The sequence below is a fragment of the Nocardia sp. 852002-20019_SCH5090214 genome, assembly GCF_001665865.1.
Taxonomy (GTDB): domain Bacteria; phylum Actinomycetota; class Actinomycetes; order Mycobacteriales; family Mycobacteriaceae; genus Nocardia; species Nocardia nova.
Genome location: NZ_LZMK01000123.1, coordinates 56,300 through 113,711 on the forward strand (window position 1 = coordinate 56,300; position 57,412 = coordinate 113,711).

At 69.0% G+C, this 57,412-nt stretch carries 57 protein-coding genes (2 of these 57 cut by a window edge); 24 read left to right on the top strand and 33 right to left on the bottom strand.

Translation table 11 applies throughout. The annotated features are described in order from the left end of the window. From A5780_RS10445 to A5780_RS10480, 8 genes are all read left to right on the top strand, one after another. A protein-coding gene (locus tag A5780_RS10445; protein WP_064904170.1) for an AMP-binding protein crosses the window boundary here: on the top strand, positions 1-190 show its 3' portion. 1,319 nt of this gene lie to the left of the window's left edge; the window shows 190 of its 1,509 coding nt (coding positions 1,320-1,509); its start codon lies beyond the left edge, outside the window; it ends in the stop codon at positions 188-190. After that, positions 190-1,335 carry a beta-ketoacyl synthase gene (locus A5780_RS10450; protein ID WP_064908312.1) on the top strand — a complete coding sequence of 382 codons (1,146 nt, stop codon included), beginning with the start codon at positions 190-192 and terminating at the stop codon, positions 1,333-1,335. Before A5780_RS10445 ends, A5780_RS10450 begins: the two co-directional genes overlap by 1 nt. Further along, entirely contained in the window at positions 1,332-2,324 is a 993-nt protein-coding gene (locus A5780_RS10455; RefSeq protein WP_064908313.1) for a beta-ketoacyl synthase N-terminal-like domain-containing protein, read from the top strand. Before A5780_RS10450 ends, A5780_RS10455 begins: the two co-directional genes overlap by 4 nt. Further along, on the top strand, positions 2,321-2,590 hold the full coding sequence (locus tag A5780_RS10460; protein ID WP_064904164.1) for an acyl carrier protein: 270 nt from the start codon (positions 2,321-2,323) through the stop codon (positions 2,588-2,590). The genes A5780_RS10455 and A5780_RS10460 overlap by 4 nt, the downstream gene beginning before the upstream one ends. 14 nt (positions 2,591-2,604) lie before the next feature. Next, on the top strand, positions 2,605-3,990 hold the full coding sequence (locus A5780_RS10465; protein WP_227463064.1) for a salicylate synthase: 1,386 nt from the start codon (positions 2,605-2,607) through the stop codon (positions 3,988-3,990). Between the two features lie 206 nt (positions 3,991-4,196). Further along, on the top strand, positions 4,197-5,699 hold the full coding sequence (locus tag A5780_RS10470) for a PLP-dependent aminotransferase family protein (RefSeq protein ID WP_082976387.1): 1,503 nt from the start codon (positions 4,197-4,199) through the stop codon (positions 5,697-5,699). 155 nt (positions 5,700-5,854) lie between these two features. Beyond that, entirely contained in the window at positions 5,855-6,394 is a 540-nt protein-coding gene (locus A5780_RS10475) for a hypothetical protein (protein ID WP_064904159.1), read from the top strand. Continuing rightward, complete coding sequence (locus A5780_RS10480; RefSeq protein ID WP_064908314.1) at positions 6,394-6,780, top strand: S-adenosylmethionine decarboxylase family protein; 387 nt, start codon at positions 6,394-6,396, stop codon at positions 6,778-6,780. Before A5780_RS10475 ends, A5780_RS10480 begins: the two co-directional genes overlap by 1 nt. A gap of 171 nt (positions 6,781-6,951) precedes the next feature. Here the strand turns inward: A5780_RS10480 and A5780_RS10485 are convergent, their stop codons facing one another. From A5780_RS10485 to rimP, 9 genes are all read right to left on the bottom strand, one after another. Next, positions 6,952-7,911, bottom strand: a complete 960-nt coding sequence (locus A5780_RS10485) for a metallophosphoesterase (protein WP_104363038.1) — start codon at positions 7,909-7,911, stop codon at positions 6,952-6,954. 151 nt (positions 7,912-8,062) lie between these two features. Continuing rightward, positions 8,063-9,436, bottom strand: a complete 1,374-nt coding sequence (locus A5780_RS10490) for an MATE family efflux transporter (RefSeq protein WP_064904153.1) — start codon at positions 9,434-9,436, stop codon at positions 8,063-8,065. A gap of 75 nt (positions 9,437-9,511) precedes the next feature. Then, a complete protein-coding gene (locus A5780_RS10495) occupies positions 9,512-10,528 on the bottom strand; it encodes a bifunctional oligoribonuclease/PAP phosphatase NrnA (protein ID WP_063019063.1) in 1,017 nt (338 codons plus the stop codon). A 97-nt stretch (positions 10,529-10,625) separates the two neighbouring features. After that, positions 10,626-11,069, bottom strand: a complete 444-nt coding sequence (gene rbfA, locus A5780_RS10500) for a 30S ribosome-binding factor RbfA (protein WP_030513162.1) — start codon at positions 11,067-11,069, stop codon at positions 10,626-10,628. 23 nt (positions 11,070-11,092) lie between these two features. Then, positions 11,093-11,383: a DUF503 domain-containing protein gene (locus A5780_RS10505; RefSeq protein ID WP_063019065.1), complete on the bottom strand. Its 291-nt coding sequence runs from the start codon at positions 11,381-11,383 to the stop codon at positions 11,093-11,095. Between the two features lie 101 nt (positions 11,384-11,484). Beyond that, complete coding sequence (gene infB / locus A5780_RS10510; RefSeq protein ID WP_064904151.1) at positions 11,485-14,448, bottom strand: translation initiation factor IF-2; 2,964 nt, start codon at positions 14,446-14,448, stop codon at positions 11,485-11,487. Positions 14,449-14,568: 120 nt separating this feature from the next. Then, entirely contained in the window at positions 14,569-14,949 is a 381-nt protein-coding gene (locus tag A5780_RS39005) for a YlxR family protein (protein ID WP_082857046.1), read from the bottom strand. Between the two features lie 63 nt (positions 14,950-15,012). Next, positions 15,013-16,041: a transcription termination factor NusA gene (gene nusA, locus A5780_RS10515; protein ID WP_063014867.1), complete on the bottom strand. Its 1,029-nt coding sequence runs from the start codon at positions 16,039-16,041 to the stop codon at positions 15,013-15,015. Beyond that, the gene (rimP, locus tag A5780_RS10520) at positions 16,038-16,691 is read right to left on the bottom strand and encodes a ribosome maturation factor RimP (protein ID WP_063014869.1); all 654 of its coding nucleotides are present in this window, start codon (positions 16,689-16,691) and stop codon (positions 16,038-16,040) included. The genes nusA and rimP overlap by 4 nt, the downstream gene beginning before the upstream one ends. A 404-nt stretch (positions 16,692-17,095) precedes the next feature. Here rimP and A5780_RS10525 point away from each other — a divergent pair, with 404 nt between their 5' ends. Both A5780_RS10525 and A5780_RS10530 read left to right on the top strand, forming a co-directional pair. After that, complete coding sequence (locus A5780_RS10525; RefSeq protein ID WP_227463062.1) at positions 17,096-17,635, top strand: hypothetical protein; 540 nt, start codon at positions 17,096-17,098, stop codon at positions 17,633-17,635. A 70-nt stretch (positions 17,636-17,705) separates the two neighbouring features. Then, positions 17,706-18,137, top strand: coding sequence for a ferritin-like domain-containing protein (locus A5780_RS10530; RefSeq protein ID WP_064903989.1), 432 nt, complete (start codon positions 17,706-17,708; stop codon positions 18,135-18,137). Positions 18,138-18,241: 104 nt separating this feature from the next. On the opposite strand, the gene A5780_RS10535 is transcribed toward A5780_RS10530, so the two are convergent. Then, entirely contained in the window at positions 18,242-19,999 is a 1,758-nt protein-coding gene (locus tag A5780_RS10535) for a proline--tRNA ligase (protein ID WP_063014876.1), read from the bottom strand. Positions 20,000-20,057: 58 nt separating this feature from the next. Here A5780_RS10535 and yaaA point away from each other — a divergent pair, with 58 nt between their 5' ends. The 3 genes from yaaA (at position 20,058) to A5780_RS10550 (ending at position 23,530) form a co-directional block, all read left to right on the top strand. Beyond that, the gene (gene yaaA / locus A5780_RS10540; protein WP_064908315.1) at positions 20,058-20,822 is read left to right on the top strand and encodes a peroxide stress protein YaaA; all 765 of its coding nucleotides are present in this window, start codon (positions 20,058-20,060) and stop codon (positions 20,820-20,822) included. Between the two features lie 213 nt (positions 20,823-21,035). Further along, entirely contained in the window at positions 21,036-23,054 is a 2,019-nt protein-coding gene (locus A5780_RS40805; RefSeq protein WP_197521719.1) for a three-helix bundle dimerization domain-containing protein, read from the top strand. A gap of 80 nt (positions 23,055-23,134) precedes the next feature. Further along, positions 23,135-23,530, top strand: a complete 396-nt coding sequence (locus tag A5780_RS10550; protein ID WP_064908316.1) for an ankyrin repeat domain-containing protein — start codon at positions 23,135-23,137, stop codon at positions 23,528-23,530. 25 nt (positions 23,531-23,555) lie between these two features. Here A5780_RS10550 and A5780_RS10555 read toward each other — a convergent pair whose 3' ends face one another. From A5780_RS10555 to A5780_RS10570, 4 genes are all read right to left on the bottom strand, one after another. Continuing rightward, positions 23,556-25,016: an MFS transporter gene (locus tag A5780_RS10555; protein WP_063014883.1), complete on the bottom strand. Its 1,461-nt coding sequence runs from the start codon at positions 25,014-25,016 to the stop codon at positions 23,556-23,558. 132 nt (positions 25,017-25,148) lie between these two features. Next, positions 25,149-26,408 carry a uroporphyrinogen-III C-methyltransferase gene (cobA, locus tag A5780_RS10560; protein ID WP_064908317.1) on the bottom strand — a complete coding sequence of 420 codons (1,260 nt, stop codon included), beginning with the start codon at positions 26,406-26,408 and terminating at the stop codon, positions 25,149-25,151. A 70-nt stretch (positions 26,409-26,478) separates the two neighbouring features. Next, a complete protein-coding gene (locus A5780_RS10565; protein ID WP_030513149.1) occupies positions 26,479-27,033 on the bottom strand; it encodes an LGFP repeat-containing protein in 555 nt (184 codons plus the stop codon). Positions 27,034-27,227: 194 nt separating this feature from the next. Continuing rightward, positions 27,228-27,635, bottom strand: coding sequence for a PPOX class F420-dependent oxidoreductase (locus tag A5780_RS10570; RefSeq protein WP_063014887.1), 408 nt, complete (start codon positions 27,633-27,635; stop codon positions 27,228-27,230). A gap of 88 nt (positions 27,636-27,723) precedes the next feature. Between A5780_RS10570 and A5780_RS10575 the strand changes: the two genes are divergently transcribed. Then, the gene (locus tag A5780_RS10575) at positions 27,724-28,692 is read left to right on the top strand and encodes an alpha/beta hydrolase (RefSeq protein WP_064908338.1); all 969 of its coding nucleotides are present in this window, start codon (positions 27,724-27,726) and stop codon (positions 28,690-28,692) included. Positions 28,693-28,694: 2 nt separating this feature from the next. On the opposite strand, the gene A5780_RS10580 is transcribed toward A5780_RS10575, so the two are convergent. Next, positions 28,695-30,035 carry a DoxX family protein gene (locus A5780_RS10580; protein WP_082976389.1) on the bottom strand — a complete coding sequence of 447 codons (1,341 nt, stop codon included), beginning with the start codon at positions 30,033-30,035 and terminating at the stop codon, positions 28,695-28,697. A gap of 391 nt (positions 30,036-30,426) precedes the next feature. Between A5780_RS10580 and A5780_RS10585 the strand changes: the two genes are divergently transcribed. The 3 genes from A5780_RS10585 (at position 30,427) to A5780_RS10595 (ending at position 33,347) form a co-directional block, all read left to right on the top strand. Continuing rightward, a complete protein-coding gene (locus tag A5780_RS10585; protein ID WP_064908318.1) occupies positions 30,427-31,575 on the top strand; it encodes a phosphotransferase family protein in 1,149 nt (382 codons plus the stop codon). Next, the gene (locus A5780_RS10590) at positions 31,572-32,702 is read left to right on the top strand and encodes a hypothetical protein (RefSeq protein ID WP_064908319.1); all 1,131 of its coding nucleotides are present in this window, start codon (positions 31,572-31,574) and stop codon (positions 32,700-32,702) included. Before A5780_RS10585 ends, A5780_RS10590 begins: the two co-directional genes overlap by 4 nt. A 135-nt stretch (positions 32,703-32,837) precedes the next feature. Beyond that, the gene (locus tag A5780_RS10595) at positions 32,838-33,347 is read left to right on the top strand and encodes a hypothetical protein (protein ID WP_146098616.1); all 510 of its coding nucleotides are present in this window, start codon (positions 32,838-32,840) and stop codon (positions 33,345-33,347) included. Positions 33,348-33,458: 111 nt separating this feature from the next. Here the strand turns inward: A5780_RS10595 and A5780_RS10600 are convergent, their stop codons facing one another. The 5 genes from A5780_RS10600 to purN all read right to left on the bottom strand — a co-directional run bounded on the left by A5780_RS10600 (position 33,459) and on the right by purN (position 39,007). Further along, entirely contained in the window at positions 33,459-33,833 is a 375-nt protein-coding gene (locus A5780_RS10600) for a cobalamin biosynthesis protein (RefSeq protein WP_063910789.1), read from the bottom strand. A 112-nt stretch (positions 33,834-33,945) separates the two neighbouring features. After that, positions 33,946-35,574 carry a cobyrinate a,c-diamide synthase gene (locus tag A5780_RS10605; protein ID WP_064908320.1) on the bottom strand — a complete coding sequence of 543 codons (1,629 nt, stop codon included), beginning with the start codon at positions 35,572-35,574 and terminating at the stop codon, positions 33,946-33,948. A gap of 13 nt (positions 35,575-35,587) precedes the next feature. Continuing rightward, entirely contained in the window at positions 35,588-36,202 is a 615-nt protein-coding gene (gene cobO, locus A5780_RS10610; RefSeq protein ID WP_030513141.1) for a cob(I)yrinic acid a,c-diamide adenosyltransferase, read from the bottom strand. Positions 36,203-36,319: 117 nt separating this feature from the next. Beyond that, positions 36,320-38,356: a magnesium chelatase subunit D family protein gene (locus A5780_RS10615; RefSeq protein WP_231982912.1), complete on the bottom strand. Its 2,037-nt coding sequence runs from the start codon at positions 38,354-38,356 to the stop codon at positions 36,320-36,322. A gap of 54 nt (positions 38,357-38,410) precedes the next feature. Then, positions 38,411-39,007 carry a phosphoribosylglycinamide formyltransferase gene (gene purN, locus A5780_RS10620; RefSeq protein WP_064908322.1) on the bottom strand — a complete coding sequence of 199 codons (597 nt, stop codon included), beginning with the start codon at positions 39,005-39,007 and terminating at the stop codon, positions 38,411-38,413. A gap of 69 nt (positions 39,008-39,076) precedes the next feature. Between purN and A5780_RS10625 the strand changes: the two genes are divergently transcribed. Continuing rightward, positions 39,077-39,853, top strand: coding sequence for an EI24 domain-containing protein (locus tag A5780_RS10625; RefSeq protein WP_064908323.1), 777 nt, complete (start codon positions 39,077-39,079; stop codon positions 39,851-39,853). A 75-nt stretch (positions 39,854-39,928) separates the two neighbouring features. Here A5780_RS10625 and A5780_RS10630 read toward each other — a convergent pair whose 3' ends face one another. Then, entirely contained in the window at positions 39,929-40,378 is a 450-nt protein-coding gene (locus A5780_RS10630) for a GNAT family N-acetyltransferase (protein ID WP_030513138.1), read from the bottom strand. A gap of 21 nt (positions 40,379-40,399) precedes the next feature. Next, a complete protein-coding gene (gene mqo, locus A5780_RS10635) occupies positions 40,400-41,917 on the bottom strand; it encodes a malate dehydrogenase (quinone) (RefSeq protein ID WP_064904040.1) in 1,518 nt (505 codons plus the stop codon). 191 nt (positions 41,918-42,108) lie between these two features. Between mqo and A5780_RS10640 the strand changes: the two genes are divergently transcribed. After that, on the top strand, positions 42,109-43,122 hold the full coding sequence (locus A5780_RS10640; RefSeq protein ID WP_227463058.1) for an alpha/beta hydrolase: 1,014 nt from the start codon (positions 42,109-42,111) through the stop codon (positions 43,120-43,122). Between the two features lie 88 nt (positions 43,123-43,210). Here A5780_RS10640 and A5780_RS10645 read toward each other — a convergent pair whose 3' ends face one another. From A5780_RS10645 to A5780_RS10665, 5 genes are all read right to left on the bottom strand, one after another. Continuing rightward, positions 43,211-43,771: a hypothetical protein gene (locus tag A5780_RS10645; RefSeq protein ID WP_063014910.1), complete on the bottom strand. Its 561-nt coding sequence runs from the start codon at positions 43,769-43,771 to the stop codon at positions 43,211-43,213. Positions 43,772-43,913: 142 nt separating this feature from the next. Then, complete coding sequence (locus A5780_RS10650; protein WP_064908324.1) at positions 43,914-45,506, bottom strand: cobyric acid synthase; 1,593 nt, start codon at positions 45,504-45,506, stop codon at positions 43,914-43,916. Between the two features lies 1 nt (position 45,507). Next, complete coding sequence (map, locus tag A5780_RS10655) at positions 45,508-46,371, bottom strand: type I methionyl aminopeptidase (RefSeq protein WP_062962466.1); 864 nt, start codon at positions 46,369-46,371, stop codon at positions 45,508-45,510. Positions 46,372-46,431: 60 nt separating this feature from the next. Further along, positions 46,432-46,863 carry a hypothetical protein gene (locus A5780_RS10660; protein ID WP_030513131.1) on the bottom strand — a complete coding sequence of 144 codons (432 nt, stop codon included), beginning with the start codon at positions 46,861-46,863 and terminating at the stop codon, positions 46,432-46,434. A gap of 279 nt (positions 46,864-47,142) precedes the next feature. Then, positions 47,143-47,757 (bottom strand): TetR/AcrR family transcriptional regulator, encoded by a 615-nt coding sequence (locus A5780_RS10665; RefSeq protein WP_064903965.1) that lies wholly within the window; start codon positions 47,755-47,757, stop codon positions 47,143-47,145. Positions 47,758-47,832: 75 nt separating this feature from the next. Here A5780_RS10665 and A5780_RS10670 point away from each other — a divergent pair, with 75 nt between their 5' ends. Together A5780_RS10670 and A5780_RS10675 are read left to right on the top strand one after the other, a co-directional pair. Continuing rightward, positions 47,833-48,387 carry a peroxiredoxin-like family protein gene (locus A5780_RS10670; RefSeq protein ID WP_064903963.1) on the top strand — a complete coding sequence of 185 codons (555 nt, stop codon included), beginning with the start codon at positions 47,833-47,835 and terminating at the stop codon, positions 48,385-48,387. Beyond that, on the top strand, positions 48,384-49,004 hold the full coding sequence (locus A5780_RS10675) for a YHS domain-containing protein (protein ID WP_063014923.1): 621 nt from the start codon (positions 48,384-48,386) through the stop codon (positions 49,002-49,004). Before A5780_RS10670 ends, A5780_RS10675 begins: the two co-directional genes overlap by 4 nt. Positions 49,005-49,019: 15 nt before the next feature. Here the strand turns inward: A5780_RS10675 and A5780_RS10680 are convergent, their stop codons facing one another. Then, on the bottom strand, positions 49,020-49,778 hold the full coding sequence (locus A5780_RS10680; protein ID WP_064903961.1) for a pirin family protein: 759 nt from the start codon (positions 49,776-49,778) through the stop codon (positions 49,020-49,022). Positions 49,779-49,956: 178 nt separating this feature from the next. Between A5780_RS10680 and A5780_RS10685 the strand changes: the two genes are divergently transcribed. Beyond that, entirely contained in the window at positions 49,957-50,820 is an 864-nt protein-coding gene (locus A5780_RS10685) for a helix-turn-helix transcriptional regulator (RefSeq protein ID WP_062962471.1), read from the top strand. Positions 50,821-50,841: 21 nt separating this feature from the next. Here A5780_RS10685 and A5780_RS10690 read toward each other — a convergent pair whose 3' ends face one another. Both A5780_RS10690 and A5780_RS10695 read right to left on the bottom strand, forming a co-directional pair. Then, positions 50,842-51,663 carry an ABC transporter permease gene (locus A5780_RS10690; RefSeq protein ID WP_082857051.1) on the bottom strand — a complete coding sequence of 274 codons (822 nt, stop codon included), beginning with the start codon at positions 51,661-51,663 and terminating at the stop codon, positions 50,842-50,844. Then, on the bottom strand, positions 51,660-52,493 hold the full coding sequence (locus A5780_RS10695) for an ABC transporter permease (RefSeq protein ID WP_082941170.1): 834 nt from the start codon (positions 52,491-52,493) through the stop codon (positions 51,660-51,662). The genes A5780_RS10690 and A5780_RS10695 overlap by 4 nt, the downstream gene beginning before the upstream one ends. A 180-nt stretch (positions 52,494-52,673) precedes the next feature. On the opposite strand from A5780_RS10695, the gene A5780_RS10700 reads away from it, so the two are divergent. Together A5780_RS10700 and A5780_RS39855 are read left to right on the top strand one after the other, a co-directional pair. Beyond that, the gene (locus A5780_RS10700; protein ID WP_063014929.1) at positions 52,674-53,192 is read left to right on the top strand and encodes a peroxynitrite isomerase; all 519 of its coding nucleotides are present in this window, start codon (positions 52,674-52,676) and stop codon (positions 53,190-53,192) included. 167 nt (positions 53,193-53,359) lie between these two features. After that, positions 53,360-53,515: a hypothetical protein gene (locus tag A5780_RS39855; protein ID WP_156055460.1), complete on the top strand. Its 156-nt coding sequence runs from the start codon at positions 53,360-53,362 to the stop codon at positions 53,513-53,515. Between the two features lie 116 nt (positions 53,516-53,631). Here A5780_RS39855 and A5780_RS10705 read toward each other — a convergent pair whose 3' ends face one another. From A5780_RS10705 to ispG, 3 genes are all read right to left on the bottom strand, one after another. After that, on the bottom strand, positions 53,632-55,437 hold the full coding sequence (locus tag A5780_RS10705) for a penicillin-binding transpeptidase domain-containing protein (protein ID WP_064908325.1): 1,806 nt from the start codon (positions 55,435-55,437) through the stop codon (positions 53,632-53,634). 81 nt (positions 55,438-55,518) lie between these two features. Further along, a complete protein-coding gene (locus A5780_RS10710) occupies positions 55,519-56,379 on the bottom strand; it encodes a GNAT family N-acetyltransferase (RefSeq protein WP_082857053.1) in 861 nt (286 codons plus the stop codon). Positions 56,380-56,487: 108 nt separating this feature from the next. Then, positions 56,488-57,412, bottom strand: partial view of a flavodoxin-dependent (E)-4-hydroxy-3-methylbut-2-enyl-diphosphate synthase gene (ispG, locus tag A5780_RS10715; RefSeq protein WP_193615572.1) — the 3' portion only. 209 nt of this gene lie beyond the right edge of the window; only the last 925 of its 1,134 coding nucleotides appear in the window; the start codon falls outside the window, past its right edge; it ends in the stop codon at positions 56,488-56,490.

The following is a 57,412-nucleotide window of genomic DNA, read 5'->3' on the forward strand; positions in this document are numbered from 1 at the left end:
GGCAGTGCTTTTCGTCGTCGTTGAGGGTGACCGGGAGTCCAGTGCCGTTCGTCGCGCTGTCATCGCCTGTCTGCGTGCCGAGCTCGCGTCGTTGAAGCGCCCCAGCCGCATCGAGCTGGTCGATGCCCTGCCGACGACTTGGACCGGCAAGCTCGCGCGAAACCAGCTTCGGGCGATCGGAGCGCACTGATGTCGTGGGATGTCACCGGGATGGCAGCTGTCGCGTCCATCGGGGAGACGCCCGATGCGATCTTCGAGTCACTGTGCGCACAGCGGAGCGGAATCTCGAAGCTACGCGCGTTCGACGCGGCGAAATACCGGACGTGGCACGCGTATGAGGTCGACGATCGGACCGCAGACGGCGACCGGCCGTTTCGCGCCACCGAGTGGCTTCGCACCGTGATCGAGGCGGCGCTGACCGATGCGGGCCTGGAGGGAACTCCCGAGCGGTATCCGGTGGTGGTCGGAACCACCCTGCGGGAACAGCGGTCCGCCGAACTCTGGTGGCGAGAAACCGGCGGAAAGACCGGGGAGGGACTCGATCCCGATCGCCTCGACTTCTCGGCTGCGTTGCGGGACCTTCCCCAGGTCGGGCGGGTGCACACCGTCGCCTGTGCCTGTGCTGCGTCGCTGTATGCGCTGGGCATGGCGACCGACATGATCGAACTGGGCCTCGCCGAGACCGTGGTGGTCGCGGGCACCGACTCGATCACCGAGAGCGCATTCGGGACCATCGATCGCGTTCAGACCAGGACGCCGCAGGCGCTGCGTCCGTTCGACGTCGCGCGCGCGGGCATGATCATGGGCGAAGGCGCCGTGGCCGTCGTCGTGAGCCGGGCCGGGGCCGCCACCGCACGACACGTGAGCCTGCTCGGTGTCGGCATGAACTGCGACGCCCGCCATGCCACGGCGCCGGACCGGGAGAGTATCCGCGAGGTCATCGCCGACGCGCACGAACGGGCCGGCATCGACGCCGCCGACGTCGACCTGGTGATGTTGCACGGAAGCGGAACGCAACTCAACGACGCCGTCGAGGCGTCTGTTTTGACCGACGTGTTCGGGGATTCCGCCGCGCCACCGGTGATGACGGCGATCAAGTCGATGACCGGCCATACGCTCGGCGGGTCCGGGTTGTTGAGTCTGATCGTCGCGGCCGTCGCCATGCGCCGCGGATCGGTGCCGCCGATTCTGGGTCTCACCGATCCGATCGCCGAGGCGGGCGAGCTGCACCTGGCTCGCGACGTCGTGCGGGCGGACCTGGCCGTGGCGCAGATCGACGCGTTCGGTTTCGGTGGCATCAATGCGGTCGCCGTCATCGGGAAGGGGACACGGTGACGGGCCGGGCGACGGTGGTCACCGGCGTCGGCCTAGCCGGCCCGGGCCTGCGGGCCGCTGCCGATCTGCTGTCGACAGCTCCGGTCGAGCCGGGAGTCGGGCCGTCACCCGATCTCACGGGACGGCACATGCGACACAAGGACCGTGCGTCGCGACTGGCACTGTGCGCGGTCGAGCAGGCGCTCGCCGACGCCGGCCTGGCCACCGACTCGACCGGTCGCGAGCACTCGACGACAGCCACCGTCGTCAGCTCGAACTTCGGCAATCTCGACAGCGTCTGCGAGTTCACCGACCGGATCGCCGAGCAATCCACGGCCGCGCTCAGTCCGCTGGGTCTGCCGCACGTGTCGTCCAACGCCATCGCGGGGTGGATCGCGATCCGGCACGGGCTGCGCGGACCGAACATCACCCTGTGCAGCGGGCGGACCAGCGGGTTGGACGCGCTGTTGTGGGCCGCCACGCTCATCGGGGCCGGCCGGGCCGACGCTGCGATCGTCGTCGGTGTCGAACCGGACACCGGACCGGTGCGCAGCTTGCTCGGACCCGGTCGGCGGGTGTTCGACGGAGCCGCGGCGGTGATCCTGGAGTCGGATGCGCACGCGGCGAATCGACAGGCAATCGTCCGGGCACTGATCGGCGCTGATTGCCACAGCGACAGTGTGGACCAGGTGATCGACGCGATCCGCACGGTGGCCCGACCGCCGCGATTGTGGCTCACACCGGCGGATGTGTCGACGGAGTTCGGCTCGTCGATCCGCATCCTGGATCTGACCCGACGGCTCGGAGAGTGCTCGGGTGCGCTCGGAGTGCTCCAGTGCGTGGCGGCGGTGGCGCAGTTGGACGGCGGCGACCGGAACCCGGTGTACGCCACCTGTGGCGGTCAGCACGGCGGCGAGGCCGTGACCGTACACCTGCGCGCACCGCACGCCGCATCCGCCTCGGTCGCGCGCAGCATCGGAAACAGCGAACTCGACCCGGAGGAACGATGACAAGGAATATTCCCGAGCGGGTGGACCCGGAGGACCTACGGCAATTGGTGGCGCGCGTCCTGGAAGTGCCTGCGGCCGAAATCAGTGACCACACAAACTTCACCGACGAATGGAACGTCGACTCGCTGCTCGAACTCGAGCTCGCGACCCGTATCGAGCAGCGCTACCGGATAACAATTCCAGACACCGAGGTCGCTTCGCTGACATCGCTGGCGAATGTCCGCGAACTCGTCGACCGCATGCTCGGCGCGGACCCGAATACCTGATCTTGGAGGACCACGTGACCACCCCGGAATCCGTCCGACTGACAAGCGCCGTCGATCCCGCGACCGCGGTCTCGCGGCTGGCCTGCTCCGGCCATTTCAGTGACTACATCGTCTATGAGCGGCCCGGCCGATGGGTGTTCGCAGCCGCCCCGCTCGGCCGGGTCGAACTGGACACCGACGAGCTGCGGGTGAGCACCTCGGCAGGGTCTGCTCGCGAACGCTGGACCGGCAGACCTGTGGACGCGCTGGAGCGGGCGCTCGACTCGCTGCGGGTGACCTGCGGCCCGGGAGCCTCGGGTACCGCCTATGGCTGGATCGCCTTCGAGTTCTGTGCCGATGCGCTCGGCGCGCAACGGCACCTCACCGAGAGAGCCGATTTGGCGCACGTGATCATTCCGCGAATCGAGGTGACAGTCACCGAATCGGGGGTCGGCGTCGATGGCGCGACCGCTGCCGAAGTCGAGGTGATCGAGCAACTGCTCCTGTCACCGGCCGAGCCACTGCCGACACCGCATCCGGTCGACGTGCGCGCCGATACCTGCGGCTACCGTGCACGTGTGGCGGCGGCCGTCGCGGAGATCGCTGCGGGTGACTATCAGAAGGTGATCCTGTCTCGCCGGGTCGAGTTGCCCTTCCGGGTCGACCTGCCTGCCAGTTACCGTCTGGGCCGGGCACACAACACACCGGCCCGGTCGTTCCTGCTGCGGCTCGGTGGTCTGGCCGCAGCGGGATTCAGCCCGGAGCTGGTGGTGTCGGTCGACGACGAGGGTGTCGTCACCACCGAACCGCTGGCGGGCACCCGGGCGCTGGGGCAGGGCGTCGCGGCAGATCTGGCCGCCCGCAATGACCTGGAATCGGACCCGAAGGAGATCGTGGAACACGCCGTCTCGGTGAAGACATCGTTCGCCGAGATCGCTTCCATCGCCGAACCGGGTACCACGACGGTGGCCGACTTCATGGCGGTTCGCGAGCGCGGCAGCGTCCAGCATCTGGCCTCCACGGTGCGCGGCAGGCTCGCCCGGCACCGGACCCGGTGGGATGCGCTGGACGCGTTGTTCCCGGCGGTCACCGCGTCCGGCATCCCCAAACGGGCGGCTGTCGACGCCGTGTTCCGCCATGACGCCGCCCGCGGACTGTATTCCGGTGCGGTGGTGACACTTTCGGAAAGCGGCTCACTGGAGGCGGCCCTGGTGTTGCGGGCGGTGTACCAGGACGCGGACGCGGCGTGGGTGCGAGCAGGCGCCGGCATCGTTGCTCAGTCGCGGCCGGACCGGGAATTCGAGGAAACCTGTGAGAAGTTGGGCAGCGTCGCCCCGTATCTGGTGCCCGCGATCTCCCATGGACCTGGGTCGACTCCGCGATCACCGATGGTGACGGGCAGGCGATCGCACCGCTCCTAGCGTCAGGAATCATCGATTTCGCATCGGCACTGCCGGGTATAGCGGCGAAGTTGCGTCGCCCACGCATGCCTGATTAGTCTCAGGCATGCTCGGCTGGATTCACCCGTGATCGCGCCTCCCTCGATGCCACCACGCGACGCCGAGCGGCTTCGGCGGGCTACCGGCCCTGCTCGTTTTCGGTCGCTGCCCCGCTGTCGAGGCTGACCGTGGATGTGCACGTAACCCTCACCGGCCGAGGAGATCTCGGCGGGCAGATATACCGGCAGATCAAGGCCGCCGTGCTGGACGGGCGGCTGATCCCGGGTCGGCGGTTGCCGCCTTCCCGGGAACTGGCGCGGAGGCTGGCGGTGTCGCGCAATACCGTGACCGGTGCCTACGACCGACTGGTCGCCGAGGGGCTCGCCGAGAGCCGGGTCGGCGCAGGCATTTTCGTACGCGCGACGGTCGCGCGGCAGCGGCATCACCCGGCGGACGCGACATCGGCTGCGGTGGTCCACCCGCAGCCGTTGTGGGCGGATATCAGGGTGCCCGCGCCCGGCTTCTTCACCGACACACCGCCGTACGACCTACGGCCGGGCATTCCGGACGTGCGGTTGTTTCCGTACGAGGCATGGCGGCGGTTGACCTCGCAGGCGTTCCGGAGGTCGTCGATCGGCACCGGAATGCCCATCGACCCGGCGGGTCTCCCCGCGCTACGGGCGGCCATCGCCCGCCACATCGGGGTCTCGCGGGCAGTTCAGGTGACCGCGGACGAGATCATCATCACGCAGGGCATCCAGCAGGCGCTGGACCTGGTGGGACGGGTGCTGCTACGGCCGGGCGACCGTGTGGTCATCGAAAACCCGTGCTATCCACTTGTGCGGGAACTGTTTCGCAGCCTCGGGGCAGACGTCGTGGGAGTCGACGTGGACTCGGAGGGCTTGCGGGTCGATCTGCTTCCCGATCGCACGCGGATCGTGTGTGTCACCCCATCGCATCAGTTCCCGCTCGGCGTGCCGATGTCGAGCCGGCGCAGGCGGGCGCTGCTGGACTGGGCGAGTAGTCGCGACGTAGTGGTGATCGAGGACGATTACGACACCGAGTTCCGCTATGGTGGTCGTCCGCTCGAGACGCTGCACAGCATCGACACCGCAGGCCGGGTTATCTACGTGGGAACGTTCTCCAAGGTCATGCTTCCGGTGCTCCGGATCGGTTTCGTCGCCGCTCCCGCGCCGCTGTTCGCGGCACTGCGCGCCGCGAAGTACGTGACCGACTGGCATTCGCCGCAGCCTGCTCAGGTCGCTCTTCTCGGCTTCATCGAAGAAGGCATGCTGGCCAAACACATCCGGCGGATGCGCCGGGAGTACCAGGCCCGCCATGAGCGGATAGTCGAACTGTTGAGCACACGCTTCGCCGACTTGCTGACCGTTATTCCGTCGGCGGTGGGCCTACACGTATCGGCGTGGACCCAGCCCGGCGTCGACGCGGCTGCCGTCGCCGCCCGCGCGCGAACGGACGGCGTCGGCATCTTTCCGATATCCCGGTATCGCATGAGCGACGGTCCCGACGGCCTCATCGTCGGATACGGGGCCATCGCCACAACCGACGTCGACCACGCGCTCGACTTGCTGCGCACCGCGCTGGAGAGGAACAGGCAACCGCGCAGCGAAACCGGGACTGCCACGTGTAGCGGCGATTTCACGGTGGGCTGCGGCCGCGCGGGCAACTGATGTGCAGAGCGCGGGGGTATCCACACGCCGCAGGTTGGCCCAGCGCAGTTCGACGATATTGGCTCTTTGTCGCGGAGCCGGCCGCCGATAGCGTTCAACCCCAAACCTCAACGGGCAGAAGGCACTTCTGTCCAAGCTTTCGGCGGAAGCAGACTGTGAAGATCATCGAGGCGCCTGAAATAGGTCCGACGCCCGCCCTCGACGAGGCGTGGACCTTCTATCGTGAAACGTTCACCGAGATCAATGCAATGGCGGCGCAGCGCCATCTCATGCGCCGTGACGAGTTCATCGACGTCATGGGTGATGAGCGGATCGTCAAGTACCTACTGACCGACGATGACAACACCATCGTCGGGCTCGGTGTGTCGACGAACGACTTGGAGGCGTGGCCGCTGATCTCGCCCGCCTATTTCCGACGGATCTATCCGGCGCACTTTGCGGCCCGCACGCTGTGGTACATCGGTTTCATCGGTGTCCGGCCCGACCTGCGCGGCGGCTTCGCAGCCATGCTGGAGGCCATGTCCGCCCCGCAGCGCGACGCCGGTGGCATCGCGCTCATGGACTACTGCGCGTTCAATGTCGACGAGAAGGCCGTGCTCGCGTCCTCGCTGCGAATTCTGGGGCGCTACAGCGAGCCGAGGTTGCGGACACTCGACACACAGACATTCGTCGCTTATGAATTCGGGGAGCGTTGATGGCGCGCCGATGGCGGCACGACAGCGCCGGCCCGATGACCTTCGGGATGGAACTGATCCTGGACCTGGGTGGCTGCGCCCCGGAGGGGATCAGCGACGCCGAGGTCATCAGGGGGTACGCTCGAGAATTGGTCAAGCTGATCGAGATGAAGCCCTTCGGCGAGCCGATAATCGAGCACTTCGGCCACGACGATCCGGTCACCTCCGGCTACACCTTGGTGCAGTTGATCGAGACCTCCAGCATCGTAGGGCATTTCAGCGAGAAACTCGGGCGCGCCTATCTGAACATCTTCTCCTGCCGCCGCTTCGACTCCGAACTCGCGCTGCGGTTCAGCGCGGACTGGTTCGGCTCGGACGAGATTCGGCAAACTCTCATCATCCGGTAGTGCGGGGCGGAAGACGCACGTCAATTGTTGTACCGGCCGGCGAATACGTCTCCGGGAATGCTGGTCGCATGTGCAACGAGGTGCCGAGAACCCACTGTGTGACGTGGTGACGCGCCGTCGCGCGCACGCCGCTGCGGCTCGTCACCGCAGGTCGGCGCGCACGCCGCGCGGTCAGCGCACGCCGCGGCGGCGGTCGGCGAGACGGCGCATCTCCTCGGCGGCCGCCCGCATCTCGGGGGTGATCTTGAAGTGGCCGCCCCATTCGTTCAGGTCGTCCGGCCCGTATTCGGGGGCGGGCAGGATCTGACGCAGGAGCTTGTCCGGCAGGCCGCGGCGCTGCCATTCGCGCGGATAGCCGAGCGAGACCTCTTCGAACCGGACACCGTCGTAGAAGGTGGTGCGCGGGATGTGCAGGTGGCCGTAGACCGAGCACACCACGTTGTAGCGGGTGTGCCAGTCGGCGGTGTCCTCGGTCCCGCACCACAGCGAGAACTCCGGATAGAACAGCATCCGGGTGGGTTCGCGCAGCATCGGGAAATGGTTGATCAGCACCACCGCGGTATCGGGTTCCAGCGCGTCGAGCCGGCGCCTGCTGTACTGGACGCGAGCCCGGCACCAAGCGTCGCGCGTCAGGTAGGGGTCGCTGGCCAGCAGGAATTCGTCGGTGGCGACCACATTGCGGTCCCGGGCGATGGCCAGCGCCTCGGCCTTGGTGTACGCCCCCTCGGGCATCCACGAATAGTCGTAGAGGATGAACAGCGGCGCGATCGTCACCCGCCCGCCGTACTGTTCGGCGCCCGCACCCTCCCAGACCGGGAATTCGTCCTCCGGGGTCACCACATCGAGGTCGCGGCACAGCGCGACCAGGTAGTCGTAGCGGGGGGCGCCCTTGATCTGCACGGGATCCTTGGTGGTGGTCCACAATTCGTGATTGCCCGGGACCCAGATCACCTTGGCGAAGCGTTCCCGCAGGGTGCGTAGCGCCCAGCGGATGTCGTCGGTCTTCTCCCCCACGTCGCCGGCGACGATCAGCCAGTCCTCGGGCGAATCCGCGCGGATCTGCTCGACCACCGGTTTGTTCCCCTGATGACCGACATGGATATCGCTCACCGCCATCAACTTAGGAATCACAGTTCCACCATCCCATGATCATCGTGATGCGAGCACACCCGACCCTCGCGTGCGGACATACCCGGCGCCGCGTATTTCGCACACCGTCCGCGGTGCGCACGTCGGCGGCCGGGCACCGACACGCTTCCGGATAGGGCGTCGTGGTGTTCGGTCATACCGACCGCGGGATCTCACTGCCGACTCGAGCCCAGCGTCCCGACAGCGCCCGCCAGCTCACCGCGATCAGGCGCAGCAGGATGAAGGCACTCAGCCCGGACCAGATCCCCGCGATACCCCAGTCGAAGCTCAGCGACAGCCAGATCGCGGGCAGGAATCCCAGCAGCGCCGCGGCCATCGTGGTGGTGCGCAGATACGAGGCGTCGCCCGCGCCCAGCAGCACGCCGTCGAGGGCGAAGACCACCCCGGCGGCGGGAATGAGGGGCACGAAGAACCACCAGATCACATGCACGCGGTCCAGGACCGCCGGATCGTCGGTGAAAACCTGGGGGACGACGGCGTATCCGGCGGCGAAGATCACGGCGAGCACCACCGCGAACAGGGTGGACCACACCGTGATCCGGCGGGCCAGCACGCGCGCGCCGGATGCGTCGCCGGAGCCCAGCGCCGCACCGGTGAGGGTCTGCGCCGCGATGGCCAGCGAATCTAGGGTCAGGGCAAGGAAATTCCACAGCTGCAGCACGAGTTGGTGCGCCGCCACCGAGGCGGCGCCGAACCGGGCGGCGACCGCACCGGCGGAAACGAAACAGGCCTGGAACGCCAGACTCCGGACGATCAGATCCCGGCCGAGCACCAACTGCGCCCGCATGACTCGCGGATGGGGCCGCAGCGGCACCCGCCGGCGCACCAGCGCGGCCACGAACAGCCCGGCCGAGACGACCTGCCCGGCCACATTGGCCACGGCCGATCCGGCCAGTTCCATCCGGGGCGCCCCCAGCAGGCCGTGCACCAGCAGCGGGCACAACAGTGCCGAAACAACCAGTCCCGCAATCACATACACCAGCGGACGCCGCGTCTGCTGCACCCCGCGCAACCAGCCGTTACCGGCCATGGTGAGCAGGATCAACGGGACTCCGAACAGCGCGATCCGCAACCAGCGCAACGCCTCGTCCGCGATATCGGCGCCGCCCGCGATCACATCCACGACGGGTCGTGCGAACACCTGCAGCACAACGACGATCGCCAGTCCGGCGGCCATCGCGAGCCAACTCGCCTGCACCCCTTCGGCAACCGCGCCTCGTTCGTCACCGGCGCCGTGGCGGCGCGCGGAGCGAGCGGTGGTCCCGTAACTCAGGAACGTCAGCTGCGTGCTGACCTGACCGAGTATCAGGCCACCCACGGCGAGTCCCGCGAGCGCCAGCGCTCCCAGCCGGCCGACCACCGCCATATCGAAGAGAAGGTAGATCGGTTCGGCGACAAGCACTCCCAGCGTGGGGATCGCGATGCCGAGGATGCGCCGCGGACCCGCATCGTGGCGCGCGGCACCGGCAACGGCCGTGACACCGTCTTCGGGATGTGTCTCGACCATGCCGTCAGGCCCGGCCCCGGAGACCGCGGCGAACGTCCGCGTAGACCGCTACCGGCCACCCGCCGCGTCCCATGCTCAGCTCTCCCGGCCGGGGGCCAATTCCGCGAGCAGATCGGCAACCACGTCTTCGGACGTCCCGTATGTCGTATAGCCGGCGGCGTAGCGGTGGCCACCACCGCCCAGACCGGTCGCGACTCGGGCGACGTCGACGGCATCGCCGGTGCCTACACCGCTGTCGCGCGAGCGCAGCGATACCGTCCAGCAGCCGGCGTCGGTGCGGGACTGTTTGAATACCGCCGCCACATCCGCCTCGGCGGTGGTGCGGACGACGTCGATGACGCTTTCCACCTCTTCCGACCGCAATCCGTAGGAGTCGTCGCTGCGGACGAAGGCGTAGACCAGTCCGGCGCCGCCGGCCGCCCGCGGTTCCAGTCGCGCCGATCCGAGCACCCGCGACAACATCGGCAACCAGCCGAAGGGATGGGTGTCCATCAGCGTGCGAGTGATTCCCGCGCCGTCGATTCCGGTGGCCAGCAAACGATCGGCTAGCAAATGGGTGCCCGGACCGCCCCAGCGGAAGCACCCGGTATCGGTGACCAGACCGGCGAACAGGCAGTGCGCGATGTCCCGGTCGATCTCCTCACCCCAGGCGTCGAACAGCCGCGCCAGCACACTGGTGGTGGACTCCGCGGTCTCGTCGATCAGGTTCACATCACCGAAGCGGGTGTTGGAGCGATGGTGGTCGATCACCACAGTGGTTGCGGCGCCGTCGATTCGGTCCGCGAGCGCACCCAGGCGCCCGACGCTGCCGCAGTCGACGGTGACCAGCAGGTCCACTCGCTCCGCCACCTGTGCGGGGGGTACCAGAAACTCCACGCCGGGCAGCGAGCGCATCGATGCCGGGAGTTCGGCCGGCTCGGCGAAGGACACCTGCACCGGCACACCGCGCCGATGCAGCACCTGCGCCAGTGCCAGTCCACTGCCGACGGTATCGGCGTCCGGCTGCACATGACACAGCACGGTCACCGATCGCGCGGCCGCCAATACCTCGACGGCCGCGGCCGGATCCGCCGACGACGTCACAGCTGTCATTTCCAAGCTCGATTCTCCGGCGCTCGACTCACCGGCGACAGAACCGGGGAACCGCCTCGCGAGCCCCGCCCGTCCACCGCGTCGACCGCCGTCGCGGTCAGTCTTCCTCGTCGGGGTCGGGTTTGTAGGGATCGGCGTCGCCGGCGTGGGTGGCGTTGGCCGCGACCTGTGCCACCTTCTCGTCGGCCGCACGGGCCTTCGCCAGCAGCTGTTCCATCTCGCGCGCCGCATCCGGCACCGTGTCGAGGACGAAACTCAGCGACGGCGTGAACTTGATCCCGGTGGCCGCGCCCACCTTGGACCGCAGCACACCCTTGGCCTTCTCCAGTCCGGCCGCGGCGCCCGCGAAATCCGGTTCGGCGGCGAGGGTTTCACCCATCACCGTGTAATAGACGGTCGCCTCCCGCAGATCACCGGTCACCTTGGCATCGGTGACGGTGACGAAACGCAGCCGCGGATCCTTGATCTCGTATTCGATCGCCGTCCCGACGATCGAGACGATCCGCTTCGCGAGTCGGCGTGCCCTGGCCTGATCCACCATGGCGGGCCCTCCTCACTTGTCATTCAGTCTTCGGGTCCGAAGATGCGGCGGCGTACTGCCAGCAACTGTAACTCCGGACGGGCCGCCACGTGGCGTTCACACTTGTCCAGCACCGCTGTGAGATGTCCCATCTCGGCGCTGACCAGTGCGACGCCCAACTGTGAACGGCGGTATTGATCGTGATCTCCGCCCTCGACCGCGCTGACGCCGAAGCGCTGCAGTTCGGCCAGTATCGGGCGGATCACCGACCGCTTTTCCTTCAACGAGTGCACATCGCCGAGCAGGATGTCGAACTCCAGCGCACCGACGAACAACGGCTCACCTCTTCACGTGTCGCGACACAGCGCCCGGCGAAGCGAACGTCACGTCCGGTCAATGCCTGCACCGAACGTGACGTTCGTTCACTGTGGACGACTCAGTCGCGCGGCTTCTCCCGAAGCTCGTAGGCCTCGATGATGTCGCCTTCCTTGATGTCGTTGTAGCCCAACGTCATACCGCATTCGAAGCCCTCGCGGACCTCGGTGGCGTCGTCCTTCTCCCGGCGCAGCGATTGGATCGTCGTATCGGCGATCACCACGCTGTCGCGCAGCAGACGGGCCTTGGCGTTGCGCTTGACCGTCCCGGAGGTGATCATGCAGCCGGCGATGTTGCCGAACTTCGAGGAGCGGAACACCGCGCGGATCTCGGCGCGACCCAGTTCGGCCTCTTCGTAGATCGGCTTGAGCATGCCCTTGAGGGCCTTCTCGATCTCGTCGATGGCCTGGTAGATCACCGAGTAGTAGCGGATGTCCACACCCTCGCGGTTGGCGAGTTCGGTGGCCTTGCCCTCGGCCCGGACGTTGAACCCGATGATGATCGCGTTCGACGCCGAGGCCAGGTTGACGTTGGTCTCGGTGACACCACCGACACCGCGGTCGATGACCCGCAGCCGGACCTCGTCGCTGATCTCGATGCCGAGCAGCGCCTCTTCCAGGGCCTCGACCGTACCGGAGTTGTCGCCCTTGAGGATCAGGTTGAGCTCCGAGGTCTCCTTCAGAGCGGCATCCAGATCTTCCAGGCTGATCCGCTTGCGGCTGCGCGCGGCCAGAGCGTTGCGCTTGCGCGCATTGCGCCGGTCGGCGATCTGGCGGGCGATGCGGTCCTCCTCGACGACGAGCAGGTTGTCGCCCGCGCCCGGCACCGAGGTGAAACCGATGACCTGCACCGGACGCGACGGCAGCGCCGCGTCCACGTCCTCGCCGTGTTCGTCGACCATGCGGCGGACGCGGCCGTAGGCGTCACCCGCCACGATCGAGTCGCCGACGCGCAAGGTACCGCGCTGCACCAGCACGGTGGCCACCGGACCACGGCCGCGGTCCAGATGCGCCTCGATGGCGACACCCTGGGCGTCCATATCCGGGTTGGCCCGCAGGTCCAGTGCGGCGTCCGCGGTCAGCACCACGGCCTCGAGCAGGGCTTCGATATTGGTGCCCTGACGCGCCGAGATGTTGACGAACATGGTGTCGCCGCCGTACTCCTCGGCCACCAGGTTGTATTCGGTGAGCTGCTGGCGGACCTTCTCCGGGTTCGCGCCTTCCTTGTCGATCTTGTTGACCGCCACCACGATCGGCACATCCGCGGCCTGCGCGTGGTTGATGGCCTCCACCGTCTGCGGCATGACGCCGTCGTCGGCGGCGACCACCAGGATCGCGATGTCGGTGGCCTTGGCACCACGGGCACGCATGGCGGTGAACGCCTCGTGACCCGGGGTGTCGATGAAGGTGATCAGGCGCTCTTCGTCGTTGACGTTGGTGAGGACCTGGTAGGCGCCGATGTGCTGGGTGATACCGCCGGCCTCGCCCTCGCGGACGTTGGTCTTGCGGATCGTATCCAGCAGTCGGGTCTTACCGTGGTCGACGTGACCCATGACGGTCACGACCGGCGGGCGGACCTGCAGGTCGCCTTCGTCGCCCTCGTCCTCGCCGTAGCTGAGGTCGAAGCTCTCCAGCAGCTCGCGGTCCTCGTCCTCGGGCGAGACCACGTGCACGACGTAGTTCATCTCGCCGCCGAGCAGCTCGAAGATCTCGTCGTTGACCGACTGGGTCGCGGTGACCATCTCACCGAGGTTGAACAGCACCTGCACCAGCGAGGCCGGGTTGGCGTTGATCTTCTCGGCGAAGTCCGACAGCGACGCGCCGCGGGCGAGACGGATGATCTCGCCGTTGCCGCGCGGCAGCCGCACGCCACCGACCGACGGTGCCTGCATGTTCTCGTATTCGGCGCGTTTCGCCCGCTTCGACTTGCGGCCCTTGCGGGGGGCGCCACCGGGACGGCCGAAGGCACCCGCGGCACCGCCGCGACCGCCGCCACCACCCGGACGGCCACCGCCGCCACCGGGACGACCGCGGAAACCACCGGCCACGGGCGCACCCGCGCCACCGCCGCCACCGGCACCGCCGCCACCGCGGTAGTTACCGCCGCCGCCACCGCCGGGACGACCGCCACCGCCACCCGGCGCACCGCCGGGACGACCCGGACGACCCGCCGACGGGCCCGGACGGGCCGCACGAGCGGGCATCGCACCCGGATTCGGCCGGGGCGGCATCGAGCCGGGAGACGGACGCGGGCCACCGGGACGGGGACCGCCCTGGCCTGCGGCCGGACGCGGCGCACCCTGACCCGGGCCCGGACGCGGGCCACCCTGGCCGGGGCGCGGACCGCCCTGACCCGGACGCGGCGCACCCTGACCGGGCCCCGGACGCGGGCCGGGAGCCGGACGCGGCGCCGGGCGCTCGGGCGCCGAGGAGAACGGATTGTTGCCCACCCGCGGGGTCTTCGGACCGGGCTTGGGACCGGGCGTCGCCGGACGCGGCGCACCCTGCTGCCCACCCGGTGTGCGCGGCTGACCGGGACGCGGCGCGCCCTGGGCCGGACGGGCACCGGGCTGCTGCGCCGGAGCCGACGGGGCGGACGCCGACGGCGCCGCACCGGCGGAGGCCGCAGGAGCGGCCGGCTTCGGACCGGGCCTGACGGCCGGACCGGGCTTCACCGCATCGGGACGCGCTGCCGCCGCGGGGGTTTCGGCCACCGGGGCCGAATCGGCCTGCGCCGCAGCCGGAGCCGGACGGGGGCCGGGACGCGGACCCGGGGTCGCGCCACCGGCCGGCTTGGCGGCCGGACGTGCCTGGGCGGGACCGGGTTTCGCGGAGGATTTCGCGGAGCCGTTGGACGGGGCGGACTTCGCCGCGAACGACTCCCGCAGCCGACGCGCGACGGGTGCCTCCACCGTCGACGACGCCGACTTCACGAACTCGCCCTGCTCCTTGAGCGTTGCGAGTAGTTCTTTGCTCGTGACACCGAGTTCTTTAGCCAACTCGTGCACGCGGGCCTTGCCTGCCACTGCTCTCCTCACTGAGAGGTCGAGCGCGACAGTCTCTTGCTCCCCGTTCAGGGGTCAGGACGCCCGCACGACCTCGGGTTATCTTCGATGGCCGTTCATCGTTGGTACTTCACGGTGTGCTCATGAGTGCTCGTGCCTGTTCTCGACGTAGTGCTCCAGGGCTGAGATATCCAGTTTTCCGGACACTCGTAGCGCTCTGCCGAACGCTCGGCGCCGCTCTGCCATGCTCAGACAAGCCGAAACGGGGTGCAACCAGGCACCCCTCCCGGGAAGTCTGCGCCGCGGATCGGGAACGATCGCGACGACGGCGTCCCTGTCGGGAGCGCTGCCGGGCGATTGCGCCACGACCCGCAACAGATCGGCGGCCAGCTCGCGTTTCCGGCATCCGACACAGGTCCGGACCGGGCCGGGAGTTCGGGTTTTCACCCGAGCACCGACCTGGGCGGAAAGTGCGGATACCGAAGACTCGCGCTGAGCCTGTGTCCACTGTACCGCTGCCATGTCCCGATCTCCGCATCCAGCCCCTCGTTGACCCCCGCACTCGCACTGCCGTCTCGCTGCGGCCTACCCGTGCTGGGCGTGCGGCCGCTGCGATCCGGCCACGTCGGGGGCGGCGTCGGAGCGGATATCGATGCGCCAACCGGTCAATCGCGCGGCCAACCGGGCGTTCTGACCTTCCTTGCCGATCGCCAGCGACAGCTGGAAATCGGGGACCACGACCCGGGCGGCACGAGCCTCCGGATCGACGATCGTGACCGAGACAACCTTCGACGGGCTCAGTGCATTCCCGACGAAGGCGGCCGGATCCTCGGCCCAGTCGATGATGTCGATCTTCTCGCCCGCCAGCTCGCTCATCACGTTGCGCACCCGCTGGCCCATCGGGCCGATGCACGCGCCCTTGGCGTTCACCCCGGGCACCGTGGAGCGCACCGCGATCTTGGAGCGGTGGCCGGCCTCGCGGGCTACGGCGACGATCTCCACAGAACCGTCGGCGATCTCGGGCACCTCGAGCGCGAACAGCCGGCGCACCAGATTCGGGTGGGTGCGCGAGAGCGTGATCTGCGGGCCGCGCGCGCCCCGGGAGACGCCGTAGACGTAGCACTTGATGCGATCGCCGTGCTCGTAGGTCTCGCCGGGTACCTGCTCGGCCGGGGGGATCAGGCCCTCGGCGCCGCTGGCCTCGCTGCCGATGCGCACCACGACCGTGCCGCGGGCGTTCATCCGGGCATCGCGCTGGACGACGCCGCCGACGATATCGCCCTCGTGCGTCGAGAACTCACCGAAGGATTTCTCGTTCTCGGCGTCGCGCAGGCGCTGCAGCACTACCTGGCGGGCGGTGGTGGCGGCGATGCGGCCGAAGCCCTCCGGGGTGTCGTCCCATTCGGAGACGACATTGCCGTCGGCATCGGTCTCGGTGGCCATCACCCGCACCACGCCGGTCTTCTGATTGATGTCGATGCGTGCGTTGGGCTCGTGGCCCTCGGTGTGCCGATAGGCGGTCAGCAGAGCCGACTCGATCGCGGAGAGCACTGTCTCCATCGAGATTCCCTTATCGGCGACGATCGCACGCAGGGCTTCGATTTCGATGTTCATTCCACGATCCCTTCGGTCGGCGCAACTTCTGTGTGTTCTCCCCGGGCGGCGTGTTCTCCCCCGGCGGCGGATGCGGCCGGATCGACTGCCTGATCGGTGGCGCCCGGTTCCGGGCGGCCCGCGGCCACGCCCCCGGCCAGTTCCATTTCCGCCGCACCGGGTGGGGAGAACTCCACCTGGACGACCGCGGATTCGATATCCGCCAATGCCACGCTCACCCGGCGGGGCGCGCGCTTACCGCCCAGCACCAGGGCCACGTCGGTGTCGGTGCTCGCGCCGACGCGGGCGTCGAAGGTGGACGCGCCCTCGGGGGCCTGCGCGCCCGGCCGCATCCGCACCCGCACCTTCCGGCCGCGAGCCCGTCGCCAGTGGCGCGGGGCGGTCAGCGGGCGGTCGACACCCGGAGTGGTGACTTCCAGCAGATAGGGGGTTTCGCCGAGATCGGCGGCGTCGTCGAGCACTTCCGAGATCTCGGAACTGACTTCCGCGATCGTGTCCAGATCGACGGTCTCGTCGCCGTCTACGGTCACCGTCACCCGCGCCTGCGGCCCGCCCGCGGCCGTGATGTGCACGCCCTCGAGGTCGAGCCCTCGGCGTTCGACGAGCCCAGCAACGAGCTGGCTCACCCTTTCCTCGGTCGGCATCGGCATATGGGGCGGCTCCTGGTTCAGTTGTGACGCGGTATTGGTCCTGGTACGGCATGGTCGGCGCGCATGTCCCGCGGATTGTTCCGCCGGAGGTCTAGCGTAACGCGCTGCAAGAGTGTAAAGGACCAGCCAACCCGGTCGAGTCGGCCCGGGGCAGGTTCTGCTGCGCGCCCACGGTCCGCCGGACGGTCTCGGGTGCGCCGGAACGGAGCGGCCGCCGGGCCCCAGCGCTTCCGTCCGGAAGCATCCCTCGGCGGGTCCGCCGGCGACACGCGGGCGTGCACCGCCGGCGGCACCCGGGCTCAGCAGGGCGGACGGACGACCGTCCCGGCCGCGAACGAGCGCGAGTGAGGCATGTCGGCGGGCTGGGCGCGAGGGCGCGTGATGATCACTGGCACGATGTAGGCGTGCCCAGCCGTCTCGATGTGATTCCGGTGCCGCCGGATCGGACCGTTCCCCCACGCCTCGACCGCCGCTCGCTGTTGCGCTCGGCCGGAGGTGGCGTGGTCGCGCTCGTCGCCGTGAGTGCGGTCGCGGCCTGTTCGGACGACAAGCCGTCGGTACCGGATGTGCTTGTGTCGCAGGAGGAATCGGCGCGTACGGACGCCGTGTGGGCGAAGGCGGCCATCGCCGCCGCACCGGAGCACACCGCCGCGCTGACCGTCGTCGCCGCCCAGCGCGCCCAGCACGCCGACGCGCTGCGCACCGAAATCGACCGCGCGGTAGGCGTATACGGCGACGGCACCAAGCCGAAATCCGCGACTCCCCCCGTCGCCGAACCGCCCGCCCCCACCCCACCGCCGAGCGTCGCCGCGCTGCGGGCCCGGCTGACGGACTCCCAGCACTCCGCGGCCGAGCTGGCCGCGACCCTGTCCGGATATCGGGCCGGACTGCTCGCCTCGATCAGTGCCTGCTGCGGCGCCCACGTGGCGGTGGTGCCGGCGTGAGCGGTCAGGCGCGCAGGCGGCAGCGCAGCGTCACCACGCAGCGCCCCGCACACGCCGGAAAGGACACAGCGTGAGTACCGATCAGCAGGCGCTGCTCGACGCACTGAACGCCGAATACACCGCGGTCTACGCCTACGGCCTCATCGCGGCCTACGCCTCCCCGGAGCGCGCGAAGGTCGTCGCCGAGTTCACCGCGGCCCACCGTGCCCGCCGCGACGCCACCGTCGACGCACTGAAGGCGGCCGGTGCGAGTGTTCCGGCGCCCGCCGCCGCCTACACCCCGCCGTTTCCGGTCGACGATCCCATCCCGGCGGCCAAACTCGCCGTCACCGTGGAGACCGACGCGGCGGTGGCCTGGCGCGCGGTCGTGGAACACTCCACCACCCCGGATCGCCGCCGCATCGGCATCGAGGCCCTCACCGAATGCGCCGTCCGCCTGGCCACCTGGCAGTCGATTCTGGGCGTGAATCCCGCGACCACACCGTTCCCGGGCCAGCCCTGAGCCCGAGCAGCGGCCTGAACACCGGTAGGTCCTGCCTTCCGTTGCCGTAGCGCGAGTCGCCGGCCGGATGCACCCGGTCGCTGCGACCGGGTGCACTCGGACGATCAGCCGCGAATCTTCGCGAGCACGGTATCGACGGCCGCGTCCGCCGGGATGTCCTCGGATTCGCCGGTGAAGCGGTTACGCAGCTCCACCTTGCCGTCGGCCCAGCCCCGGCCGATGACGAGAACCCAAGGCATGCCGAGCAATTCGGCATCCTTGAACTTGACGCCGGGTGAGGCGGTGCGGTCGTCGAACAGGACGTCCACGCCCTGGGCGTCCAGACCGGCGACGACCTCCTCGGCTCCGGTGCGGGCCGCCTCGTCCTTGTTGGCGATGACGACGTGCACATCGAAGGGGGCGACCTCGGCCGGCCAGCGCAGCCCCTTCTCGTCGTGCATCTGCTCCGCGATCACCGCGACCATCCGGGAGACGCCGACCCCGTAGGAACCCTGGACGAGCCGGACCGGTTTGCCGTTCTCACCGAGCACATCCACCTCGAAGGCGTCGGTGTACTTGTAGCCGAGCTGGAAGATGTGCGCGATCTCGATACCGCGCGCCGAGTGCAGCACACCGCGGCCGTCGGGCGAGGGGTCGCCGTCGCGCACCTCGGCGGCCTCGATCGTGCCGTCGGGGGTGAAATCGCGGCCCGCGACGAGTCCCACGACATGTTTGCCGGAGGCGTCGGCGCCGGTGATCCACGACGTGCCGGTCACCACGCGCGGGTCGACGAGATAGCGAACACCGTTGTCCAGCAGCGCCTTCGGGCCGATGTATCCCTTCACCAGGAACGGATTGGCGGCGAAGTCCTCGTCGGTGAGCAATTCCACCTCGGCGGGCTCGAGACTCGCGCCCAGCCGCTTGGCGTCGACCTCGCGGTCACCGGGCACGCCGATGCCGACGATCTCGGATTTGCCGTCGGGGTGGCGCAGCTTCACCATGACGTTCTTGAGCGTGTCGGCGGCGGTCACCGGGCGGCCGTACCGTTCGGCGATACCGGCGTCGTTGGCCCAGTCGACCAGGGACGCGATGGTCGGCGTGCCCGGCGTGTCGTGCACGACGGCGGCCGGCTGCCCCTCGATCGGGATCTCCGGCGGCGCGGGCGTCACCACGGCCTCCACATTGGCCGCGTATCCCGATTCGCGGCAGGTCACGTAGGTGTCCTCGCCGATCGGGCTGCTGGCCAGGAATTCTTCCGAGGCGCTGCCGCCCATCGCGCCGGAGGTGGCGGCGACGATCACGTATTCGATCCCGAGCCGGGCGAACATCCGCTGATATGCCTGGCGGTGTGCGGCATAGCTGGCCTTCAGGCCGTCCTCGTCCAGATCGAAGGAGTACGAGTCCTTCATGACGAATTCGCGTCCGCGCAGAATTCCGGCGCGCGGCCGTTCCTCGTCGCGGTATTTGGTCTGAATCTGGTAGAGCGTGACCGGCAGATCCTTGTAGGAGTTGTATTCACCCTTGACCGTCAGGGCGAACAATTCCTCGTGGGTGGGTCCGAGCAGCATGTCGGCTCCCTTACGGTCCTGCAGGCGGAAAAGGCTGTCGCCGTATTCGGTCCAGCGGTTGGTGGTTTCGTACGGCTCGCGCGGCAGCAGCGCGGGCAGCGAAATCTCCTGGCCGCCGATCGCGTCCATCTCCTGGCGCACCACGTCCTCGATCTTGCGCAGCACCTTCAAACCCAGCGGCAACCACGAATAGACGCCCGGCGCGATCCGGCGCACATATCCGGCGCGGACCAGAAGTTTGTGACTGGGCACCTCGGCGTCGGCGGGATCGTCGCGCAGGGTGCGCAGGAACAGGTGCGAGAGACGGGTGATCACGGATGCACAGACTAGCCGCTGCTGCGTGGATGCCTGCAGGGCATTACCGTATCGGCTCGTGCTGGTGATTCTGCCTCCTTCCGAAACCAAGTCCGACGGCGGAAATCTCGGTCCGCTCGATCTGGATTCCCTATGGTTACCGCAGCTCACCGCGGTGCGGGACAAGCTGATCACCGAGCTGCTCGAATTGTCCGCGAACCCGGAGGCGGCACGGGTGGCATTGGGGCTGGGAAAGGCGACCGGCGCGGGCGCGGAAGGTTTGCAGACCGCGCTCGCCCGCAACGCCACGCTGCGGACCGCCGCGACCGCACCGGCGCTGCGGCGCTACACCGGCGTGCTCTACGACGCGCTCGACGCCGGTTCGCTGACCAAGACGCAGCGCGCTCGCGCCGAGGCGCGGCTCGCGATCGGCTCGGCGCTGTTCGGGATCGTGCGCGCGGGGGATGCGATTCCGGGGTATCGGCTGTCGGGCGGTTCGAAACTGCCGGGCCTGCCGACGCTGGCGTCGTTGTGGAAACCGGTGCTGGCCCCGGCATTGCGGGAGGCGACGGCCGGTCAGCTGGTCGTCGATCTGCGTTCGGGGACCTATCAGCAATTGGGGCGACTGCCCGGCGCGGTGACCGCGACCGTACTGACCGAACGCCCGGACGGCAGCCGCACGGTGGTGAGCCATTTCAACAAGCATCACAAGGGGCTGCTGGCACGGGCCCTGGTGTCGACTCGCGCCGAGCCCGGCGATATCCGCGCACTGGCGCGGATCGCCGAAAAGGCCGGGCTGCGTGTGGAAATCGCGTCGTCGAGCGAACTGCTGGTCCTCACGTGAGTGAATTCTCGGTGACCGCCGACGTAATTCGAGCCGAATAGCGCCTGCCCAGCCACGGGAACAATCGCCGGAAAATACGCCTCCACCAGCGCATTTCATCGTCATCGAGCCGAAACACGGTGGCACGGAACGGGCATTCCGGCTCGCTATCGTAATTTCCGGCGCGGCCGGCCGACCGCTGCCGTTGGGATGCGATTGGGCGAGGAGTTCGGCGTGGGTGACGCCACCGACCGTGAAGAAAAGGCACTGCGTCAGTTGACCGATCGGCTGGTCGGCCATTACGGCAGCAGCCATTCCCCGGAATTGGTAGAGGAAATGGTCGGCCAGGTGCGCCGTCGCTTCGACGGCCACGCCGTCCGCGATTTCGTGCCGATTCTGGTGGAACGCATCGTGCGCCGCGAATTGCAGCACACCCCACCGCAGCCCAAGGCCGACGACCGTTCGCACGAACTCGACTACGCGGATGCGCCGGTTGTTCCGGAGCGGGTGTCGGCGCCCTCGATCGAGGAGGACGCCACCGACGCCGCGCCCACCGAAGTCGCGCCTACCGACACCGCGCCTGCGCCTACCGAAGTCGCGCCTGCGCCCGCCGATGACGTGCCCGCGCCCGCCGATGCGACCTCCACGCCCGCCGACGCCGCGTCTGCCGATGACATGCCCGCGCCCGTCGATCACGTCCCGAGCGCCGTCGCGGAATCGGCGACCGAAACCGTCGCGGAAGACGCCGGTGCCTCGGAACCCGCACCCGGCGAGGCAGATTCGCCACGCCCCGGCGACATCGCACACAGCAGCGACCCCGCCGCCGAATCCCGCGCCGAGTCCTCGCCCGCCGACGCGACCGGCTCCCAGCAGCCCGCGCCGGGTACCGATCGCCCCGCATCCGCCGACAGCGGAGACGCAGACGCCGACCTGCCAGACGCCGACGTCATCGAAGGCAGTACAGGCCAACGCGATTCGCTTCCCGCCGCAGCCGCTGAGGCTGCGCTCGCACCCGGCCACTCCCCCGTCGAACCGACGAAACCGGAGATCGTGGCCGCCACACCGTCCGCGAGTGACGCTGCAGCAGAACCGGAACCGGAGCGCGCGGCCGCGACGAGCCCGGCCTCCAGTGGAGCGCGCACAGCGGGCCTGGTAACCGCATTGCGACAGCCACTGGTCCTGGCCGTAGCCGCCGCGGTGGTCGTCGTAGTCGTCGTGCTCGTTGTGGCCTTCGGCTTTCGCGGCGGCGACAGCGGCTCCCCCGCCCCGGCTCCCGCGCTGATCACCGCGCACGGCGTGGTCGGGTCGGAGAAGATGGGCTTCTTCACCGATCCCCGCGTGGTGGACGCACTGGCGCACAAGGGAATTCGGCTGGAGGTGGACCCGGCCGGATCGCGGCAGATCGCGACGTCGGTGAAGCTGGACGGTGACGACTTCGCCTTTCCGTCGAGCAGCCTGGCCGCCGAACGAATTCAGCGCGAACGCGGGATCACAGCGAAATACACGCCGTTCTCCTCGCCGATGGTGGTCGCCAGTTTCCGGCCGATCGTGGACCTGCTCGCCCGCGCGGGAATCGCCCGTCCGGGGACTGTGCCCGCCTTCGATATGCGGCGGTATCTCGATCTCACGCAGCAGGGCACCCAGTGGGATCAGCTGGAGGCCAACACCTCCTATCCGGTGCGCAAGAACGTGTTGATCTCGACCACCGATCCGCGGACCTCCAATTCGGCGGCGATGTATCTGGCGGTGGCCGCCTACGTCGCCAACGACGACGCGATCGTGCAGGGTCCGGCCGCCGAGAATTTCGTGCTGTCGAAGGTGTCGCGGCTGTTCACCAAACAGGGGTACACCGAGAATTCCAGCGCGGGTCCGTTCGGCGAATACCTCACTGCGGGAATGGGTCCCACGCCCATGGTGTGGGGCTACGAATCGCAATTCGTGGAGGCCGCCGTCGCCGGCAAGCTGCCCGCCGACGCGGTGATGCTGTACCCGTCTCCGACGGTCCTGTCCCGGCACACGCTGGTCCCGCTGACCGCCACCGGCGACCGGGTCGGACAGCTGCTGAGCACCGATCCCGAACTGCAGCGCCTGGCCGCCGAGCACGGCTTCCGTACCGCCGATCCGTCCCAGTTCGGCGCCGTCACCGCCGAACACCACATTCCGGTCGCCCCGGATGTGGTCGACGTCGTCGACACTCCGACCTACGACACCCTGGAACACCTTCTCGACGGGGTCGCGCGCTCCTACAACTGATCGCGCACCGCGCGCCGAGCCGATCGAAAGGCAGGTCGCCGCTTCGCCGGACCGTCGCCCCGCCGTGGTAGTAATGGCCCGTGGCTACCGATGGCGTGGATCCCGACCTGGTCGAACTGGCGACCAAGCTCTTCGAGCTGGCCCGCACGGGCGAAGCCGCGACGCTCGCGGCGTATATCGACGCGGGCGTCCCGGTGAATCTGTGCAACGACAAGGGCGACACCTTGCTGATGCTGGCCGCCTACCACGGGCAGCAGGCGGCCGTGACAGCACTGCTCGAACGCGGCGCGGACCCCGATCGCGCCAACGACCGCGGCCAGACCCCGGCCGCGGGAGCGGTGTTCAAAGGCGAGGACGACATCCTGAAGGCCCTGCTGGCGGCCGGAGCCGATCCGGACGCGGGCACACCGTCGGCTCGGGAATCGGCGACCGTCTTCGGCAGAACCGAAGTACTGGAACTGTTCGATCGCCGCTGAGACGCGCGCGCCGCCACCGAGACGGCTACACCTGCTGCGCTTCCTCCTGCGCGTGCTGGGCTTGGGCGAGTTGCTGCGGCGTGTAGCGCAGAGTCAGCACCAGCAGCCCGATGATCACGGCACCGATCGCGCAGATGAGCAACACGAAGGTGTAACCGCTGGACAGCGCCGCCACCTCGGTGGGCGTCAGATTCGAGGTCCGATCGGTCCGGCCGCCGAGTGAGAGCGTGCGCGAGGCCGCCAGCGGCGTCAGCAGGCCGACCGCGAACGGGGTGCCGAGGGTGAGGATCATCTGGCCGATCGCCGACAGCGGGCCGACCTCGTTCACCGGTACGCCCACCAGCAGGCACAGCGGCCCGACCACGATCACGAAACCGATCGCCATACCGACCACCGCCAGCAGCACCAGCAGCGTCGGCAGATATTCGACGTAGCGATCCAGGGTGGATCCGAAGAACAGGGCCCCGGCCAGCACCGTCGCCGCACCGGCGAGCAGCCACCGCGGCCGGATCATCAACGCGGCCTTGGACGCCACGCCGGTGCCGATGCCGGCGCCGATCGTGAACGGGATCGAGGCCAGACCCGCGACGAGCGGGCTGTAGCCGACGACGTTCTGCAGGAACTGCGCGACGAAATAGGTCATCGCGCCGAGGACGCCGGAGCCCAGCAGCAGGGCGATGAACGTGATCGAGCGGTCACGATCACGGAAGAGGGTGAGCGGCAGCAGCGGATTGACGGCGGACCGTTCGGCCAGCACGAACGCCACCAGCAGCAGCAATCCGGCGATCAGCGCGCCGATGACGTACGGGCTGGTCCAGCCGAGATCGGGGCCCTCGGTCGCGCCGAACACCACACCGACGCAGCCCAGGGTGCCGAGGAAGGCACCGCGCACGTCCAGGGGCAGTCGATGGTGGGCCGAATCGTGCAGCTGGAACGCCGCGCCCAGGATGATCAACAGTCCGATCGGCACGTTGATCAGGAAGATCAGCCGCCAATTCCATTCGGCGAGGGCGCCACCGACGACGAGACCGCCGACCGAACCCACGCCCATCATCGACCCGAAGATGGCGATCGCCTGATTGCGCGGCGGTCCGGGCGCGAAGGTACTGACCACCAGCGCCATCGCCACGGGTGCGGCGATCGCGGCGCCGGTGCCCTGCAGGGCCCGCGCGCCGATCAACATGGCCTCGTTCTGCGCCAGCCCACACAGCAGTGAGGCGAGGGTGAAGAACGAAACACCGAGCAGCAGCATCTTTTTGCGACCGAACGAGTCGCCGAGGCGCCCACCGAGCAGCATCAGCCCGCCGTAGGTGAGGCCGTAGGCGGTCACCGTCCACGCACTGCCCGAACTGGTCAGGCCAAGATGGCGTTGCAGGGCCGGCAGCGCCAGGATCACGACCGTGCCGTCCAGCACGACCATCAACTGCAGGCCGGACAGGACCAGGATCGGCAGCCCGAAGGCCCGCTTCGTCACCGGATATTGCATCGTCGCAGCGGGGTTATCGAGCACAGTGACTCACTGTAACGGATATCGGCACCGGCCAGCCCAACGCGTACTCGCGCTTTCCGCGGGTCGCTCGAGCGGGCTGTGCCCCTGTCCCGGGCACGCACCGCGGGCCTAACCGGCCTGCTCGACGGCATCCGGCGCGCCCGCGGTGAAGCCCGCGGTCGGGCCGACGACGATGATCGCCGGCGGCCGGATGCCCTCGGCGCGGACGCGTTCGGCGACCGTGGACAGATCCGCGCGCACGATCCGCTGCGTGCGCAGGCTGCCCTCCTGCACGACGGTGACGGGCGTATCGGCGGCGCGGCCACCGTCGACGAGTGCGGCGGCGAACTTCTCGATGCGTTCCACCCCCATCAGCAGCACGAGGGTGCCACGCAACCGGGCCAGGGCCGGCCAGTCCACCAGCGAATCCGGGTGATCGGGCGGAATGTGCCCACTCACCACCACGAATTCGTGGGTGACACCGCGGTGGGTCACCGGAATGCCGGCCAGCGCCGGCACCGAGATCGCGGAGGTGACACCGGGAACCACGGTCACCGGGACCCCGGCGTCCACGCACGCCTCGAGTTCCTCGTAGCCGCGGCCGAATACGTACGGGTCGCCGCCCTTGAGCCGGACCACGAATTTGCCGGCCTTGGCGCCCTCGACGAGGGCGGTGTTGATCGCCTCCTGCGCCATCGCCCGGCCGTACGGGATCTTCGCCGCGTCGACGACCTCCACATGCGGTCCGAGTTCGGCCAGCAGTTCCGGCGGCGCCAGCCGGTCGGCGACGACCAGATCGGCGCGGGCCAGCAGCCGGCGGCCACGCACGGTGATCAGATCGGGGTCGCCCGGCCCGCCGCCGACCAGCGCGACACCCGGCGCCACGGGCTCGGAGTCGTCGATGACCACGCCCGATTGCAGGGCTTCCAGCAGCGCGGTCCGCACCGCGGCCGAACGACGGTGCCGTCCACTGGCCAGCACCGCGAGCGTCAGCCCGTCGTAACGGGCGCTGGCCGGAGTCACCGCGGTGCCGAGCCGGGCATTGTCGGCGCGCACGCAGAAGATGCTGCGGCGGGTGGCCTCCTCGACCACGGCGGCATTGGTCTCGGGCTCGTCGGTGCAGGCGATCGCGTACCACGCGCCGTCGAGATCACCGTCGGCGTAGGCCCGCTGGGAGATGCGCAATTGACCGGAGGTGGCCATCGCCTCCACCGCGGGAGTGACCGTCCGGCTGATCACCTCGATATCGGCTCCGCTCGCGATGAGCAGTCCGAGCCGGCGCTGGGCTACCGAGCCGCCACCCACGACGACGACGCGGCGGCCGGCCAGATCGAGCCCGACGACATAGTTCGGGTCACCGGATTGCTGGTCGTCTGTCGTATTCGGCACAAGGTTTCAGCCTACGGCGTGGCCGGGTGAACTCCGCAATCACCCGTCGCGACGTCGCAGGCCCGGAAGATCAGGGCTTCCAGGTGATCCGGCCGCCCTGGAAATCCTGGGCCTTGCCGCCGTTGTAGTCGTATTCGTCGCTGGTGGGCAGGCCGTAACGGCCGCGGTCGGCGTTGTTGCCGTTCCAGATGCCGAGGATCGAACCCCAGACCGGGTGCGCGCCGGTACTCGCCGACCAGAAGATCACGCCGCCGGGGAATTGGTTGAAGCGGGCCTTGCCGTCCTTGCCGGCCTGGGCCTCGTCGGTGAGCGGGAAGCCGAGGGCGCTGTTCTCCCAGCCCATCGAACCCCATTTGTCGCGGATCAGGCCGCAGATCGCATGGGCGTCGGTACCCACGGACCAGTAGATCGAGCAGCCGCGGTCGAAGACCTGGAATTTGCCGCCGTTGGCGTCGGATTCCGGCCCGGTCGGGTTGCCGAAGAAGGCGCCGCCGCCGGCGCGGTCGTATTCCTTCTCGATCGCCCCGCCGACGTCGAACGCGCCGACCGGACGGGCGGCGGCGACACCGGCACCCGTGCCGGTGAGCAACGCCAGTGCGGCGGCACCCGCGGCTGCCGCGCGCATCCCGGACCGGCGCGTTGTGCGTCTACTCTGTCTGCGACCTGACGAAGCCAAGAGAAACTCCCTCTACCTGCGAAGTTGGCGCGACGGAAGCTGCCGCTCCCGCCATCCTGCAGGGGTTACACCGGCTCTGCAACGCTCGCCGTATCACAGTCGAGACTCATCTCACAAAATCACACGAGGTGAATTCGGTCGCATCAGAGCCGGCCGTTGATCCGTTCCGGGGTCACCCGCACGACCACTCGCTCGGCGTCGTCGACGGAGGCGGGATTGAATTCGATATAGGGCAGGCCGGTGTATTTCACCGACAGCCGATCGGGCAGAGCCTTCTCCGGATCGGGGACGACGGTGGCGGTGCCGCGGATCTCGGCGTAGACGTACGGATTGTCCGGCGGGTTGATCATGATCGTCACCCGCGGGTCGCGCACCACGTTCTTGTACTGCTGACGCGACACGGTGGTGGAGTACACCAACTCCTCCCCCTCCCGCAGCAGCCAGGTGACGGTCAGATGCGGCTGCCCGTCGCGGCCGATCGTCGCGAGCGTGGCGAAAACCTTTGTGTCGTCGAGGATCTTCTTCAGGTCGTCGGAGAGTTCTACACCCATGCCACGGCACAACCCGCTGCCACGCACACTCATTCCCACCGGCCGTCGTTCCGTCACGGTGTGTTCGGCACGGTTCTATGCTGCGAACATGCGACGAGCCGTGCTGCAGGTTCTGACGGTGCTGGTGACGGTCGCGGTCGCCGCCGCGGTGGCCGCCACCGCGTACGCGGCCGACCCCTACCGCGCGAGCGGCCCGACCGAGGCCCGCTACCTGGAACCCGGCCCGTGGCAGGTCACCGAGCACTACGAATTCGGCTGCTGCGACAGCACCGGCGCCGCCTACGACATCTGGTATCCGACCGATGTGGCCGCGCGTGGCCCCCGTCATCCGATCATCACCTGGGGTAACGGCACGGCCGCCCAACCTCGCCAGTACGCCCATCTGCTGCGGCATCTGGCCTCGTGGGGGTTCGTGGTGATCGCGACCGAGAATCGCAGTACCGGCACGGGCGTCGACATCACCGGGGCGGCGCGATACCTCGTCGAGCGGGCCGCCGATCCGGCGAGCGTGTTCCACGATCGGCTCGACACCTCGGCGATCGGCGCCGTCGGTCATTCCCAAGGTGCCACCGGGGTGCTCAACGCGATGATCGATTCCGGCGGGCTGATTCGCACCGCCGTGCCGATCGAGTTGCCCGCCCAGTCGTTCTGCTCGAACAGATTGAGCTGCACCGACACTCGCCGCCTCGGCGGCGGTTCGGTGTTCTTCGTCAACGGCTCCGACGACGCGCTGATCTCCCCCTCGCAGAAGCTGTGGGCCCTTCCGGGCCTGCAGTCCAACCAGGACTACTACGAGGCCACCCCGGGATCGGTGACGAAGGTGTGGGGCACGTTGGTCGGCCCCAATCACAACGATGTCCAAGGGCAACCGGACTGCGCCCGGGCCTCGTCGCCGTGTACCGACGGCGTATACGGCTATCTCGGCTATCCGACCGCGTGGCTGGTGGCCCGGCTGTGGGGATGCGCCGGGGCGGCGGCCGCCTTCGCCCCCGGCACCGGGGAGTTCTACGCCCCGAATCCGCACTGGGCCAACCAGATCGGCGCCGCGGCCGGCTGACCTCACTCCCCGGGCGCGTCCTGGATCCAGTGGAAGCCGCGGCTGCGCTGCGGGAAGGCGTCCGGGTCCTGACGCCGGAAGGTCACCGTCACCGGATGTCCGTCCAGATCTCCGGTGAAACGCAGCCGGTCCGGGCCCTGCTGGTCGTACGCGAAGCCGCCGGCGGTCACGGAGTGCCCCGCGGTGGCGGGCACGGCATGCAGGTCCAGGCGATGGGCGCCGGTGTCGACCCGCACCTGCATGGGCACCAGCGTCCCGTCCATCCGCTGATACTGCATGACGCCGGCGAGGTCGAATACCGCGCGCTGCCACCGGTCCGGGTCCGTGAGCAGCGGCGGAACCGGCTGCCCGTCGCGACTGAATTCGTCGACCTGCCAGATGCCGTACAGCGGCGGTTTCGTCCGGCCCGGACCCTCGTCCCACAACTGCAGGCTCACGTGGGTCAGGGCCACCGCCACCCAGACCCCGATGCCGACCTGCACCAGCGCCGCGATCCATCGTGCCCGGCGGGTGCGGAACGGGTACGGCGCCGTGGAGCTCGCGACCGGGCGATCGAGTACCAGCACATCCAGTAGCCGCCGCGCCTGCGGCGCGAGCAACACCATCGACATCAGCATCAGATGCCCGGACAGGATCTTGACCGGCACGTCGAAGGTCATGTTGAGCACGAAGACCTGCGCCATGCTCACCAGCGTCAGCATCGCGCCCACCGTCGCCGTGCGCGGAACGAACAGCAATATCCCGGCCAGCAATTCCGCGGAACCGAGCAGGATCTCGTAGGCCGGGCTCATCCCGACCTGATTCCACAGCACCCCCATCGGGGTCAGATTGCCGTACGGCTCGAGCAACGTCGACAGCATCGGTTCGGGCATCTGGGTGGGGACGACCTTGGCGAACCCGTAGTTGAGCATCTGACCGGCCACACACAACCGGAGGAACAGCAGGAACCAGCCGGCCAGGCGCCGGTAATCGGTGCGACGGCGGTCCAGCAACGTCCAGATCAGCGTGCCCGCGAGGGCGACGACCAGGATGCAGAACACCAGCACCCACAGAATCGTCTGATCACCGCTGCCGTTGGGACTCAGCACCGGATGCACTCCGAAGACCGTGCGCCCCACCCACTCGAGCACCGGGCGCAGCAAGCGCGGTTGCCACAGCACCGCGTCGGCGTCGAGCCAGCGGCCGAACCAGCCGGTGAAGGCGAAGACGATCTGCGGATAGATCAGGCAGAACAACCCGAAGTACAGGAACGTGAACCGAAAGGCCAGCCGGGTGAGCGGTTTCCAGCCCGCCGCCGTCTCGGATTCGTGCTCCAGCTGCGGCGGTTCGGCCTGCGCCACCATGACACTCACTACCCACTCCTCTCCCCGGATGCTCCGGCGCACAGGCAGTGCCGCCGGCGCCGAAGCGACCGGGGTGCGCGGATCGGTGTCCGACGTTACGAGGGCCTGCGGCGAAAGTCCTCAGGGCCGGACCCCGATTCGGCGGTACTCCGCGCGGCGTACGTGGCAGCACTAAGGTCAGGGTTGGTGGTCCCCGCACCGTTCGCGCGCACTGTGGGCAAACCGGGTCCCGGTCAGCGGAACGGCGAAAAATTCGCCGCCGATTTCGCGCCACCGCGCATTAGAACGCGTTACATTTCATCCACACGCCGCCCGCACCGGGCCGGATATTGCCGTGCCGGTGCGTAAAGAGTTGGCGCACAGACATTTTCATCCCGTCAGGAGGTCCGCAATGTCGGGCGAATCCGATACCGACCCCGGGCAGCGGCGGCAGCTGACCACCAGCGCTCGCGATCTCGACGACCTCGCCGAGCGACTCACCCGGTGGCTGGCCGGCAAGCTCACCGGCACCACCGCGTCGGTGGTCACGGGGCTGTCGCGGCCGCAGGCGGGCGGCATGTCCAGCTCCTCGGTGATGTTCGAGGCTAGCTGGGAGCGCGACGGCCGCACGGAGACCGGCTCCTACGTCGCACGGATGCCACCCGAGGAGGGCTCGTTCCCGGTCTTCGAGACCTACGACCTCGACACCCAGTACGCGGTGATGGCCGGCGTCGGCGCGCACAGCGATGTGCCGGTGCCGCGACTGTGCTGGTTCGAGCCGGACGAATCCGTGCTCGGCACACCGTTTTTCGTGATGGAGCGGATCAACGGGCGGATTCCGGAGGACAATCCGCCGTACGTGTTCGTCGGCTGGGTCTTCGACGCCACGCCACAGCAGCGGATGCGGATCACCCACGCCACGGTCGACATCATCGCGAGGGTCCACGCCATCGCCGACCCGGCCGCGACATTCCCCGCCCTGGCCGGCGCGGGCTCGTCGCTGCGCCGGCATTTCGACGCCCAGCGCCACTGGTACCGGTGGGCGCTCGCCGACGACGGCTATCGAATCCCGTTGCTGGAGCGCGGTTTCGACTGGCTCGAACAGCACTGGCCCGCCGATCCGGGGCCCGACGTACTGAACTGGGGCGACGCCCGGCCGGGCAACATCATCTTCGACGAATTCGACCCGGTCGCGGTCCTGGACTGGGAGATGGCCACGCTCGGCCCGCGAGAACTCGACGTGGCGTGGCTGATCTTCATCCATCGCTTCTTCCAGGACATCGCCACCCGCTTCGACCAGCCCGGACTGCCCGACTATCTGCGCCGCGACGACGTGGTCGCGCGCTACGAGGAGCTCACCGGCCACCGTCTGCGGGATCTGGAGTGGTACCTGGTCTACGCCGCGCTGCGGCACGGCATCGTGATGGCGCGCATCAAACGGCGGATGATCCACTTCGGCGAGGACACCGACACCGACGACCGGGACGATTACGTGATGCACCGAGCGGCCCTCGAGGCCCTGCTCGACGGCACCTACCAGTGGGATCGAGGAGACCGATGACAGGCATCGACGGACATCCGGCTCAGCAGGCGCCGGTTCCGCTGGACGAATATCCGGTGCACCAGACACCGCTGTCGCTGGCGCGCGCGGCCACCACCGACCGTAACTTCTACGACCGCAGCTACTTCAACGCTCACGACCGCAGCGGCGGCACGATGGTGGTCACCGGCTTCGGCGTCTATCCGAATCTCGGCGTGATCGACGCGTACGCCGCGGTGCGCCGTGGCGATGTCCTGCGGACGGTCCGGTTCTCGGACGCGCTGCCGCCGCGGGACCTGAACATGAGCGTCGGCGGCTATCGCATCGAGGTGATCGAACCGCTGCGGCGCGTCCGGGTGATCTGCGAGCACGAGGACCTGTCCTTCGACTTGACCTGGGACGGTTCGTTCCCCGCCGTCCAGGAGCAGCCGCATCTCATCCACACCGGCAGCCGGCCGATCATCGACGCCTCCCGGTTCGCCCAGGTCGGCTCCTGGTCGGGGACCTTGCAGGTCGACGGCGACGACATCGCCGTGGACCCCGACGTCTGGATGGGGACCCGCGACCGGTCCTGGGGTATCCGGCCGGTCGGTGAGACCGAACCACCCGGGCGCGATGCGAGCGAACCGGCGGCCGGATTCTGGTGGCTGTATGTTCCGCTGCGCTTCGACGACTTCGCGATCGTGGTGATCGTGCAGGAGAATCCGGACGGCTTCCGCACCCTCAACGACGCCGTGCGGGTGTGGCCGGACGGGCGGGTCGAACAGCTCGGCTGGCCCCGCGTGCACATCGAATACCGTTCCGGCACACGCATTCCGGTGTCCGCGCGGCTCGATATGACCGCCGGCGACGGCTCGCCGCTCACCGTGGAGGTCCGCGCCCACACCTGCATTCCGCTGCATATCGGCTGTGGCTACGGCGGCGATCCGGATTGGCTGCACGGCCAGTGGAAGGGCCGCGACTGGTCGTCGAGCAGCTGCTACGACCTGACGGATCCGGCAGTGGCCGGGCGCATTCCGTGGGGTGTGATCGACCACGTCGGACAGGCACGGTGCGGCGACGCCGAGGGCTGGGGACTGTTCGAACACGGCAGCCTCGGCCGTCACGACCCCACCGGCTTCGCCGATTGGACCTCGGTCGCGCCGTAACACCCGTCCGCTCCGCGTACCGCAATGTCGGGGCAACTCCGCGTGGCGTATCCGATGTGAGCGGGATCTCAGGTACCCTCCGACGGATCGACGCCGGGCCGTCGGCCCGGGACGGCACAGCGAGAGGCAGGCACGATGAGCGGATTCCGTGTTTCGCGTGGTTCCTCCCAGGTTTTCCCGGGCCCGGCGCTGTCTTCCGGGCGGGCGTGGCGCGCACGTACGCGTGCCGGGTTGGTCCTGGCCGCCGGTGCGCTGATGGGCGCGCTGCTTCCGGTCGTGGGAGCGGCCCCGGCCGGTGCGACGGTGGCGCCCACGATCTCGGTATCGATGTCCGGGTCGGCGCTGAGCCCGGTCAGCGGCGCGCTGGTGGGCTGCGCCCAGAACGCGGTGGCGACGGTACGCAACCCCGACGGCAGCCCCGTCACCCACGGCAACGTCGACTTCTTCAGTCACCTTTCCGGGATCAGCGGCAATATCGTCGGCACCGCGCCGGTGGTCAACGGGGTCGCCAGCATCGGCTGGGTGCCCGACCGGCCGGGCGAGCACGTCGTCAGCGCGGTGTACTACGACGGCCTGCCGGAACTGTCACCGGTCGCCGGATACACCATCGTCACGACGGCGGCCCTCGGCGGTGCCTGCGTGTAACGCACTTCCGGACAACAGCTTTCACGACCACTCGGCCGAATCCGCACCTTTGCGGATTCGGCCGAGCGTCGTCGGAGCCTGCTCGCGGGGCCGCAACGGCCGAGCCCGTGTTCACACTTGCTCGGCCACAGCGACCGTGATCGTGCCGACGACCGTCTTGGGCACGATCAGCCGCCCGCGCCCTCCCCAGCGGCGCCACGCGAGAAGCGCGGCCGCTTCGGCGACACTGGGCGTGCCGATCGCGACCGCCGCGCGGTGACCCGGATGGGGGACGTCGACCCGGGCCAGTTCGTCCGCACCGAATCCGATCACCGGCACCCCGAATGCGGCGGCAGCCGCGACGGTTCCCGGCTCCTCCGCCCGCCGATCGATCGTCGCCAGGCATCGAATCGTGCTGTTCCCCAGAACTTTCCGCACGGCCGCCACAATGGCTTCCGCTGTGGGATCCGGCCGCGCCCCCAAACCCACGACCACCGCCTCGCTCATCGGGGCCTCCTCGCCCGGCCGCCGCAATGATCGTCGACCCGCCCGGCACGCCGCGACGCCGGATACAGCGGTCCGCCGGCGGCTCGTTCGGCCGGGAACTCGCCCATCGCCGTCACACGCCGGCGTGCGCCGCGTCGAACTGTTCGCACATCGCGACGAAACGAACTGTGGCCGTGGGGTTCCCGGCGGGATGAGTGTGCAGATAGGACGCATGCACCTGGTGGGCCACCGCACCTTCCCGGACCGCGGCGTCGTCGGTGCGCCATCCCCAGGCGGGTGGGTGCGATCCCGTGCTGACCAGGCGGGTGCGGTGGAATTCGTGGCCGCGCACACGTTCTCCCGTGCGCCACAACACCGAATCGGCCAATGCCACCGCATCCCGGTAGCCGAGGGTCAGGCGCGGTCCGAATTCGGCGGTGGCATCGAGGACTCCGGCCATGCGGTGGCCGTCCAGCGAGCGGGTCAGATAGAGCAGGCCCGCGCATTCGGCATGAATCGGCATGCCTCGGGCGGCGGCCTCGGCGACCGCGGTCAGCAGTGGCGTATTCGCGGCCAGATCGGCGGCATGCTCCTCGGGGAAGCCACCGGGCAGGACCAAACCGCCTGTCCCCGGGGGCAATTGCTCGTGCAACGGATCGAAGACCGCGACCCGCGCTCCGGCCGCTGCCAGCAGTTCCCGATGTTCGGCGTAGCCGAAGGTGAACGCCGGGCCGCCCGCCATCGCGATGATCGGCGCGGGCTCTCGCACTCCGCCGCCCGAGGCGGACATCGGTATCGGCGTCTCCGGCTCGCCGGACTGTTGTTGCCCCGCCGTCTCCGCCGAGATCCGCGACGTGCCGATCGCAGGCGCCGAGCTGTCAGACCTGCCGACGGTACGCGCCGTGCTGTCAAAGGGCAGCGTTGATCCGGCGCGGCCGGTGTCCTCGCCCGGCTCCGGGCCGTCGAGGGCGGTCCGGCTTACGCCCGGACCCCGCCACTGTAGGTGTGGGGCCGCCGCCGCGACTTCGCCGATCGGATCCCACGCGGGCCCGTCCACGTCGGCCGCGGCCAGTCGCGCGACCGCGCCCACATCGATGTGCGCGCCGACCAGTTCGGTCATGGCCTCGACCGCCGCATGCGCCGCGGAGCCGTGCTCGACCGCCGGGACGAGCCCGAGATGCCGTGCGGGAACCGATAATTCGTCCATTCGCGGCAGTGCGCCCAGCACCGGAAGGCCGACCCGGGCGCAGGCGCCGCGCAGCACCTGTTCGTGGCGCGGACTGCCCACACGGTTGAGGATCACGCCGCCGAGCCGGATACCGCTGTCGTAGGTCGCGAAACCGTGCAGCAGGGCGGCCAGGCTCTGACTGTGGCCGCGCGCGTCGACGACCAGCAGCACCGGCGCGCCGAGCAGCGCGGCGACCTGCGCGGTCGAGCCCTCGGCGATGGGGGCGGGGTTCTCAGCGTCGATCCGGCCGTCGAACAGGCCCATCACGCCCTCGACCACGGCCACGTCGCAGCCCGCGCTGCCGTGCCGGTACAGCGGCACCACCCGCTCGGCACCGACGAGCACCGGATCCAGGTTGCGTCCCGGCCGCCCGGCCGCCAGGCCGTGATAGCCCGGATCGATGTAGTCGGGCCCCACCTTGAACGGCGCGACGCGATGTCCGGCGCGGCGCAGCGCTCCGATCAAACCGGTTGCCAGCGTGGTCTTTCCGCTGCCCGAGGCGGGCGCGGCGATCACCACGGCCGGAGTGGTCATCGGCCGGCCGCCGTCACCACTCGATACCTCGCTGGCCCTTGCGCCCGGCGTCCATCGGATGTTTCACCTTGCTCATCTCCGTGACCAGATCCGCCGCGTCGACCAGCGCCTGCGGTGCGTCGCGGCCGGTGATCACCACGTGCTGATTGCCGGGCCGGTTCCGCAGCGTCTCGACCACCTCGTCGACGTCCACCCATCCCCATTTCAGCGGATAGGTGAACTCGTCGAGCACGTAGAAGCGGTGCTGTTCGGCGGCCAGCCGGCGCGCGATCTCCCGCCAGCCGGCCAGGGCCGCCGCGGCATGGTCGTCCTCGCTGCCCTGTTTGCGGGTCCACGACCAGCCCTCGCCCATCTTGTGCCATTCCACCGGACCACCGGTGCCGGTCTCCTCGTGCAGCCGGCCCAGGGTGCGGAAGGCGGCCTCCTCGCCGACCTTCCACTTCGCGCTCTTCACGAACTGGAAGACCGCGATATCGAAACCCTGGTTCCAGGCCCGCAGCGCCATCCCGAACGCCGCGGTCGACTTTCCCTTGCCGGGCCCGGTGTGCACGGCGAGCACCGGCTGATTACGCCGCTGGCGAGTGGTCAGCCCGTCGTCGGGAATCGTCTCCGGAACGCCCTTCGGCATCGCTGCATCCTCCTGGTCGAGCACCTACGCATCACATTCCCACATCCGCGCACCCGCCCGGCCGCGCGGGTCCGGCCGTGCCACGATCGGAACGGTCGCCGATGGTGGCACGAGCGTTCACGCCGCCAGGTGATGCGGCAATCCGGACTTCACCGCGGCGGCGACCGAATCGCCGGTGAGCTCGCCGAGGCGCAGGTAGCTGGCGCGCAACTCCCTGGCGAACTCGGCGGCCAGACCCAGCCGGACCATGCCGCCTTCACAGTCCACGACCACGCCGGCCACGCCGTCGCGGGCCAGCAGGCGGGCGGCCGCACGGGCCCGCGGGATCGGGTCGGCACCGCCGGTGGCGCGGCCGTCGGTGAGCAGCACGACCATCGCGCGGCGCTGCGGATCGCGGACGTGTTCGCGGGCCACCACCTCGCGCGCCTTCAGCAATCCTTGTGCCAGTGGGGTTTTGCCGCCGGTGCGCAGGCCGGCGAGGCGGCGCACCGCGATATCCACCGAGGAGGTCGGCGGCAGCACCAGCTCGGCCTCGCTGCCGCGCACGGTGATCACGGCGACCTTGTCGCGGCGCTGATAGGCGTCGCGCAGCAGAGCGACCACCGCTCCGGTGACGGCCGAGAGGCGGTCGCGGGCGGCCATCGATCCGGAGGCGTCGACGACGAACACCACCAGATTGCCTTCGCGCCCTTCGCGATACGCGCCACGCAGATCGGTCGCCTCGAGTGTCAGCGGGCCCTCGACGCGGCCGCGGGCATGCTGATGCGGCGCGGCGGCGAACAGCGTGCCCAGCAGATGCAGGCCCGCGGAGGTGTCGGTGACCGATCGCACCACCCGGCCGTGCCGGGTGTGGGCGCGTGATCGGCGCCCGGGAGCACCCTCCCCGACTCCCGGAATCTCCCAGTGCGGCGGGCGGGCAGCGGATTTCGCCGGCGCCCCCGCACTGCCCTCGCGGGCGCCACCGCGCGGGCCGCCGCCCGGTGAGTCGGGGCCGTCGTCGTCGGGTCCCCGGTCGTCGGGGCCGCCGTCGGAACCGTTGTTCTCGGGGCCTGCGTCGGTGTCCGTATCGCCCTCGAACTCACGCTCGAGGTCGCTGTCCGAATCGGCTGCGCCGCTCGCAGATTCGTTCTCCGCACGGCTGTGCTCGGAGCGGGCCCGCTCGGCCTCCTGTTCGGCTTCCCGCATGGCGTCGTCGAGTTGTTCGTCGGTGATGCCCGGTTCGTCGAACGGATCGCGCCGGCGGCGATGCGGCAGCGCCAGTTCCGCGGCGATCCGCACGTCTTCGGCTGTCACGCAGTCACTTCCGCGCCAGGCGGCGTGGGCCGTCGCGGTCCGCGCCACCACCAGATCCGCGCGCATGCCGTCGACGTCGAAGGAGGCGCACAGTGCGGCGATCCGGCGCAGTTCGATATCGTCGAGCGCCACCTCGGCGAGGCGTTCGCGGGCGGCGAGAATGCGCTCGGCGACATCGCGATCGGCCGCGGCGTAGGCGGCGGCGAAGCCGTCGGGATCGGCCTCGTAATCGAGCCGGCGGCGCACCACCGCCATCCGCACGTCCACATCGCGCGAGGCCGCGACGTCGACGGTGAGGCCGAACCGGTCCAGCAGCTGCGGGCGGAGTTCGCCCTCCTCCGGATTCATGGTGCCGACCAGGACGAACCGGGCCGGATGCGAATGCGACACGCCGTCACGTTCGATATGCACCCGTCCCATCGCCGCCGCGTCGAGCAGGACGTCGACCAGATGGTCGTGCAGGAGATTCACTTCGTCGACGTACAACACACCGTGATGGGCCGCCGCCAGCAGTCCCGGCCGGAATGCCTGCTCCCCGTCGCGCAGCACTCGCTCCAGATCCAGCGATCCCACGACACGGTCCTCGGTCGCACCCACCGGCAACTCCACCAGGCGGGCCGGCCGCGGCCCACCCTCGTCGGTCACCGGCGGCAACAACTGCGCCAGCGCCCGCACCACGGTCGATTTCGCGGTCCCCTTCTCTCCGCGCACCAGCACCCCGCCGATCCCCGGATGCACGGCGCACAGAATCAGCGCCAGCTGCAGCTGCTCCTGCCCCACCACCGCCGAGAACGGAAACCCCGCTTCACCGTCACGATGCGCGGACACGGCCGATGCGGATTCACCTCGGAAATCGGACACGCCCCCACTGTATGCGCGCCCCATTCCGCCCCCGCACCGGGCTGCCCTGTCGCGCTACAGCCGCCGCCCCGCCGCGATCTGCCGCACCACCAGTGGCAACACCACATGTTCGGCCTCGAGCACCCGCGCGGCCAAGGTCTCGGCTGTGTCGTCCGCTAATACCGGAACCTCCCGATGCGCGATCACCCGCCCGGTGTCGTAGTCGCCGTCGACCAGATGCACCGTCGGCCCGGTGACCGCGACGCCCGACGCCAGCACCGCTTCGTGCACGCGCAGGCCGAACATGCCGATGCCACCGAATCGCGGTAAGGGCGCCGGGTGGATGTTGAGGATGCGGGAATCGAATTGCCGGCGCGTGCGCGGGCCGAGCTTCTTCATATAACCCGCGGTCACCACCCACTCGGTCGCGTGCGCCACCAGAGCGGCACGGATGGCATCGTCCAATGCGTCGGGGTCGGGATGGGTCGCGCCCGAGAGATGCCGGGTCGGAATGCGATTCGCGCGGGCGTAGGCCAGACCCGCTGCTCCGCTGTTGTTGCCGATGACGACCGCGATCTCGAAGCGCGCGCCGGGCTCGAGGGAGGACCGGTGGAGGGCGCGCAGATTCGAGCCGTTGTGTGAGACGAGCACGCCGACTCGAAGATTGCGCACACCTCGCAGTTTCCCACAGCCGCACGAGGGGTTTCGGCGAACTGCCCACCCGCCGAATACGCTGGGCGGGTGCGGGATGTGGTGCGGGGCTTCGGATATCTGGTGCGGGGGCAGCGGTGGGCCGCGGCGCATCGGCGGGAGCTGGGGCTGGGGTTGCTGCCGGGGGTGATCTCGATGGCGCTGTATCTGGGATTGCTGGTGGCGCTGGTGTGGTTCGCGGGGGATCTGGTGGCGTGGGCGACGCCGTTCGCGGCGCACTGGACGTCGCCGTGGCCCGGACTGCTGCGCGGCGGCCTCGCCGTGCTGCTGGTGCTGCTCGGGATGTTCCTGGCGGTGATCACGTTCACCGCGGTGACGCTGGTGATCGGCCAGCCGTTCTACGAGGCCCTGTCGGAACGGGTGGATCGGTCGCTGTCGGCCGACGGCCTGGCGCCGGAATCGGGACTGCCGCCGTGGCGCGAGGTGTGGATCGGGGTCCGCGACGGGGTGCGCATTCTGATCCGGGCGGCGGTGTGGGGCGTGGTGCTGTTCTGCGCCGGATTCCTGCCGGTCGTGGGGCAGACGGTGATCCCGGTACTCGGAGTCTGCGTGGCCGGGTTCTTCCTGGCTCAGGAACTGACCGCGGTCGCGATGCTGCGCCGCGGAATCGAGCTGCGCGAACATCTCACGATGCTGCGGTCACATCGAATGCTCGTGTGGGGCTTCGGCATTCCGCTGGCGGCCGCATTCCTCGTGCCGTTCGTGGCCGTCGTCCTCATGCCGGGCGCGGTCGCCGGCGCCACGATGCTCGCCCGCGAATTGTGCGGTGCGGACAGCGATCCGGCGCCGAATCCGTTGCGCGACTGACTTTCCCGCGACACGAGAGGGCCCCGCACCCGACGAAGGGGTACGGGGCCGAAATCTCCGTGGTGGATTCGCCACTCAGCCCCGGCGCATGGGGATGTGCGCGATCCCGTCCTCCTCGTACTCCTCGCCGTCGGGCTTGAACCCGTGCTTGGTGTAGAGGTCGACCAGATAGGTCTGGGCGTTCAAACGCACTGTCGCCGAACCGGCTTCGGCGATGGCGGCCTGCAGGACCCGGGTGGTGTAGCCGTGACCGCGCGCCTCGGGAGTGGTGCACAGCCGGCCGATGCGGAACGACTTCACGCCGTTGTTGTGCTCCTCCAGCAGCCGCAGGGTGCAGATGATCTCACCCTCGTCGTCGAGCCAGAAGTGGCGTGTCTCGGGGAGCAGATCGAGCCCGTCCAGTTCCGGATAAGCGCATTTCTGCTCCACGACGAACACTTCGACGCGCAGTTTCAACAGCTTGTACAGCGTCGCGGTATCGAGATCCGCGGCCCACGACCGTTTGAGCGCAACCGTTGACATCATCGCGTCTTGCTATCACATGATTCAGCTGTGCGCGACCCCTACGGCGATCGGCGTGTTGTCGACCCGGCCGCTGCCGTTGAGATGAAGTGCCTTGGTGGACCAGTCCCACACCTCGTGGAACAGCGCTTGGTTCTCCGACAGCTTCACACCCAGCGACGGCACCATTTCCTTGAGTTTCGGTGTCCAGTCGGCGTATTCGCCCGGGAAGCAGCGCTGCAACACGTCGATCATCGCGCTGACACAGGTGGAGGCGCCGGGCGAGGCGCCGAGCAGTCCGGCGATGGAGCCGTCACCGGCGGTGATCACCGCGGTGCCGAGCTCCAGCACGCCGCCGACGCCCTTGCGCCGGATGATCTGCACGCGCTGACCGGCGGTGATCAGCTCCCAGTCGTGGCCGTCGGCGCGCGGGATGAACTCCTCCATGGTGTTCACCTTGCCCGACGGCGACTTCAGCAGTTCGCTGACCAGGTACTTGACCAGGCCGAGTTCGGTGACGCCGACACCCAGCATCGGGGTGACGTTGCCGGCCCGCACCGACTTGAGCAGGTCGCTGAACTTGCCGTCCTTGAGGAACTTCGGGGTCCAGCCGGCATAGGGGCCGAACAGCAGGCCCGGCTTGCCGTTGATGACCCGAGTGTCCAAGTGCGGCACCGACATCGGCGGCGCGCCGACGGCGGCCTTGCCGTAGACCTTGGCGTCGTGCTGGGCGATGAGCTCGGGGTTGGTGCAGCGCAGGAACTGGCCGCTGACCGGGAATCCGGCGAAGCCCTGGATCTCCTTGATGCCGGCCTTCTGCAGCAGCGGCAGCGCATACCCGCCCGCGCCGACGAAGACGAATTTGGCGTTGATCGTGCGCGAGGTGCGGGTGCGGGTGTTGCGGACCTTGACCGTCCAGCTGCCGTCGGACTGCTTGGACAGGTTGCGCACCTCGTTGCCGAACGCGATCTCCACGCCCGAGGAACCGAGGTAGGCCAGCAGCTGCTTGGTCAGCGATCCGAAGTCGATATCGGTACCGGTCTGGGTCCAGTTCAGCGCGACCGGCTCGGAGAAGTCGCGACCCCGGGCCATCAGCGGCAGGCGCCGGGTGAACTCGTCCGGGCTGTCGATGAATTCCATGCCCTCGAACAGCGGGTGCCGGGCCAGCGCCGCGTGGCGCTTGCGCAGATACTCCACGCCGTCGGCGCCGTGGCAGAAGCTCACGTGCGGAATGGGATTGATGAAGCCGGAGGGGTCGGCGAGCACGCCGTTCTCGGCGCCGTAGGCCCAGAACTGGCGCGACACCTGGAAGCGCTCGTTGATATCGATCGCCTTGGTGATGTCGACCGAACCGTCGGCGGCCTGCGGCGTGTAGTTCAGCTCGCACAGCGCCGAGTGGCCGGTGCCCGCGTTGTTCCACGGGTCGCTGCTCTCGGGCGCGGCCGCGTCCAGCCGCTCGAACATGGTGATCGACCAGTCGGGCTGCAACTGGCGAAGCAGTGCACCCAGGGTGGCACTCATGATGCCGGCACCGATGAGGACTACATCGGTCTTTTCAGTCATCGCAGCGTTCGGCACGGGGTGATCGACTTCCTTGTCCAGCGCGGGCACTTGGTGGGCGGGTAATGAGGTTACCCGCCGTTCACTTCAACTTGATTCTGCCCCTCACCATGCCCGTTTCCGAAACCCTCACACATGCACCTTCGGCACGGCTCGCCGTGCAGGCCCCTGAGCGGGTCGAATATCGTGAAGCTGTGACGAACGAGACGCCGCTGGCCCCGTCGACCACCCACGCCTGGCAGCCCGATGTCCTGGGCGAGGGATATCGGCAGCTGACCATCCCACTCGGCCCCGATCCCGACGGTGAGGGGGTCGTCGAGGCCACCCTGGTCCGCCACGAGCCCGACATCGCCGAGCCGGCCGCCGGCGCCGTGCTGTACGTGCACGGTTTCACCGACTACTTCTTCCAGAAGCACCTCGCCGAGCACATGAGTGCGCGCGGCTACCGCTTCTACGCCCTCGACCTGCGCAAGTGCGGGCGCTCCCGACGCCCCGGGCAGACCGCGCACTACGTCAGCGACCTGCGGCTCTACGACGCGGAACTGGACCGCGCGGTCGAGATCGTGCGCGAGGAGACCGGGTTGCCGGTGCTGCTGATGGCTCACTCCACCGGCGGTCTGGTGCTGCCGCTGTGGCTGAACCGCCGCGACGCCGCCGCCCAAGACATCACCGGCCTGGTGCTCAACAGCCCGTGGTTCGATCTGCAGGGCCCGGCTTACTACCGCCACATCGGCACCGCCGTGATCGGCGGTGTCGGCCGGTTGCGCGCGATGACACGCCTGCCCGGCGGTGAGCTGAGCACCTACGGCGACAGCCTGCACACCAGCGTCTCCGGCGAATGGGACTACAACCTGGATTGGAAGCCGCTGGGCGGGTTCCCGGTCCATCTGGGCTGGTTGCGCGCCATCCGCAGGGGTCACGCGGAACTGCATCACGGACTCGACGTCGGCGTTCCGGCGCTGATCCTGCGGTCGAAGGTGACGAAGTTCATGCGCGAGTACGGCCCCGCCGCCGATGTGTCGGATGTGGTGCTCGACGTTCGCCAGATTCAGCGCTGGTCGGGATGTCTCGGCGGCCGCACGAACATCGTGCCGATCGAGGGCGCCCGCCACGACGTGTTCCTGTCGGCGCCGGAGGTGCGCGCGCACGCGTTCACCGAACTGGACGCCTGGCTGGGCTGGTTGCGGGATTTCCGCGGCGCACACTGAATCACGTTGCCGCGCAGGGTGTTCGCCGATGCGTGCCGTACCGGCGGCGTCGGCGGCACCTTTGACGGGTGCTATCGCGAGCCGGCGCTCACCACAGACCGGAGCGCAGCACGATCTCGGTGGCGAATTCGTGATCGGCCTTGATCGGCACATCGGCGGTGTCGACCTGGGTGACGCGGAATTCGCCGAAGACGTGGCGACCGCAGGAATCGGCGACCGCGCGCGGCAGGTCCTCGGTGGCGATGACGGTGGTGGGCAGTTCCACGGCGGGGCAGGTGGCATCGGCGGCGGTCCCGTCCACGGCGACGGCCGGATGCGGCCGCCCGGCCACCACCAGTCCGACGAAGCGGCCGAAGCCGCGCGCGCCCAGCTGCCAGGCCAGTTCCGCGCCCGCGCCGTACCCGGCCAGGTTGGCCCAGGCCACGCCGAGATCGTCGAGGATCGCATACACCGCGGCCTTGTCCAGGCCGTCGATCGACTCCACCGTGATGGTGCGCAGATCGGAATTGTGCAGTCGCTCGCACACCTGGTCGTAGACGTCGGCCGGAGCTCCGGCGTCGGGTAGCAGCAGCACCGTATGCCTGGACTCCGGCCCGCCGACTCGTACGGTCCAGGCGCGGTCACCGACCGCGATTTGCCGGGTCTCCATGCCGATCCACGCTACACGGGAGCGGGCGGGCGCACGCCATGTCCTCGGCCACGTTCCCGGCCGGTGATGACTCGGATCGCAGCGCTGTGAGGTGGGTGGAGCGAGTCTGGATTCGGCCCGCGGGCACACCCGGCGGCCGTGCTCAGCGGCCCAGGGTCACCGAGGGCAGACCCGCCGGCGCCCCGCCGCTGATCAGCCGCTCGAGAGCCGCGACGTCGAGGTGTTTCTCGATGAGGTCGGCGAGCAGGTCCAATTGCGCGGTCCGCACCGCCTCCACACTCGTGTCCGGCGCGACGGCGAATCCGGTGCGCCCGGCCTGCTCGGCGGCCTCGCGCAACCAGGCGCGGCGGAACTGGTCGGATTCGAGCAGTCCGTGCAGGTGAGTGCCCCGTACCGCACCGCGCACACTGCCTTCGGCGACGCCGCCGCGGTCGTCGTCCGAGGCGGCTCCGGCTACCTCGACCCAGGCCGGATCGCCGCTGCGCCGGACGCGGCCGTGGTGAATCTCGTAGCCCGACAAGGACATTCCGGCCACCGCGCCGCCGGTGGTCGCGCCCCGGCCGGCGCTGCGGCGCAGGACCTTGGGTTCGGCGAACTCGATATCGAGGTCGAGCAGCCCGAGGCCCGCGACCTGCCCGGCCGAGGACTCGACCTCGTCGTCGATGCGGCGACCCAGCATCTGATATCCGCCGCAGATCCCGAGGACCGGCTTGCCCGCCGCGGCGTGCGCGCACACTGCATCGGCGATTCCGGTGCGGCGCAACCAGTTCAGGTCCGAGACCGTGGATTTGCTGCCGGGCACGACGACGACGTCGATTCCGGCCAAGCGCGACGGATCGCTCACCCAGCGCACCGAAACCCCCGGCTCGCACGCCAGGGCCTCGATATCGGTGGAATTGGAGATGCGCGGCAGTCGGATGGCGCCGACGGTCAGCCATTCGGTGCCCACCGGCGGGCGAGGCCGGCCGACCGGGGCGTCGGCGACGGTGCCCAGAGAGTCCTCCGCGTCGATCCACAGCTCGTCGCTGAAGGGCAGGACACCGAGCGTCGGGCGGCCGGTGAGCGCGGTCAGCTGCTCCAGGCCCGGGCGCAGCAACTCCACGTCGCCGCGGAACTTGTTGACGATGTAGCCCGAGATCAGCTGCTGATCCTCGGGGTCGAGGATCGCCACGGTGCCGAACAGATGTGCCAGCACCCCGCCGCGGTCGATATCGCCCACCAGCAGCACCGGCAGCTCCGCCGCGCGCGCGAGACCCATATTCGCCAGATCCGTTGCGCGCAAATTGATCTCGGCGGGCGAGCCGGCGCCCTCGCAGATCACGACATCGAAGTCGGCGCGCAGGGCGGCCAGTTCCCCGGCGACCACCTCGCGCAACCGACGCCGGTGCCGGAAATAATCGCGGGCTCCCACGGTGTCGACGGCGATGCCCCGCACCACCAGTTGCGAGCGGCGATCGCTGCCGGGTTTGAGCAGGACCGGATTGAACCGCACGCTGGGTTCGAGTCCGCAGGCGCGCGCCTGCAATGCCTGCGCCCGGCCGATCTCGCCCCCGTCCAGGGTGACGACCGAATTGTTGGACATGTTCTGCGCCTTGAACGGCGCCACCCGCACGCCGCGCCGCGCCAGCATGCGGCAGATCCCGGCCACCACCACGCTTTTGCCGGCATCGGAGGTGGTGCCGGCGACCAACAGCGCGCCGTTCACCGCATCACCGCGACGGCCACACCCGCGCATCTCATGGGAGCGTGAGGATTTCGGCGCCTTCCTCGGTCACGACCAGCGTGTGCTCGAATTGCGCGGTCCACTTGCGGTCCTTGGTGACCACGGTCCAGCCGTCGTCCCAGATCTCGTAATCGATACCGCCGAGGTTGATCATCGGCTCGATGGTGAAGGTCATGCCCGGCTCGATGACCGACTCGATGGCGGGCTGGTCGTAGTGCAGGATCACCAGGCCGCTGTGGAAGGTGGGGCCCACGCCGTGGCCGGTGAAGTCGCGGACCACGCCGTAGCCGAAACGGTTCGCATACGACTCGATGACGCGCCCGATCACGTTCAGCGCCCGCCCCGGTCGCACCGCCTTGATGGCCCGCATGGTGGCCTCGTGGGTGCGCTCCACCAGCAGCCGGGCCTCCTCGTCGACGTCACCGGCGAGAAAGGTGGCGTTGGTATCGCCGTGCACACCGTTGATGTAGGCCGTGACGTCGATATTGACGATGTCGCCGTCCTCGATGACGGTGGAGTCCGGAATGCCGTGGCAGATCACCTCGTTCAGCGAGGTGCAGCAGGATTTGGGGAAGCCCTTGTAACCCAGCGTCGACGGGTAGGCGCCGTGGTCGCAGAGATATTCGTGCACGACCGCGTCGAGGTGATCGGTGGTGACGCCCGGGGCGACGGCTTTACCGGCCTCCTGCAGCGCCTGGGCGGCCAGTTTGCTCGCCAGCCGCATCTTCTCGATGGTCTCCGGCGTCTGCACCCACGGCTCGCGACCCTCGTTGACGGTCTTCTTCCAGGCGTACTCCGGCCGCTCGATCGAGCGCGGCACCTCGCGGACGGGCGAGAGCGTTCCGGGGACGAGCGGCTTGCGGGTGCGCACAGACATGCATTCAGACTATCCGCCCCCGGAGGCGCCCACGGCGGCGACGCCCGCTGTGCGCTGCGGTTACCGGGCGGGCGGCGTGGCGACGCCGCTGACGAGGTCGGTGTAGCCGTCGACCAGTTCGGCGAGGTGGTACCAGTGCTTATGGGTGGTGTCGCTGCGGGCGCCGTCACGGTCGATGGCGCGGTTGGCGGCGACCCAGCTGCCGGCCATGCGATCGACCATCGGCCCGAGGACATCGGTGCGCAGCGCGACGCCGGTGCGATAGCCCGGCAGTTCGCGTTCGACCCATTCGTTGATGTCGTCGATGAGTTCACCGCGGCGGCAGTCGATTTCCGCGATGAGAATCGGGTCGGCGATCTGCGCGCGCCGGGTGTGCAGCTCGGCCAGCGCCCGGGCGGATCGCAACAGTTCGCGGTCCTGGAATCGCCGACCTTGGAAGGCGCACAACAATTGCGGGGCTGCTGGTAACGCACTGGCAATCGAAGTCGTCATCGTCGCACCGTCATCACTGATCTCCGGATTTCGCTCGTCCGTAGTTCGGATCGAATGTGGCGAATCTAAGGGTAGATCGGATTCTGCTCTTGCATATGCAAGAACGCAAGATTGCGTCTGCATTGCCGGAATCACGGTGTGGTCACAGTCTTCCCGAACAAGGATACGCCTGCGACGTGCGGTGATGTCTCGAGAACGACTGTGCCGGCAATCATTTCACGGGACTGCCGTGGGTGGCCGGAACCCGCGACGGCGCGTCGGCGAGCTCCCGCGGCCCGCTCAGTGCGGCGCTAAACCACGCAAAACGATCTCCATACCTTCTCGAAATTCCTCCTCGGCCGAGATTTCTCGGGCCTGCGTGGCGGTTTCGATGAGGTAGGGATAGTCGGCCGAGGGCAGCGACGCGATCGCCGCGGTACCGGCCCCGCCGATCGCCGCATAGTGTTCGTTCTCCAGACAGCCGAGCAGGAAGGCCACCAGCGTCCGCTGAGCTATCACTCGCTCCCGCCCCGTGAAGCCGCCGGCGGTGAGGGCGGCGAGGGTGGCGTCCATCCAGCGCAGTGCGGCCGGACTCGCGTGCCGATGCCGCGGCACCAGCGGAGCCGTCGCCGGGTGCGCCGCGACCGCCGCCCGCATCCGCTCGAGCAGTAACGCCAGTTGCGCCCGCCACGGCGCATCGACGGGGGTGGACACGTCGACCTCACCGAGCACCCGATCGACGATCAGCACTTCGAGGGCCTCACGGTCGGCGACGTAGCGGTACAGCGCCATGGTGGCCATGCCCAATTCGGCGGCCACCGCACGCATCGTCAGCCCGGGCAGACCCGCGCGGTCGATGACCGCCAGGGCTGCCGCCGACAGGTCCGCGGTGGTCAGCGAGCGAGGACGGGGCACGGATTGACAGCGTACAAGATACGCGCATACTGGGTCGTAGGCGTACGAGGTACACCTACGTAGTGAGGAGCATTCATGTCGCCACCCACCACCGTCGCGAGCCGGACCCTGACCGCGGTCACCGGCACCGAGATTCCCGTCCCGGATCCCGACCGCCTGATCCACCTGCAATTCCGCCGGTTCGCCGGATGTCCCATCTGTCACCGGCATCTGCGCAGCTTCGTCACCCGACACGCCGAGATCGCCGCCGCCGGCATCCGCGAGGTCGCCGTATTCCATTCCCCGGCGGACGAATTGACCGACTACGCCGCCGATATCCCGCTGGAGCTGATCGCCGATCCGGACAAGGCGCTGTATCGCGAATTCGGTGTGGAATCCGCACCTCGCGCACTGCTGCATCCGCGGGCGTGGCCGGGTATCGCACTGGCGGTCGGGGGCGCCGTCGGCCCGATGGCACGCGGCGAACAACCCACGCCCCGCGGCACGCCGCAGGGCGGTCGCCTCGGCCTGCCCGCCGACTTCCTCATCGCCTCCGACGGCTCCATCGCCGCCGCCCATTACGGCTCACACGCCGACGACCAGTGGTCGGTCGACGAATTGCTCTCCTACGCAAAGGAATTCCGCTCATGATGACCATCGAACTGTTCGTCTCCGGGTCCACACCGACGCGCGAGCGCCGCGCCGCCCTGGCCGAACGCATCCTGCACGCCCTGACCACCGGCGAATCCGCACCCGAGCAGGTCCTCGCTCGCGCCCGGGAGTTGACCCACGTGCTGATCCACACGCCGGAGGTGTGGGCGACCGGCGGTCCCGATCCCTCGACCGCACCGCGTTATCTGGCCCGCGTGACGGTGCCCGGGTCCTGGAGCAACACGGAAGGATTCGGCGCGCACCTGATCGCGGCGATCACCGAGGCCGTCGCCGCGACCGAACCGGATCCGGACCGGCTGTCCCGGGACCCGCATTGCCTGGTGCAGATCATCGGCCTGCGCGAGGGCAATGTCGGCACGCTGGGACATGCCACCTCCGGAACCGAGATCACCCGGCTGATCACCCAGGACTACCACCCGGCCGAGGATCACCGGGACGTGCCCGACGGCCATGTGATCGATCCGGTGTGCGGTATGACCGTGGAGTGGGCGACCGCGCGCTTCACCCTGACGCACGACGGTGTCGACTACGCCTTCTGCGCGCCGGGCTGCCGGAAGGCCTTCGCCGAGGAGCATTCGATCACCGCAGGCGGCTGAACCGGTCCGGCCGGATCAGCTCGTACTCGCGTGCATCTCCCAGATCAGCACCTCACTCGGCGCCACGGCCGTGATGCGCTGCCCGCCGGTGCCCGTGGTGCGCACCGCGTCACCGGCGGACAGGGTGGTCCGCTCGTCCGGGCCCTCGAAGGCGACTGTTCCGCGGGCCACGAAGACATGACCGAACGGTGCCTCCGGCACCAGCACCGAACGGCCCGGGTCCAGCCGTGCGACGTGGAAGGCCGCGTAGCGGTTGCCGAGGGTGATCGCCGTCTCGGCGCGATGGCGAGGTATTCCGGATGCGACGGTGACCAGCTCGTTGCGTGACAGGTCGGCCTCGACGTCGGATTCCTGATAACCCGGCGCGCGGCCGGCCTCGTCCGGCGGTATCCACATCTGCACCACGTGCAGGTTCGCCCGCTCGCCGTACCCCGCACCGTTGCGTTCGGAATGCAGGATTCCGGTTCCCGCGCTCATGCGCTGGGCCAGGCCCGGCCGGATCAGGCCCGAGTGCCCCTCCGAATCCTGGTGCACCACAGTGCCTTCCAGCACCCAGGTCACGATCTCGGTATTCAGATGCTGATGGGTGTCGAAACCGGCACCGGCCTCGACGACATCCTCGTTGTGCACCAGCAACATTCCGTGCGCATGGGCGGCGAGATCGAAATTCCCGGTCGCGGGAAACGACTGCCGGGAATCGAGCCATTCGTTCCGCCAGCCGTATCGCTGGCCGGATCGTACGATCCGCACCGCCTCCGCTGCTGTCGGCGCCATGGCGATCGACCTCCGTTCCACCCGTGTTCTCCTGCTGCAATCCCCGGGCAATCGTGGATATTCCCGGGTGGGAACGACCGCGCCGGAACCCGCGGGACGGGCGGTATGCTCGCCCGACCGTTCCCGAATCCGTGGAACGTGCTCGAGCGTCCCGAATCTCACGAGGAGTACGCGCGCGATGGCAGGTAAACGCACAGTGCTGACGGTTCAGTTGCGGCGGTTGGCCGCACTGCTGTCGGAGATGCGTGAGCAGGCGGGGATCAGCAAGGAGGTGGTCAGCGCCCGCACCGGCATCAACGTCACCACGCTCTACCGGATCGAAACCGCGCAGGCGCGCCCGCAGCGGCGCACCCTCACCGCGATGCTCGACCTGTACGGCATCGGCGAACCGCAGCGCTCCGACGCGGTGCAGTTGCTCATGGAAGCGCAGAAACCGGGCATGTCGCGTCCGTTCGAGGCGGCCGTCTCGGAGGTCTACGCCGCCTACATCAATTTCGAAACCGAGGCGCTGTCGGCGCGACTGTTCCAGACCTCGTTCATCCCCGGCCTGTTGCAGACCGAGCGCTACGCGTGGGCGGTCCTGGATACCGCGATGCCCAAGGTCGAGACGTCGGTGATCGAACAGCGCCTGCGGGCCCGGGTGGAGCGTTCGAAGGTGCTGACCCGCGACGGTAATCCCCTGGAGTTGTGGGTGGTCCTCGACGAGGCCGCGATCCGGCGGGTGGTCGGCGGGCCCGAGGTGATGCGCGAACAGTTGCTGCGGCTCACCGAGGACACCGACAAGCGCAATGTCATCCTGCAAGTGCTCCCGTTCGGCGCGGGTGCGCACCCGGCGATGGTCGGCTCCTTCGTCGTCCTCGACTTCCCCGATCCGGCCGACCCCGAACTAGTCTACGTCGAGGGGATCGCCGGCGACGATATCGTGGAGGGCCACAACGAGATTCGTCGCTTCGGCGTGATGTTCGACCAGCTGCGCGCGATGGCCCTGAGTCCGCGCGACTCCGCGGAGATGATCAACGAGATCGCCGAGGGCCTGCGCTGATCGATGCCGGCGCGGCGCCGGTCACTGCCGGCTGGCGCGCCGGAATCCGACCGCCGCCGGCACGGCGAAGACGACCATCGCACCGACCGACCATCCCACCGTCGCCCACAGCGGCCCGCGCGCCGGCTCGCCGAGCGCCAGCGCGCGCATCGAGTCGATCGCCGTGGACATCGGCTGGTGTTCCACGATCGGCTGTGCCCAGCCGGGATAGGCCTCCAGTGGAACGAATCCGGTGCTGAAGAACATCAGCAGCGAGGAGCCGAGCGAAATGGCCTCCACCACGAACGTCTTCGCCGAATACACCGCGACCGCCGTCACCATCGTGGCGAATCCCAGTCCGTAGAGCAGCGGCACGCCGAGCACCGCGAGCGCGGCGGCCGGACGATGGAACCGGAAACCGAGCGCCATACCCACCGCGAACAGCACCACCGTGCACAGCACGATCCGGGCGACCTCGGCGAGCAGCCGCGACAGCAGTCCCGAGGCGCGATGGACCGGCAGCGCCCAGAAGCGGCCCAGCAGACCCGCATCCCGTTCGCGGCCGAGCGTCACCGCCCCGGCCAGCGATCCCGACATCACCGACACCACGGTCACCATCGGAACAGAACCGTAGAGCGCGTCGACGCCGGAGAACGAGGAGATCTGCCGACCGAGCACCGTATTCAGCATCACCAGCAGCAGCGCCGGGAAGACCAGGATCTGTGCCGTCGTGAGCGGATCGCGGCGCCAGCGCCGCAACAGCCGGCCGGTCTGCACCAGGGTCTGCGGCAGCAGATATCGCCAGCGCTCGGTATCCACCTGCACGGTCGCCAGTTCGCGCACCGCGGTGTCCGCCCGCGTCATCGCTGCCGCCGCACGGCCAGCACCACCGAACCGCCGCCGAAGACCAGCAGCCCGGCGGCCGTCCACACCACACCCGGTCCGACCGTCGACCGGTCCACCGCTGTCGCGAAACCCGGCTGGTCACCCGCGAGCGCCCGCATCGCGTCGACGAATTGCGACACCGGCTGATTCCGCGCGAAACCCTGGATCCACGGCGGGAATTGGGAGGCCGGCGCGAACCCGGTGGACACCATGCCGAGGATCAACTGCGGCAGCATCAGCACCTGGGTGGTGGCCTCCGGCGATTTCGACAATGCCCCCAACAGATCGCCGAACAGTCCCAGCATCAGCCCGACCGACACCGCGAACAGGACGAAGCCGACTGTTTCCCAGAAGCTTCCGCCGAACCGGAAGCCGATCACGTGCGCGGCCAGCAGCGCCGCCACCAAGGCGATCGTGATGCGGTATCCGGTAGCGGCGGTGCGGGCGACCAGCGGGGCGATCGGCGGAATCGGCATGGTCGCCAGCCGGGCGTCGAGACCGTCGCGGGCGTCGACCGCCGCGCGCAGCGCGGCCGCGGTCGCGCAGAACGACACCGCCTGCATGACGATCATCGGCATCAGGAACTGGGCGTAGCTGCTCGCGCCGTGCCCGGCGAAGCTCATCACCCGATTCAGCGGTACGTAGAAGCCGAGGGTGAACACCGTCGGCGCCAGCACCGCGGTGAGCACCTCGCCGTTGCGCAGCGAGGGCCGGATCTGGCGGCGGGTCAGCACCCAGCACGGCAGCCACCAGCCGCGCAGCACGGCATGCGTGCCCCGCCGCGGCACCGGCTGGATTCGCACTGTCATTGCCTGCTCCGTTCGCACGCGGTCGGCATCCGTCCATCACACCAGACACCGGGCCGCCGCCGCGCGATCTCGGCGCGAGCGGGGCCCGATTCGCGGTGTATGTCGCGGCTTACCCCGTCTCGTCCCGGACGAACCGGACTCTGCCGCGTGGTCGTCCCACCCTCGGCGCCGCGGGGAACTATGCTGTGCGCCGTGCTCGAACCCCAACCCGCCGTCGCGCCCCATCCGGATATCGCCCATCTGGCTCCGCTGCTGGGCACCTGGCGGGGCTCCGGCCACGGGGAGTATCCGACCATCGAGCCGTTCGACTATCACGAGGAGATCCGATTCGGCCACGTCGGCCGGCCGTTCCTCACCTATCGGCAGCGCACCCGCCACGCCGGCGACGGCCGCTCGCTGCACGCCGAAACCGGCTACCTGCGCTCGACCGGCGCGGACCGGGTGGAGCTGATCCTCGCGCACCCCACCGGCATCACCGAGATCTGCGAGGGGCGCATCGCGGTCGTCGAGGACGGACTGCGGCTCGAGCTCGATTCCACTCATATCGGCACCTCGAGTACCGCGAAATCGGTCACCGCGCTGGGCCGCTCGATTCATCTGTCCGGGGACACGATCGACTACAAGCTGCGAATGGCGGCCGTCGGGCAACCGACGCAACATCATTTGTCGGCCAGCTTGCGCCGAGCTGAACAGAATTAAGAATTGACGGTATAACCAGGCTTTTCGTGGTCTCTTCCGCTGCGCGTTCCGGCGCAGGGGGTTGTCGGCGCGCGGTTCGCCGGTTTACGGTTTTCCGGGTCGGCTAATAGTCGGCGAACCGATGGTTCGATGCCAGTGGCTCTCACTCACCGATAAGGGAGAAGACCATGAAGCGTTCGACGCTCACGCTGATCACCGCGGGAATGATCCTCGCCGGGACCGGGGCCGTGGAGATTCTGGGAGACGGTTCGGCCGGGGCGTCACCCCCGACCGAGCACGCGACCTCGGCCACCGTCGGTGGAACGGAGGTGCAGGGACAATAAACGGCTCACGAACGTCACCGCTTTCACCCCCGTGACCGGACGCCACCGAGCGTCCGGTCACGTGTATTCAGGGGCTCCCGAAAATCTTCGTCCGCACGGCGCGCACACGCCCCGGCTCAGGCACTCCCCGGTGGCAGAGCCGCCAGCATATCCCTGGTCACCGCGACCGCATTGTCCGAACTCCCGCCGCGGACCAGCAGCGTCGCCCACGCGAGATCGCCGCGATAGCCGATGAACCACGAATGCGATCCGCCGTCGACCTCCGCCTCACCGGTCTTGCCGAACACCTCGCCCTGGTCGGCGATCCGCTCGGCGGTACCGCCGGTGACCACCTTGCGCATCATCGCCTGCAGGCCCTCCACCACCTGCGGCGACAGGCTCGGCCGGTCGCCGTGGACGGCCGTCTCGTGCCCGGAGATCAGATACGGCGTCGGCGCCGACCCGTGCGCGACCGTCGCCGCCACCAGCGCCATGCCGAACGGGCTGACCACCACCCTGCCCTGGCCGATCCCGTCCTCGGTGCGAACCACCTCGTCGTCGGCGCGCGGCACCGAACCCGACACGGTCGGCAACCCGGCCACGGTGTAGTCCGGGCCCACCCCCATCCGCGCCGCCGCGTCGGTCAGGGCCGCACCGGGCAGTTCGCTGGCCAATTTCGCGAAGGCCGTATTGCAGGACCGCTCGTACGCCGTCGACATCGGCACATCGCCGAGGGAGAACAGGTCGTAGTTGGGAATTGTCCGCTCCCCCACCACGATTCGGCTCGGACACGGCACGACGGTATCCGGATTCGCGATGTCCGCGGTCATCGCGGCGGCGGCGGTGACGGTCTTGAAGGTGGAGCCGGGCGGATATAGTCCGGTCGTCGCGACCGGCCCGTCGGTGTCGGCGGCCTCGTTCTGCGCCACCGCGAGGATCGCTCCGGTGGAGGGCTGGATCACCACCATCATGGTCTGCTCGCGGCGCGGGTCGACGGCCCGCTGCGCGGCGTTCTGCACGGTGCGGTCGATACTCAGCGAGAACGACGGGGCCGGTTGCGGCGCAACCTCTTTCAGCACATCGGTATCGACGCCGTCGGCATTGACGGTGACCACACTCCAGCCCGCCTTGCCGTCGACCTCGTCGATGACGGTCTTGCGGATCTGCGTCATCAGATCGGGCGCGAAATGCCGGTCGGTGGGAAGCAGATCCCACTGCCGGTCGGTGGTCACTCCGGGCAGGCCCAGCAACTGTCCGCTGACCTGGTCGAATTCCCAATCGCTGAGGCCCAGGACGAGAGTGGGACCGTGTTGTTTCCGGGCGGCGGCCAGGATCGCGTCGGTGGTCAGGGTGTCGTCGAACTGGTTGAGCGCGGCCGACAGCGCTCCGGCCACATAGCCCGGATCCGGGGCGTCGGACACCGCGAACGAAATCCGGTGCACGACCCCCGGAACCAGGACGTCGCTGCCGGATCGTTCGTTGACCCGGGCCCGCGGAGCCGCAGTGGTGCGCAGGTGCAGGCTTTGGGTGTCGCCCAGTTTCGGATGGATGTCCGAGGCGCTCCAGCGCACCTTCCACTGCCCGTCGCTGCGGCCCATCTGCAACTGGCCGGAGTAGCTCCAGGCGCGGTCCTTCGGCAGTGTCCACTCGTAGGTGTAGTCGACGGTAGCGGTGTCGCCGGTGACGCGCGCGGAACCGGTGTGCGCGGCCAGGTGCTGCGCCTGCAGGTTCTGCCACGCCGAAGCCAATGCCGCCGAGGCCTTCTCGGGCTGCGTGGTCAGATCGGCGGCGTGCGCCGCGTCCTGCCGGGCGAAGGCGGACAGGAAGGAGTCGGCGGCGGCGACCGGACCCTGCGGTCCGGACGAACACGCGCTCGCCGTCACCACGACGGCGGCGGCCGCACCCAGCACCAGTGCGCGCGGCGCACATCTCGACTTCCACATTGCCACCGATGGTAGCCAGCCGGTCGCTGGTAAACGTTGCGACACACTGGTTTTGCACAGTAAGCGGGGAAACCCGCGCGCTCAGTCCACGAGGATCGTCGCGAATGTCGCGACCTGATGGAAGCCGACCTTGGCGTACGCGCGGCGGGCGACCTCGTTGTAGGAGTTCACGTACAGGCTCGCGGTGCGCCCGGCCGCGACCACCGCGTCGGCGACCGCGGCCGTCCCGGCGGTGCCGAGACCGCGACCCCGCCACTGCGGATGGACCCACACGCCCTGGATCTGACCGGTCCGCCGCGACATCGCCCCGACCTCGGCCTTGTAGACGACCTGGCCGTCCTCGAAGCGCGCCCACGCGCGGCCCGCCTCGATGAGGCTCGCCACCCGGCGCCGGTATCCGCGACCGCCGTCGCCGGCCCGCGGATCGACACCGATCTCCTCGGTGAACATCGCGACCGCGGCGACCAGATACCGTTCCAGCTCGTCGCTGCGCACGCGACGCACCTTCGGATCGGGGATGGCGCGGGCGCGGCCGTCGAGGGCCAGCAGCGGCTGATCGGCGCGGATCTCACGCGGCGGACCCCACCGCTGTTCCAGCGTCTCCCACAGCGGCAGCGCCAATTCCTGGCGGCCCACCACCGAGGAGCACACCCGCGGCCACCGGGCCGCGCGATCGGCGAAGGCCCGCATATCGTCGGTCGTTCCGCGCAACGGCACCAGATTGGCGCCGGAGAAACACAGCGAATCCGCCGGGGTACGCCGCGTCCACAATTCCCCGCCGCCGCGGTTGTCCAGGCCGTATTCCTGCAGACGCGCGGCAACCATGCACCCGGCCACCGGATCGGTGTCCAGCACTTCCAGCACCTGCGCCAGATCGCGATCCGCGAGCTGACGAGCACCGGAAATCCGTGACCGGCGCGACGGTTCCAGCACACTCCGCACGCTCCCAGCCTGCCATGAACGACGCCTGCGTGCGGGGGCTTTGCTCGGCTCCAAGGGCAGAATGCGCCCGGCGCGCAACACGCCCGCTCCCCTGTCCGCGTCCGGCGGTCAGCCGACGGTCACGACGGGCTCGCCGTTCTCGGCGTCGGTACCCATCTCGTCGGCGATGCGCATGGCCTCTTCGATCAGCGTCTCCACGATCTGGTGTTCCGGCACGGTCTTGATGACCTCGCCCTTCACGAAGATCTGGCCCTTGCCGTTACCGGAGGCGACACCCAGATCGGCCTCACGAGCCTCACCGGGACCGTTGACCACACAGCCCATGACCGCCACCCGCAGCGGCACCTCGAGACCCTCCAGACCCGCGGTGACCGCGTTGGCGAGGGAGTAGACGTCGACCTGCGCACGTCCGCAGGACGGGCAGGACACGATCTCGAGTTTGCGCGGACGCAGATTCAGCGACTGCAGGATCTGCCCGCCAACCTTGACCTCCTCGGCGGGCGGCGCGGACAGCGAGACCCGGATGGTGTCGCCGATGCCCTCGCTGAGCAGGGCGCCGAAGGCCACCGCCGATTTGATCGTGCCCTGGAAGGCCGGCCCGGCCTCGGTGACGCCCAGGTGCAGCGGGTAGTCGCACTGTGCGGCCAGCTGCCGGTAGGCCTCGACCATGACCACCGGATCGTTGTGCTTGACCGAGATCTTGATATCGCCGAAGCCGTGCTCCTCGAACAGGCTCGCCTCCCACAGCGCCGACTCCACCAGTGCCTCTGGGGTGGCCTTGCCGTATTTCTCGAGCATGCGCTTGTCCAGCGAGCCCGCGTTCACGCCGATCCGGATCGGGATCCCGGCGGCACCGGCGGCCTTGGCGACCTCCTTGACCCGGCCGTCGAACTCCTTGATGTTGCCCGGATTGACGCGCACGGCGGCACAGCCGGCATCGATCGCGGCGAAGATGTAGCGGGGCTGGAAGTGGATGTCCGCGATCACCGGGATCTGCGACTTCTTCGCGATCATCGGCAGCGCGTCGGCGTCC

Coding starts and splice junctions, on each gene's coding strand:
- A5780_RS10460 (WP_064904164.1), top strand. CDS start 2,321: ATGACAAGGAATATTCCCGAGCGGGTGGACCCGGAGGACCTACGGCAA.
- A5780_RS10565 (WP_030513149.1), bottom strand. CDS start 27,033: ATGCGCGCGGCAGCCGCGGGTGCCGCCGCACTGGCGTTGCTCACCGGC.
- A5780_RS10700 (WP_063014929.1), top strand. CDS start 52,674: ATGCTGTGCGCCGTGCTCGAACCCCAACCCGCCGTCGCGCCCCATCCG.
- A5780_RS10600 (WP_063910789.1), bottom strand. CDS start 33,833: ATGAGCGAGGCGGTGGTCGTGGGTTTGGGGGCGCGGCCGGATCCCACA.
- nusA (WP_063014867.1), bottom strand. CDS start 16,041: ATGAACATCGAAATCGAAGCCCTGCGTGCGATCGTCGCCGATAAGGGA.
- A5780_RS10705 (WP_064908325.1), bottom strand. CDS start 55,437: ATGTGGAAGTCGAGATGTGCGCCGCGCGCACTGGTGCTGGGTGCGGCC.
- map (WP_062962466.1), bottom strand. CDS start 46,371: ATGTCTGTGCGCACCCGCAAGCCGCTCGTCCCCGGAACGCTCTCGCCC.
- A5780_RS10595 (WP_146098616.1), top strand. CDS start 32,838: ATGAGCGGATTCCGTGTTTCGCGTGGTTCCTCCCAGGTTTTCCCGGGC.
- A5780_RS10675 (WP_063014923.1), top strand. CDS start 48,384: ATGATGACCATCGAACTGTTCGTCTCCGGGTCCACACCGACGCGCGAG.
- A5780_RS10605 (WP_064908320.1), bottom strand. CDS start 35,574: ATGACCACTCCGGCCGTGGTGATCGCCGCGCCCGCCTCGGGCAGCGGA.
- cobO (WP_030513141.1), bottom strand. CDS start 36,202: ATGCCGAAGGGCGTTCCGGAGACGATTCCCGACGACGGGCTGACCACT.
- A5780_RS10495 (WP_063019063.1), bottom strand. CDS start 10,528: ATGACAGCTGTGACGTCGTCGGCGGATCCGGCCGCGGCCGTCGAGGTA.
- A5780_RS10670 (WP_064903963.1), top strand. CDS start 47,833: ATGTCGCCACCCACCACCGTCGCGAGCCGGACCCTGACCGCGGTCACC.
- A5780_RS10570 (WP_063014887.1), bottom strand. CDS start 27,635: ATGGGTGTAGAACTCTCCGACGACCTGAAGAAGATCCTCGACGACACA.
- A5780_RS10590 (WP_064908319.1), top strand. CDS start 31,572: ATGACAGGCATCGACGGACATCCGGCTCAGCAGGCGCCGGTTCCGCTG.
- mqo (WP_064904040.1), bottom strand. CDS start 41,917: ATGACTGAAAAGACCGATGTAGTCCTCATCGGTGCCGGCATCATGAGT.
- A5780_RS10650 (WP_064908324.1), bottom strand. CDS start 45,506: ATGCGCGGGTGTGGCCGTCGCGGTGATGCGGTGAACGGCGCGCTGTTG.
- A5780_RS10680 (WP_064903961.1), bottom strand. CDS start 49,778: ATGGCGCCGACAGCAGCGGAGGCGGTGCGGATCGTACGATCCGGCCAG.
- A5780_RS10585 (WP_064908318.1), top strand. CDS start 30,427: ATGTCGGGCGAATCCGATACCGACCCCGGGCAGCGGCGGCAGCTGACC.
- A5780_RS39005 (WP_082857046.1), bottom strand. CDS start 14,949: ATGGCAGCGGTACAGTGGACACAGGCTCAGCGCGAGTCTTCGGTATCC.
- A5780_RS10690 (WP_082857051.1), bottom strand. CDS start 51,663: ATGACGCGGGCGGACACCGCGGTGCGCGAACTGGCGACCGTGCAGGTG.
- A5780_RS10575 (WP_064908338.1), top strand. CDS start 27,724: ATGCGACGAGCCGTGCTGCAGGTTCTGACGGTGCTGGTGACGGTCGCG.
- A5780_RS10580 (WP_082976389.1), bottom strand. CDS start 30,035: ATGGTGGCGCAGGCCGAACCGCCGCAGCTGGAGCACGAATCCGAGACG.
- A5780_RS10555 (WP_063014883.1), bottom strand. CDS start 25,016: ATGCAATATCCGGTGACGAAGCGGGCCTTCGGGCTGCCGATCCTGGTC.
- A5780_RS39855 (WP_156055460.1), top strand. CDS start 53,360: ATGAAGCGTTCGACGCTCACGCTGATCACCGCGGGAATGATCCTCGCC.
- A5780_RS10480 (WP_064908314.1), top strand. CDS start 6,394: ATGGCGCGCCGATGGCGGCACGACAGCGCCGGCCCGATGACCTTCGGG.
- A5780_RS10685 (WP_062962471.1), top strand. CDS start 49,957: ATGGCAGGTAAACGCACAGTGCTGACGGTTCAGTTGCGGCGGTTGGCC.
- rbfA (WP_030513162.1), bottom strand. CDS start 11,069: ATGGTGGATCAGGCCAGGGCACGCCGACTCGCGAAGCGGATCGTCTCG.
- A5780_RS10630 (WP_030513138.1), bottom strand. CDS start 40,378: ATGATGTCAACGGTTGCGCTCAAACGGTCGTGGGCCGCGGATCTCGAT.
- A5780_RS10450 (WP_064908312.1), top strand. CDS start 190: ATGTCGTGGGATGTCACCGGGATGGCAGCTGTCGCGTCCATCGGGGAG.
- A5780_RS10695 (WP_082941170.1), bottom strand. CDS start 52,493: ATGACAGTGCGAATCCAGCCGGTGCCGCGGCGGGGCACGCATGCCGTG.
- A5780_RS10490 (WP_064904153.1), bottom strand. CDS start 9,436: ATGGTCGAGACACATCCCGAAGACGGTGTCACGGCCGTTGCCGGTGCC.
- rimP (WP_063014869.1), bottom strand. CDS start 16,691: ATGCCGATGCCGACCGAGGAAAGGGTGAGCCAGCTCGTTGCTGGGCTC.
- A5780_RS10645 (WP_063014910.1), bottom strand. CDS start 43,771: ATGGAGACCCGGCAAATCGCGGTCGGTGACCGCGCCTGGACCGTACGA.
- A5780_RS10660 (WP_030513131.1), bottom strand. CDS start 46,863: ATGACGACTTCGATTGCCAGTGCGTTACCAGCAGCCCCGCAATTGTTG.